We start from the raw sequence: 57671 nt of genomic DNA on the forward strand, positions 1-57671 counted from the left end.
AAAAAAATTATGATTATATTTTTTGTTGCTATTTTTATTGTTGCAAACGTGATTAACCTAAAAAGATTTGTGCTTTATGACATTATTACACCAATTAATACTATTATATCGTGCCTCTACATAATTATTTGTTTCTTTATTATTTTATTTGCACTTAAGTCAAAGGATAAAAGTACAAGTGTTTTTTGTTTGGTTTTCTGGATAATTCAATTTCTTTGTTTATTTATATCAGCCATGTCCCTTATTGGTCATGAAACCATGTTGAAATTTCTATTTTTATTAGTTTGGTTGATGATAGCTCCTTTCTACGGACTTGACATTTTTCATGACCAAACCATCCTCAGTATAATAATATTTATTATTTCAATTACCAATCTTGTCTTATCATTTATAGCATTTAGAAGATCAAGATACGCATGATAGTTAAATAGTTTTTTGAACCTTTTAAAAAATAGAAAGGAAACTTATTATGAAGAAGCAAAAATCCTCAGACTTTAATGTATCATGCTTGCATTCTTAATGAAAAGGTTAACGAACTAAGTTCAACTGAAATAATAAAGAATGACAAAATTGATAATATTATGAAAGCATCATGTGTTCGGCACAACTACCAAATGTTAGTGAAAATTGCAAATACAGATAACGTAATTAACACTTTTCTACATGAGTTAGTTGATAAAGAATCAGTATAAACTGAAAATTAAGATACAAGACTAGTTTACAAGGAGGTCCTTGCAATGGAAACAGTCAAAAAGATCACAGTATTATTTTTTGCTATTCTGCTTGTCAGTACGAACTTTCTAATCTCATCCTGCAATAAGCAATCAGAAACAATGTCACAAAAACAATCAAAAGTTAGCCTAATAGTCGACTTGGTTTCTTTTGAGAAACAGTTTGTCAACGGCAAGACTGAGAGTGCGATATCCTTGGGGTATGATCTTCCGATAAATTTCACATTTACGGACGAAACACCCATTACAGATTCTGCTGGAAATGAGCGCGAAAAAGTAGCAGTAGGCGACTTGGTGATTGTAACTTATGATTACGTTGATTTAAATTCTTATCCGCTAGATCTGTTAAACGTTAGTTCTATTGAAATACAGAATTGAATCACAAACGTCAAAAGATGACATCTGCCTGATTTTGAAAATAGCCATTACAGTCTTCACTGAGCTTCATTTGAATTAATTAGAATCAACATGTACTGAGATTTGAAGAAATGGATAAGTCACTTATCAGCAATTGGAATCAGGTGGTTGCTAACGGCGACACAATTTACGTAATTTATGGAAGATATTATCTCATTTTATTTTAATTCCTAGAATATGCAGACAGTTTACCGCTTACTTATATTGTGCGATAATGTGCTACAAATATTTGCAAATAATTTACGAAAAAATCCTCCCTAGCTCTTCTGCTGATAGGTTCTTCGGATTCTGGTCTATGTTTTATCTGTCAAACAAGCGAGCAATAAAATAACAAATATTCTTTTCTTTGAGATCTAATTTAAACCGAGTAGTCAATTTTTCTACCGAAAGACAAAAATTTCAAAAATTAAGGTATAATTGTTCCAGAAAGTAGAGAGGTTGCACATTATGAAGATTGCGATTGTAGATGATCAGGAAAATGAGCGAGGAGAAATGCAACGTCTCCTTTTTGAGTATTTTTCCGTAAACAAGCTTAAATACAAGGTTGATCCCGTTTTTACAGAATATAAAAGCGGTGAAGAATTTTTAAATTCATACCAAGAAAATGAATATCAGATTGTTTTGCTAGATATATATATGAATAAACTTACCGGGATAGATGTTGCGGCAAAAATATCTATGATTGATAAAAACTGCAATATTATTCTTTTTACCAGCAGTGCCGATCACATACTGGATGGCTATGATGTAAGAGCATTAGGCTATGTGCTTAAACCTGTTTCGGAGCATAAAAAATCTTTGTACAAGGCTCTCGATCATGCTATGGATAATCTGAAAATGGATAATTCGATGATTGATATCCAGACAAAGCATGGCAAAAACAAAATTTTTTGCCAGAAAATAGTATATCTGGAAAGCGCAGTTCGCAGTTTATATCTACATTTGACTAAAGAGGCAATTTTGCTAAACGGGAAATATGATTATTATAAGGAACAATTATTGTCAGATAAAAGGTTTCTGGAATGTTATCGTAATATTATAGTGAATATGGATTACATTGATTCTCAGCAGGGGTTAGACTTTTTGCTAAAAACCGGAGAAAAGATACCCATAAGTCGACGCCGCAAAAACACTGTTATGGAGCGTTATACGTCATATTTTTTAGAAGGCAGGTTTGGTTGATGAATTTGCTTTTGACAGTTTTATCTATAACCTTAGTTCAGCTGCCAGGCCTGGCTATAAGATATCTGCCATTTTCTGAAGTGATTAACATAAAACAGAAAAAAGCTATATTATGGGGATATAGCTTGGTTTTTCTACTGCAAAACATAATATTATATTTTTTCTTAAAAAACAATATTGGTTCTGTCACACCGCTAACATATAAGCGGCTGATTTTTTTATGTGCTGTCGCATATATTTTTATCAATATATTTATAATCAAAAATTGTTTGTTCAGACATCTTTTTATACTGAGCATGCAAAGTGGATATTCCATATTTCTACATTCGATAATAGCGGTTATGATGGGTATGTTTGGTAATGGTATTCCTGTTTACAGACAGTTGGCTATGCAGACTATGTTTTACACTCTTTTATTTGCTGTAATTACAATTCCTTTATGGAAGCATGTTAGGAAAACACTATTATATAAATATTCGACAGTTCGTGATTATTACTGGAATATAATCTGGCTTATACCAGCTATAGCAGTATACAGCGATGTTATTGTGACTATGAATGATCAATGGATAAATACCTGGCCACAAATTGTTTCCCGCATACTGATGGCGATTGCTCTGATTGTATCCTGGAAATGCATATATCTTGATTTTGAGGCAATTGATAAACTACAGAATCTGGAGTCTAATAACAAGCTTTTATATATTCAGAAAGAATCTATTTTGGAACAGGCAAATATTCTGAAGGATAATGAGAAAAAAATTCGTATCTTTAAACATGATATGAGACATAATCTACAAATTCTATTATCATTAGTTGAACATCAATACAACGATGATGCCATAAGATATATCAAACAGCTAAGAGATGACTTACAAAGCACAAAGCCGATTAAATACTGTAACAATCCTGTAGTTAATGCAGCCTTGCTTGTTTATATAACCAGAGCTGAAGAACAGGCAATAGAAGTTATAGCAGAGGTAGATATGCCGGAGAATATTATCTGGAACAGTAATGACCTCGCTATTTTGTTTGCAAACGCGCTGGAAAATGCCTATAATGCAAGTCTTAAACAAAAAGTAGGCGAAAGAAAAATTATGATAAAGGCAAAATATGCCTCAGATAAATTAGTAATAAAGTTCAAAAATCGTTTTGATGATGATATAGAATTCGGTTTAACAGGATTTCCTACTCCTAAAGAAAAGGGGCATGGGATAGGCACACAATCCATGTTAACCATTATAGATAAATATAATGCACATGCTTCCTGCAGTTATGAAGAAGGTTGGTTTAGTATGACCTTTTTATTTTCAGTAACAGAGCAGATATCATTAAATAAAAAAGGGGAAATTGAATGGATAAGTTAATATATAGTGTGATTGGTGATTTGCCAACCGTTGTGCTTATTTTAATAATAGCTGCAATGCTCTATGTGCTTGGAAAAAGTGCAGATGTTCTGGTTGACCAGGCGGTTATACTGTCTTTGCGCTGGGGTGTGCCAAAAATAATTATCGGAGCTACAATTATTTCTCTGGGTACGACTTTGCCGGAGGCAAGTGTATCAATAATGGCTGCAATAGCAGGGCAGCCAGGACTTGCACTTGGTAATGGGATCGGCTCAGTTATTGCAAACACCGGATTGATTTTGGGATTGGCAATAATAATCGGACAGATTCCGATTGAAAGAAATCTCGTCAGAAGACAGGGTACAATTATGATTGCCTGCAGTATTGCAGTTGTTATTGCCAGTATACCTTTTCTTTCAGGAACAGAAGGCGGGAATATATCAAGACTAGTAGGGCTGATTTTTGTAATTCTATTAATTGTATATATGATTTCTTCTGTTCGCAGAGCAAAGACACAGACGGTAGAAATTCCGTCAAACCAGATTGGATCAGAAGCCGCTGGATCTGTGGGAAAGGGGTCTGTCTCATTAGAGGAAGCGGAAGAATTAAATATAGATCAAAAATCATCAGATAGCCCTATCTATTTGACTTTAATAAAAATAGCGGTAAGTATTGCCGTTATAATTGTTTCGTCGAAGATACTCATTCAATCAGTAGAAATTGGTGCGGTGCGCATAGGTATACCGCAGAGTATAATTGCTGCTACCCTAATAGCTTTTGGCACAAGTCTGCCGGAACTTATTCTTGCTCTAAAATCTGTTTCAAAAGGTCATGGCGAACTGGCTCTTGGGAATGTGGTTGGTGCAAATATACTGAATATATTATTTGTAATCGGTACATCAGCAGTAGTAACAAGTGGTGGCCTTGAAGTGCCAAAAGAATATTATAACCTTCAATATCCCGCGCTTTTAATTGTAATGGCATTATTTGCGATTGCTGCTTATCGCAAAAAAGATCATATTTCTCGTAAATACGGCATGTTTTTGTTGGCAGCATATATCATATATATTGTTTTGAATTATGTTTGATTTTTACTTAAATAGGGCGTTCCTGACCTTATCCCACTTAAATTGTCAGAAATCGTTTGTAATTATTCACAATTGTATATAGGCTTATTTTTCTCAGATGCTATAATCAGTAAAACATTATGCAAATTTTTACTTTTTTATAGCATTTGCAGCTTGTTGCGCTTGTTTTAATTGGATAATAGATATTAAGGACAGGCATGCAAAAGAAAGTTATGCGAACAAACGGAGGGAAAAATGAGTTCTAAAGATTTAACGGTAAAACCTTATCAGCGATGGATTCCTGTTATCGCCAGCATATTTATCCAAATGTGTCTTGGCACGGCGTATATTTGGGGTGTGTTCCAATCTTATCTGATAATCAGTCCTTCTACACCAAATGCTTTATTTAACTGGCCTGCAACACATGGTACGCTTGCATATGCTCTGCTTTTGCTGTTTCTTACGATGGGCAGTACTTTTGGAGGTAAACTGATCCAGAAATCATATAGCCCTCGTGTGGTTGTTATGTCAGGCGGTATTGTACTTGGCCTTGGCTTTTTCCTGGCAATGTTTACAACACAGAATACACCCTGGCTGCTTTGGCTGTCCTATGGTGTATTAGGTGGTATCGGTATGGGTCTTGCCTATACAACAACAATAGCAACTTGTCAGAAATGGTTTCCTGATAAAAAAGGTATGGTTACAGGAATTATTGTATCTGCACTTGGTTTTGGCGGTCTTGTTTTTACCCCGGTGGCAGAGGCGTTAATCGCACGCACAAATGTATTACAGACTTTTGCCATATTCAGTGCTTTATTTATTGTAGTATCAGTTATTGGTTCTTATTTCCTGGTAAACCCTCCAGAGGGATATCAGCCAGCTGGCTGGACTCCTCCTGTTGCCAAAAACGGTTTGGTTGCACATAATTACAAACCGTCTGAAGTTTTAAGAACACCTCAGTTTTATATGATAACTGCCGCTTTGATGTTTGCCAGTGCAGCTGGTTCAATGATGATTCCAATGGCAAAAATACTTGGCTTACAGCCTGATAGTGGATTGACCCCTGAAGCTGCTGTAGCAGGTGTTATGATTATCGCTGCCTGCAACTCATTTGGCCGTTTGTTCTGGGGAAGTGTTTCCGACAAAATGGGGCGTAAAGCAACCTTGATGTTACTCATGGTTCTGGCTGGCGCCGCCATTTCAGCAATATCCTTCTCTTCAGGATACTTGATGCTCGCAATAATAGCTGTAATAGGATTCTCATACGGTGGATTCCTTGGTGTTTTCCCAGCTTTAACTGCTGATTTCTGGGGTGTGAAAAACATGGCAACCAATTATGGTATGATCTTACTCGGCTTTGGTGTCGGAGCAGTTATATCATCTTATCTGGTAGCTTATCTAAGTCAGAAACAAAACTTTACAGCAGCTTTTCTGATAGCAGGCATAGCAGCTGTTGTGGCTCTGGTAATTATGTTCTTCGTCAAACCTCCTGTTCATGAATCACACAGAAAGGCAAATGAGAAAATGGCAGAAGCTGAAAAAGCATAATCACAAGATCAGTCTTTGTAAAGTTTGCTTTCTCTTTATAAATACATTGTGGCTGGCCTGGAATAGCTATCAGGTTTTGCCAATGTCAAACTAGTTGTTAAATCCCTGAAAATGACTTAAATGCAGTTGTTTTCAGGGATTGCTTTATTTTAGCTTAAATGTTCGCCAACAGAATTTATTGATGCTGATTAATCCAATTGTAACGTATAGTAAAGTTGCTGCTGTGATAATCAGCATGTATATAGTAAGATCTATTTTGCTAAGCATGATATTAGCATAGGAGACAAGATAAACAACAAATTGGATTATTGAGAACAATTTACTTTTCGTGCCGAATTCAGAAGTATATGGCTGAATAATATAGTAAATAAACAAATCATGAAAAGAAAAGAACAACCACATCATTGTTACTGTGATTACATAAAGCGGCAAATCAGACCAATTAATTAAGTTTACTAATTGATTTAATGTGGCGGAATCTCCTGGAGTTCGCAAGTTTTTGTATAGAGGAGCTAATATATCCCCGCTTATGGCAAAAAGACCCAATAAAGCGAAGGTTGGTGCATTGTAAAGCATGATTTTTTTCAGCCTGTAGTAAAAATTCTTTATAACAACTACAGGTGTTCGGTAAAAACTGTAGCTAAGCATTGCGACATCGCAATTAGCAAACATTGCACTTGTAGCAGTTCTTCCCATTGATAACATATAGGCAAAGAAAAAACAGGTAGGCAGGATAATGCCTCCGCCCGATTCTTCCGAAACGTCCGTTGCTGAATCAGAACCTAAAACCAATATTCCTGTCAGGACTACTACTGCAATAACACAGATAGCTACCCTGATCATAATTTTCTTACGGAAAAAATTTCGATGCCGGTAGAAAAATAATTTGTTGAAAAACGCATAGCCTTGCAGGTGGTCAAACTTGCCCGCCTGTAGGCTTTCGCCGTCAACATCTTTATTCCATTTATCAGAATTACCAAAGAGCTGTTTTTGTTGTGCAGGCTTAGCCTTCTCCAGAGCAAGATTATAATTTACTACTGTACCCCAAGCCAGTTCACGATAATTTTTGTAGGAATTTATATATTTGACGCTAAAGAATGTCAAAACAACAGTTCCTATTATAAAAACAGGGTTAAAGACAACCGCTTTAAAAGGGAAGTAAATATCTAAAAACAAAAGCAGATAAGGTGTAAACATTGCAAGCAGTCCTAAAACTACATAAATATAAGAAACAGTTTTATATGCGGATTTAGAGAATTTTCTGAAAAAAGAATAATTCAGCAAAAGCAGACTTTCAAAAATTATTTTTACCCCGGTCAAAATAGGAAGGATTGCTAAAGCCTGCCACAAAGAGTATTGATCGCTAAAAGATAGTAATATAGCAAAAGGAATATTAAAACCGAAATCTATAATTTTACGTTCATATATTCTGGCAGGAACATAAGCAGCAGCATCTGCTCTTAATTTATCTATCATCATTAAATCTGTTCCTACATCAAGATTTATTGCTTTGCCAAAAGCCAGTGGAGCACCTAAAAAACTGAGGAAGAAAAAAATAGTCATTGCCGCGTCAATACTGAAAACTGTTGATTCAGCTAGACCTGTTTCAAGAACAATTAGGCTGCCAAGAACAACCATCAAACCAATATACAGACCTTTGAGGGTTAGGCGGCGTATAAACCTTATTACAGAAGCAATAATAAAGACAAAAATTTTGCCATCCAAACTACCATATAATGAATCTGGGAAACCTTTACCGATAACCGGTAGTTTTTGCAAAAAATTAATCAGTTTATTTATGGTTATTGAAATTGATACTCTACGCGTGGTAAGAATGATACTAAGTCTATTATCCAAAATTTTAATGCCCCTTTTCTTATATGTCATTCAATAATGTTTAGTAAATAATTGGCAACAAAAGCTAACCATAGACCTGTTGCTACTGTTATTAATCAAAAAAGGTTGTAATTCTTTTAATGTTTACAACCTATTCTATATTAGCAGAAAAATGACCTCAATGACATTGCTTATTTAGCCAAGAAATTTTGCTGATCTTAAATTTAAAAACCGCTCGGTAAAAAAATCAACCGCTCAGTTAAGTTTTATTGAAAATATATAGACATAAGATATGATGAAATTCAGTTACAAGAGAAATTTAGGAAAGAGGCAAAATATGGGTTTATTCAAAAGTGCGAAAACCGCTATAAAATCTTACAGCAATATAAAAGTAAAAGAAAAATTGGACTATGACAGACTCTATGAAATGATCAAAGATGGTGATTATCCGCTTGGCAAACCAGAGATAACCGGAAAAGGAATAATGCGTGCTATTCGCTTCGATAGCACAGGCAAATATCAGGTTATGGTTGCTATTTCCGGAAAAACGATAGCTATCTCGAAATCTTATTCAGGAGTAAGCGGTTTTGCCAAAGAAATGGCAGGTGACGCTGTGAGTAAAGGCTGGTACGGCTTGGTTAATAAAGAGAATATGGATGGGAATGCAGCCGTAGAAGAAATAGGTAAAACAATCAGCCAAATCATGGAACAGCACAATCTCTTGGCATAAATAACGATAGTAAATCTAAATTACAGTTTTAACAAGCTTAGAGTGATTTTGTTTGCCTAAGCTAAAATAATTATTAAGAGGAGAGACGTTTTTATGAAATCAAAAACTACCGCATTAATTCTTTCTATTTTTCTGGGTGGGCTTGGTATTGACCGCTTCTATTTAGGATATACCGGACTTGGTATATTAAAATTGCTTACAGGCGCAGGATTTGGTATATGGTGGCTTATTGATATAATCCTGATTGTAACAGATAAAATGAAAACTAAAGATGGAGCAGATCTGGAATAATTTTTAGCGGGAAAATTCAATATAGAATTCTCTATACAGAAAAATATAGCATTAAGCATAGCGTGTTTAATGCTATATTTCCGTGCAAAAAGAAAGCAATCAGTAGATCGGCTATATTAGTTAAGAATGAGAAAAAAGATTTGAAACGAGGGTAAACATATATGGAAAAGAATAATCAATTATTAGAAAATGACGCAAAAAAGAAAAAAGAAATAAATATAGAAATACTGGTAGTTATATTGTTGGGTATCACTGCCCTTTGTACAGCATGGGCGAGCTGGATTGGTTCTTTACATGGAGGCAATCAAGCAACAAATTATACTGTAAGTAATAATCTGGCATCAGAAGGCAACTCAGAATATAACTCAGGGGTTCAGCAGATGATGCAGGATATGCTGCTCTGGAGTGAAATAAGCGATTTGCAAATAGATGTGTTTTTTGCACAGTCAAGTGAAAATGATGAAGAATTGAGTAAAAGTGCAAATAAATTATTTTTTAAGCTTAATGATAATTTATCAGAGACTATGGCTACCGCTATAGGTTGGGACTGGGATTATGTAAGCGATGATCCGACAGAAATAGTAGAACGCTGGCTGGAAAAAGAGGAAGCTGTGATTTCTCCTTTTACCGATGAAGTTTTTATTACAACATATTTTGAATCAGCAAATAGATTATTGCTTGAATCTGCAGAAAAACTGGAAGAAGGTCAAAGAGATAATAAGAATGGTGATGCTTTAGGACTGGTTACCGTTATTTATAGTGTTGTACTCTTCCTGCTTGGTATTTCCAGTAGTTTCAAGAATCAGAAGAATCAATATGCACTAGTCATAATATCAACCGTTAGCTTTATAATTGCTACAATTTATCTTTTGAACATACCATTGCCAACAGGATTTGATTTGTTCGGGTTTTTTGCTTCCTAACAAAATATGTCTGAAGATTTAATTAGCATATCTACCTTTACTTGCCAGATAAAGATGTTAGATCAACAGTTTCCTTGCTTTGGTCTGCATCTTCTGGCTCCTGTAAAATACTGATAATTTCCGATTCGAATTCAGGGCTATGAACTTTCTCATCCGGAACATGCCTTAGCAAACCATCATGTAAAACTACAATATCATCACACAAGTCCTGAGCAAGTTGGAGAATATGTGTGGAAAAAATAATAATATGATCTTTTTTTATCGACTTGATCATATTTTTCACCTCAAGTGCTGCAACAACATCAAAAGATGTGAGTGGTTCGTCAAGCAAAATAACAGGCGGTTTAAGAATAAAAAGAGAAATAAGCATCTGCAGTTTATTCATCATGCCATGTGAATATGTTTTGATTAATCTGTCACCGTCGGCGGGATTAAAAGCAACCAGTTTAAAATATTCATCTATAGGTAAAGGCTGAGTTATTTTATCTGTGTTAATTTCAATAAAGAACTTTATAAATTCTCTGCCTGTAAGGAATTCTGGAAGATGTGGTTGAGTAAAGACAAAACCTATATCGCTCTCATTATAGGACATCGATTTATTATTAGAAAAAAAGTCATTCATATCAGAAGGCTCTTGGCTGAAATCAAGACCGATATCGCCACTTTCAAAATCCAGATATTTTGCCAGACAGTTAAATAGAGTTGTTTTGCCAGCACCATTTCTGCCAAGAAGACCGTAAATTTTACCAGATTCAAAAGTGTAATCAAGTCCTTTTAAAACTGTTTTTTCCTTATATGTCTTTTCCAGGTTGCGTATGTGTAAATGCATTTAATACTCCTATAATAGTTTGTCTTCAATTTCAGACAGCCAAGGTCTCACAATATTCAAACTTAATTCCCAAAGCCTCTGGGCTGACTGTAAATCTTGAGCTTCGGAAGATGTTTTCTTTTTCTTGCTATTATAATAATAAGCTCCATTGTCAGATTCTGCAAGTTGACTAAGTGCCAAAAATATCGCTGTTGAAGCCCCTTGCTCAGGTGTCCTGAAAAAAGGTTTAAGTATTTTCATAATAGTTTTTCCAAAACCGGTTTTGCGGTCAACACCCATTCTGGTAGCAACTGCGCCAGGATGATAGCAGTTTGCGATTACTCCATAATCCGATAAACGCCTGGATAGCTCACTGGTAAAAAGTATATTGGCAAGTTTAGATTGCGAATAAGATTTGATGGCGCCATATTTATTTTTTAGATTAATATCATCAAAATGAATTTTGCCAGCCTTATGAGCCCCCGAACTTACCGTAACAACACGTGATCCAGCTGTTTTTATCAAGAGATCAGATAATAATAGCGTGAGCAAAAAATGACCTATATGATTAACTCCAAACTGCAGTTCCAATCCCTGACTGGTTTCTCTGCGGTCAAGAACAATCACACCGGCATTATTAACCAAGACATCAAGACGATCATATTTTTGTTTGAATTCACGGCAAAAAGCTGCAACAGAATTGAGGTCAGAAAGATCTGCTTGCATTAAGGTCAGCGTCCCAGAATTTCCTGTTTGTAAAGTCGCTTCAGCAAGAGCTGCTTGCCCTCTTTCTTGGTCACGGCAGAGCATAATTACCTCTGCTCCTGTTTTAGCCAGACCAACAGAAGTAGCCAACCCCAATCCGGAGTTGGCACCTGTTACAAGCATTACTGGTCTGTTATTTTCTGCTGGCATTTTTGACACCTTACTTGTTTACTACTACATTTACTTTAATTATTCCATCAACATCGCAAAGAGAACTCAAAATATCTTTTGGACAGGTTCCGGTAATTTCAAAAACGGAATAAGCCATATTGTTTTTGCTGCGGCTGGACAAATTTTCTATATTCAAGCCAGCACCAGATAAAGCACCTGAAATCTGTGCAAGAACATTAGGTATATTCTTGTGCATGACACAAATGCTTTCATCGCATTGTCCAGGATTCCTGACATCCGGGAAATTAACGCTGTTTTTAATATTGCCATTTTCCAGATAATCAATAATCTCAGCAGCTGCCATTGCTGAACAATTGTCTTCACTTTCAGGAGTGGAGGCTCCCAGATGGGGTATAGCAATAACATTTTTCATTTTCATAACTTCAGCTGTAGGGAAGTCTGTTACATATCTTGCAACTTTGCCACTTTCAAGAGCTGCTGCCATATCTGTATTATTGACCAGATCAGCTCTGGAAAGATTTATTATTCTGACTCCATCTTTCATTTTAGCGATGGTTTCAGCATTAATGAACCCTCTGGTTTCAGGTGTAGAAGGCAGGTGAAGTGCTATATAATCACAATTCTCATATATCTTGTTGATATTTGCAGCCTGTTTTACGCTGCGTGAGAGCATCCAAGCGGTATCTACTGTAATATAAGGATCATGACCATATACTTCCATACCCAGAGAGGTAGCAGTATTTGCAACCATTGAACCGATAGCTCCCAAACCTAGGATACCCAGAGCTTTTCCCCATATTTCCGGACCGGCAAAAGCTTTCTTGCCACATTCGACATTTTTTGCCAGATCATCATCAAGCGGCAACTCTTTAACCCAATTAATACCACCTGACAGATCACGCGAAGACATCAGCAATGCTGCAAGAGCCAGCTCTTTAACGGCATTGGCATTTGCACCTGGTGTATTAAAGACGACTATGCCTTTTTCCGAACAATCATCAACCGGAATATTGTTGACCCCTGCACCTGCTCTGGCAATAGCCTTTACCGATTCTGGTAATTCCATATTGAGCATATTAGCTGATCTGACCAGAATAGCATCGGGGTTTTCAACATTATCCCCGATCTCATACTTGTCATCGGCAAAAAGCTCCAGTCCAGAAGCAGCAATCTTGTTTAAAGTTCTGATTTTATACATCTTGGTACTCCCTCATATAATAAAATATTTTATTTAAAATCCTAATTCTAGATTATAACAACTTTTTGGCTGAAAGTGAATGATACTAGGATTTTCTGATTTTCAAGGAATTTTGCAAAAACAAAACATCTACCAAAATTTTGCTTGAAAGTACAAGGCTAATTCAGATCGCTTCATGATTAACAGCGTCTTGTTGATGGCACATGACCTTATTGTGTACGCTTTTTAAGAAATGTCCGAGTTTTTATCATTAGCAAAACAGAAACAATCATCATAATAAAGATTGTCAGAGAAATTTATAATAAAAAAACTAAATACTATGATAAAATCGACGATATAATATACTGGCAAACAAAATAAATGACTATAAATAGTTATGCGAGGGATTACAAATCATGACAAAACAAATAAAGACAATAATTCTTCTTATACTGAGCGTGGCACTAATGGTAAATGTCCTAGCAGGGTGTAGGAAGTCAAAAATAGAAGAACAAGAACCAACCACCGAAACGCTGCAGCAGGAGCTTGAACTAAAAGCAACTGACAAACAGAGTTTGGAAGAAAAAGCTGATGTTGCACTTTTGAAGGATAAAGACGGAAACCAGATCGCTGTAAAGGGCAAGATAATAGAAAATACAGGCGATAAGGTTACAATCCTTGATGATGCAACAGGAGAGGAAATAGAGGTTGACAAAAAAGACCTGCTTCCTGCCGATACTAAATATGTTAAAACGACCGTCAAAACAGACGATGGCAAAACAATAACCATCGAAGGTGCTGTTTTGGCAGAAAAGAACGGCAAGACAACTGTTGTGGATATTAAGACAGGTAGAGAGTATATAGTAGATTCCGATAAAACCTCTGCAACAACTGTACCTGTGGTAACAAGTAAACAGTCACAGCTTTTGCTTGATCTCACAGACACAACGGCTGGTAGTAAAAAGACAGAAACGGCAAGTACAAACGATACTAAGCCGACTACCCAAACAACCAGACAAACTACTACAACTCAGGCGGGTACGCAAAACAATAACGCTGCACCTACAACTAAGGCAACAGCAGCACCAACTACACAAGCGACAACCGCTGCTCCTACTAGCCCGCCAGGTTACCCAAGCAACTACGCAACCGCCAGCTCCTGCACCTACTACTAAGGCAACAACTGCACCTACTACTGCTCCCAAGCCTACACCTGTTCCAGATATATCATTTGCAGAGTGGAAAGAACAGATTTTTATAGAGATCAATAAGGTAAGGGTAGCAAATGGAGTAGCTCCACTTAAAAAAGCAACTGGTAAATATGCACCGCATGTTCAAGCAGCTCAAATCAGAGGCGATGAACTATCAATACTTTGGGGGCATGAAAGACCAAACGGTACGATAGGTTTGTACAGATTATTCACAGAAGAACTGGGTGTAACAGATGAACTACTTGCAGAAAGTATGACAGGTTCAGAGATAATACAATCATTGCCATATGGCGTTGCCGAAGGATTTACAGGTAGTGGTTGGACTCCTGTAGATTCGGTTCAAGGTTGGTACGATTCAACTCCACATAGAAATGTTATGCTAGGTACTAACTGGGATATTATGTCGGTAGGTGTCAGTAAATGTCAGCCGTCTAATCTTCCTACTCATATAAATGCTTGGAATACAGTAGTATTATTTGGTAAGGGAGATAAATTCACACCGTAATAATAATTTTCATGATTTCTCAAATAAAACTGTCAAGAGAACTGCTTTGCTTATAAAAAAACAAGGCAGTTTTTTATATACGCTTTTTTAAGGAGGTGATGCTTATGGAAGACGGTTTTTGGCTTAAGAAGAAAGATTTTTTATTAAACAGCCAAGGAGGAAATTCATGAGAACTAAAAGATTTATTAAGTTAATGATGGGTGTGTTTTTTGCGTTGCTGATTGTATTTGTAGGATTGATAATACCGTCAGCAGGTACAGGAGTATTTGCTTCGAGTATGATAGATGTAACTAATTATCCTGCTGCTGTACGTCCTGCTCCTAGATATTGTTTAAGGGCAAATGATGATCCTATCCTAAAACCAGAGTATTATTATAATAGTGATGAAAGCCAAATTGCATTTTGTATAGAACCGACACGCTCGTCACCTTATCAAGATAAGGTAGATGCTCTAAAAAATCAGTGGAACAGTATTCCCCGTCTTTCAGTTTTAGCACTATGAAAGTTTAAGAGTTACGTATCAGCCTTGTTTATTCAAACCAGCATATTTGCTGGCTTTTTTTGATTTCAGAAAACTTGACAAAAAAACTTTTAACCCTTTACAATATAGTGCTATAGTGCTATAATGGAAGAGGGTGACTTATATGGCATATTTTTTAAAAAAGTCGAATTTCAAAAAAGGTATATATCTTCAAATTTATGAGAGTTTTTATGATCCACAGCGCAAAGGCGCTGCTCACCGTTCCTACAAAACTCTTGGTTATCTGAACGAACTGATTGAAAAAGGCATCGAAGATCCTATATTGTATTATAAAAATGAAGTTTCAAAGCTAAACCAGCAACTTTCTGCTCAACGCAATTTAGAGAAAGTTCGTCAGGTTTCTGATGAAACTCCCGAAAAATTACTCGGGTACTTTCCGCTTAAGAATCTCAACGACGGACTTGGCGTTAAAAAATATATCGACCTTATGCAGTCTGTCACAGGACTTCATTTTAATGTTTATTCTATGCTTTCAGCTCTTATTTACTCTCGTGCAGTCCATCCTTGTTCAAAGTCAAAGACTTTTGAAGATGTGATTCCAAAGCTCTATGACTCTTTTGACTTTTCTCTTAATCAGCTCTATTCCGGTTTAGAATATATAGGTTCGGAATATGAAAAGATAATCGAAATTTATAACCATCAAGTGAATGAGATTTATCCCTTCGACACCGCCCATACTTATTTCGATTGTACCAACTTCTATTTTGAAATTGACAGGGAAGATAATTTGCGTCGCAAAGGCCCCAGTAAAGAAAATAAAAAAGAGCCCATTGTTGGTCTCGGGCTTTTATTGGATGCGAATCAAATTCCTATTGGCATGAAGCTGTATCCTGGAAACGAAAGTGAAAAACCTCTTCTTCGAAATATCATTGATGATTTAAAAAACCGCAACAACATCTCTGGAAAAACAATTCAGGTTGCTGACAAAGGGCTTAACTGCTCCGAAAATATTATTCACGCATTAAAAGCCGGTGATGGATATATTTTTTCAAAATCCGTTAAACAACTCCCCGAAACTGAAAAGACATGGATCCTTTTGAAAAATGATTATCAGGACGTTAAAAATTCAAATGGTGAGCTTCTCTACCAAATCAAGGAATGCATCGATGATTTTAACTACACCTATACAAATGAAGAAGGAAAAAAGAAATCCGTAAAGATTAGAGAGAAGCGTGTTGTTACATATAATCCGAAGTTAGCGGATAAACAGAAATTTGAAATTAATAGACAGGTGGAAAAAGCTAAAATTTTAAGAGCCAGTCAAGCTAAAAAATCCGAATATGGAGATAGCGCTAAATATGTATCCTTTGTCGCAACCGATAAGAAAGGAAATAAAACTGACGATAAAGTGAAAGTTGTCATGAATGATGTTTTAATACAAAAAGATTTGCAGCTGGCAGGCTATAATCTTCTGGTTACATCCGAACTGAAAATGAAGGATTCCGAAATTTATTCTGCTTACCATAATCTTTGGCGCATTGAAGAGTCCTTTCGAATTATGAAATCACAGTTGGATGCACGACCTGTATATCTGCAAAAACAAGAGACAATCACCGGGCACTTTCTAATCTGTTACCTTGCTGTTTTGCTTACAAGACTTCTCCAATTCAAAGTGCTGGAAAGCCATTATTGTTCAGAAGATATTTTTGGATTCACAAAAGAGTTTAAGGTAGTAAAAATGTCCGACCGGAAATATATAAACTTAACAAAAATGTCAAACTTTCTCAAGTCATTCGCAGAACTAACACAGCTTCCACTCACATCATATTTTCTATCCGATGGACAAATAAAAAAAATGCTAAGTCACCGATTTTAACCAGGGCTTAGCACTATGTTTTATATTCAACTCTCAAAGTCAGGTATGATAGATGTAACTAATTATCCTGCTGCTGTACGTCCTGCTCCTAGATATTGTTTAAGGGCAAATGATGATCCTATCCTAAAACCAGAGTATTATTATAATAGTGATGAAAGCCAAATTGCATTTTGTATAGAACCGACACGCTCGTCACCTTATCAAGATAAGGTAGATGCTCTAAAAAATCAGTGGAACAGTATTCCTACAAATGTCCAGCGTGGTTTTTCGACGATAATGTATCATGGCTTTCCTCACAATAGGTTAGGCTCATATGGCTTAAATGCTTCGCAGCAACGCTATGCAACGGCTTTGGCTATTCAGTTTCATTCTGTAGTTGAAGGTTATGCAGACGGTGGGCCTGAATACAATATAAAGGTTTCGCAGGCAAGATTAAATGAAGCTAAAACAACTGGTGTGTTAAAAGACGATGGCGGGAATGTAAGGATTAAAGCAGCACCTGGTCAAACAAATGTTCTAAGATACGCAATAGATCTATTCCAACTGGCACAAACCAAATCGAAATTAAGTGACAATGAATTTGTGAACATGACGGGTCAATCAGTGTCAACAATAAACGATAGTTTGACACAAAAGGGTACTCTTAGAGTTACTGGTACATCTGCTATAAAAACTATGGGATACCGTGTTTTAAGTAATACATCTGGGCTTACTAATGCTCATGTTGCCTCTGGTGGTAATGGAACGCATATAGAGTTTCATATGAATCCGGATATAGTAACGCAAAGGGCAAGCATTGTACTTAATATGATCCCTACTGATCCGATGTTTGATGATTCTACAATCTTTGCATCTGAACGACCGTTGGGAGTTAAGCAAGTAACTGTAACAACTTTTAATAAAGCTTTAAACGCTTTTTCTGATGGTCCTGGTAGGGAAATAACTATTAATCTTCCGACAGATTTAAGGGTTAAGAGTGTGTCAACTTAAACATATTCTATCGGCAACACAACTACTTGTTCAGACAGCATAAGTTTTCGATCATATTGGCACAAAATTACGCCAAGACCTCGTTTTTTATCAGGCAAATCATCTAAAGCACTGAAATTCTTAGCCATAGATATTTGAGGAGCCGCTGTCATTTTAATCTCTACTGGATAAAGTGTATCGGCGGATTCAATTACGAGATCTATTTCCCGACCATCACGATCTCGATAAAAATAAAGAGGCAGATTGATTTTCCCAGCATTGAGATAAGACTTTATAATTTCGCTGATCACAAAAGTCTCAAATACATTTCCTGCTTTTGCACCGTTTGCTAGTGTTTCAGGTGTTGGCCATCTGGTTAAAAATGCCAATAGACCTGTATCAAGAAAATATACCTTCGGTGTCTTTATGGCTCTTTTAAGCTGATTATTATAATAAGGTTGCAACAAATAGACTATTCGGGAAGTCTGAAGAATGGAAAGCCATCTCTTTACGGTATCACTACTGACCCCGATATCTTTTGCTACAGAATTATAGTTTATAAGTTCTCCGCTTCTGGCAGCAATTGCTATCATAAACTTTAAAAACTGAGCTTCGTCTGCAACCTGGGTGAGCTGCTTAATATCACGCTCAATATAAGTCTGGAGATATGAACTATAAAATACTTCCCAGTCTTTTTCTGGATAATAAACTAATTCAGGCATATATCCCCGATGAATTGATTTCCATATATTATTATAAGGGATTAACTTTTTAGATCTCTTATTAATATAGTCTTCAGTAGGCGTAAAAGGTAAATAGAAGTCACAATTATGCGCTTCCCTAAGAGAAACTCCCTGTAATTCCAGTATTCCCACTCTGCCGGCCAATGAATCGCTAACATTCTTCATCAGAACAAATGATTGGGAGCCGGTTATCAGATAGTCACCGTCTCTACGATTTTTGTCTACTCGCATTTTTAAATACACAAAAATCTCTGGAACGTACTGTATTTCATCAAGCATAAGTGGCGGTGGATTATTTTTGAGAAATAAATTAGGGTCATTTTCTGCCTGTAATCTAACAATCGGATCATCAAAAGATATTTCTTCATATTTGTTATCAGATATATGCCTGAGAAGTGTTGATTTCCCAACCTGCCTTGGTCCGGTTATCAAAGTAACCGGAAATTGGCTTTTTGTCTTTTCTGCAATTACTTCAATATGTCGTTTAAAGTATTTCATAGAAAGCCCTCTTTCCACTAAGTGCGCATCCAATCTTAGATTAGCCGAAAAAATTAATTTCTGCAAGTATTTTACTAATGCTTGAAATAATTGTGTTTTGCCAAATACAGGCTGAACAGAATCTTGCTGACGCCAAGACATCACATCTTGGCTGAAAGTGAATGATACTAGGATTTTCTACTGTTATATGCACAATTAATCTGCTGTATGGTAGAATTCAATCATATAAGTTGGTTTTGGTGGCTGATAAACATACGTGGGAGTTGGCATATGAAGAAATCAAAAGAGAACCTTGTCGTGCGAGATTATATCATTAGATCAATTTTTGATGGTGTTTTTTCTCAGGGTTTTAAGTTGCCTTCTGCCAGGTTTTTAGCTGAGAAATTCAATATAGATACAGTAAGTGTAATTTTAACTTTTAAGCAACTGGCAGAAGAAGGTTTAATTAAAGAAAAATTTCCAGGTAGGCATTATATTAATTTTGCCAGCTGTCAGGAATCTAGTTCGATGGATGTTGTAGCTTTTGTCGCTCCTGCTCAGCGAAGATTTTTCTCAATTTTTATAGATTATTTTCAAAAGATTGCTGATCATTTCAATTCGATGGTGGTTTTTGTTCAATGTTCGGAAGAAGAACCTATTGAGGAGACTTTATTGAAGCTTTATCAAAGAGGCATTAGGAATTCGGTTATCTGGCTAGATTATGAGACAATTAACAATAAAAGTGTAAAAAGACTTCATGATATGGGGATGAATCTAGTCTTTTTTGATATAACAATTCAAACGCCGTATGCGGATAGCGTGTGCCTTGATAATTCAGCTGCTATCCGAGAATTACACAATTATTTAAAAAATAAAGGCTGCAGAAGAATCATTTATGTGGGACGAGAAAATCCCGATCTAAGCAGCTATTTTGAACGTGAACAGACATTTTTAGACATATCTTCCAGTGGTAGAAATTATCTGCTGCCTTGGGATTTCAAAACATATCTTGCCAGTCCACAGACAAATTTTGTAATAGATACATTCAGACCTGAACTGCGTCCTGATAGCGTGATCTGTAGCGATGGTGAGCTTGGTATAGAGATAAAGAAAGAACTGTTGGCTTATAATATTAATAATGTAGAACTCGTTTGTATAGATGACTTTTTTGAATGCGAAACTTTGGGTATAACTGTATACAGGCAGCCCTATGATCGTTTTGCCGAAAGAATTTTTTATTGCCTGCTGGATCAAAATGAAAACAATTTGAATTGGAAAGCAAAAGTTCATCGCCTCGAGGGCGATCTTGTTATCAGATAGTTATAAAGTCAGGATAATGACAAAAAATAAAACGCTTGATACAAAAAATATTAGATGCCTGAATTGTTTAAAGTTTTGAACAAATACACCGATAGGAATTTTATAAAATTCTTTTGTTTCTAAGACAGTAAAAGCATTGTTATAGGCCTGACCTCTCTGAAAGAGAGACGCATTTTGCAGAATGGAGAAAAGTGTATGAGTTTAAACGGGGAAAAATCATCATCGGGAGAAAAAAGCGGTTCAGAAATAAAGTCCGATAAAAGGACTAAAATGACTAAGCTGAGAACAAAGTTTACTATTTTGTCGATTTTGACCAGCTTGCTTTTGACGGTTGCGATTTTTGTTTCTGCTTGGTTAGCGTTAATGAATACTAATAATAGTTCACTTGAGTTGCTTGAGAAAACCATGCGGGATGATTTTGACCGGCTTGTTCAAATGCAGGTTGAAACTGCTGTAAGTACTATTGATAGCTTTTACCAGCAATCTGTGAATGGCAGAATAACTGAGGAAGAAGCTCGACAGCTAGCTGCGGATGCTGTGAGAGAAATGCGTTATGGGGAAGATGGATATTTCTGGATAGATACATATGAAGGCGTCAATGTTGTTTTGCTTGGCGGTGATGCAGAAGGCAAGCTTCGAATAGACAGTGTTGATGCAAATGGCGTCTCTTTTATGAAAGATATTATAAATAACGGACGGCAGGAGGGTGGAGGTTTTTCTAATTATGACTTTCCGCGAGCCGGGGAAACCGAACCTGCTCCTAAACGCAGCTATTCGCTCGCTTATGAGCCGTTTCAGTGGGTGATTGGAACAGGTAATTATACAGACGATATAGATGAAATGATTGCAGCTGAGCGAAGCCAGCTCAACCAGAGATTGCTGCTTAGTCTTGCTACAATCGCTGTTATTAGTGCCGTTGTTCTTGTGTTGATTCTTATATTATCAAGCATATTTACCAGCAGAACCACCAAGCCGGTAGAGCAAATAACAGAGGCTGCTAATAAACTGAAAAATGGCGATATAGATGTAAAAATCAGTATTACAAGTTCAGATGAAATCGGAGTAATGGCGCACGCTTTCAGTGAGATGGTAGAATATTTCCAGCAGCGGGCAGAGGCAATGAAAAGTGTTGCACATGGAGATTTGAGTAAGGTTATTGAAATAAAGTCTGAAAATGATGTTTTGACAAACAGCATTAATGAAATGACCTCTACACTTAATGATATGGTGGGTGAAAGCAAACGCCTTACAGAAGCTGCAGCCCGTGGTGATCTTATGACCAGAGGTGATGCGGCTCGTTTTGAAGGTGCTTATTATGATATTGTAAACGGTATTAATCAAACGCTTGAAGGGATAACAGTCCCGATGCAGCAAGCTTTTAGTATCATGGATTCGATGACTGTTAATGATTATACAAAACGCATGAGCAAAGACTATCAGGGGATGCTACTTGATTTTGCCAATTCAGTAAACAATGTACAAGAAAGATTGATAGGTCTTCAAAATACGCTTGGATTGGTTGCGCGTGGCGATTTTTCTTCTTATCAGGAATATGTAGATATTGGGCAAATGTCTTCTGCTGACGAGCTTACTCCTTCTATAATTAAAATGATGAGGTCGGTTATGGCTCTGGCAGAGGAAACAGAGAATATCGCTCAGGCTGCAGTTAGCGGCAATCTTGATTATCGAGGAGATGAAAGTGCTTTTGCAGGTAGTTATGCTGAAGTAGTAAGTAGTCTAAATCTGGCATTGGATAATATTGCAAAACCGATTAATCAGATATCTGGCGTTTTGCTATCAATGGCTGATGGTGATTTAAGCATAAGAATGGAAGGAAGTTATGAAGGTAAATATGCAGTTATGCAAGAAGCCATAAATAGTACCGTGATGGCTATGCATAATTTAATAAGTGAGATTGCAAATGCAGCAGAACAGGTTGCATCGGGATCACAGCAGGTATCGGAAGGTAGTATGTCTTTATCTCAAGGATCAACTGAACAGGCAAGCTCGGTTGAAGAGCTTTCAGCCAGTTTGACAGAGATAGCATCACAAACAAGACAAAATGCAAGTTTTGCTGGTGAAGCAAATGCTCTTGCTAATACTGCCAGCAAAGATGCCGACCGTGGTAACAATCAGATGCAGGAAATGCTTGAAGCTATGAGCGAAATTAACACAGCTTCAGCAAATATAGCAAAAATTATAAAAGTAATTGATGATATAGCTTTCCAAACTAATATTCTTGCTCTTAACGCGGCTGTTGAAGCTGCCAGAGCAGGGCAACATGGTAAAGGATTTGCTGTTGTCGCAGAAGAAGTTAGAAATCTGGCTGCACGGTCTGCCGAAGCAGCCAAAGAGACTACGGAGTTTATAGAAACAACTATTGCAAAAGTTAATGGCGGCACAGGCATAGCAAATGATACAGCACAATCTTTGCACAATATTGTTGAAGGAATACTGAAGGTGGCAAAGATTGTTGATGACATTGCAAATGCATCAAATGAGCAGGCAAGTGGAATTGCACAGATAAACCAGGGCATAGACCAGGTATCTAAGGTTGTTCAGGCAAATTCCGCAACAGCAGAACAAAGCGCTGCTGCCAGTGAAGAGCTACGGCAACAAGCCCAGTATCTAACAGATAATATCGGCCAATTTAAGCTCTGATTTTATAATTAATAAACCTTGCAATAAGAAAAGTTATAATATATACACGGTAGCATAATCAGCTGCCGTGTATATATCTGTATTTATGAACACTTTCTACTAATGCCTGGAAATTTTCAAAAGGTACGTTTTCCATAATGTTTATCGGGGCTGCAAACATACGGCCGTTTTTACCAAGAGTTTCAATAGTTTCTTTAACATTTTTTCTGACATCATCTGGAGTTCCGTTAGCAAGAACGGATTGTGTTTTGAAACCACCGTAATAAACAACTCTGCTGCCATATCTTTGCTCAAGCTTAGTAATGTCCATTGTTTCGGCTTGTACTGGATGGATTGCATCAAGACCTATGTCAATCATTTCATCTATGAACTGTTCGCAATTTCCACAACTGTGGTGTACTACCGGTAATCCGTTTTCTTTATAGACAGACCATATTCTGGCAAGCCTTGGTTTTATAAGTTCCCTCCACAAATCAAGTGACAAAAGAGGACCGCTTTGAGTACCATAATCATCTCCGCCATGACCAAAAGCCACGTTTTTGGTGACTATAAGTCTGGCCAGATCGGTGCGGTAATCTGCAACTATATCCAGAAGTTTTTCTGCATTTTCACGATCTTCAATCATATCGCACATAAAATTATTGAATCCACGCAGCAATTCGCATCTTTCCAGTGGGCCATAATACTGTAGCATAACTACAGCATAGTTGTTCTTTTCATAGTCCTCGGCTTTTCTGTCATAATCATAAAACTGGCCTTCAGAGTTCGCTGCAGGGGGAATCAATTTGCCTAGATCTTCCCAGTTTTCAAGCGGTTCATAAACAGGTCTTTGACCAGTTGCGCCGCTGTCCCAGCCAACATTCCATTTGTCATACACAACATTTTTATTATTTGGATCTTGTCTGGCAAAACCATGCGTAAGTGCATACTCTATAAGGGTATCATCCTGCATATAACAACCGAGTTCATCCATTACATAAGCGTATCTGATATCATTTTCAAGATATTTTAGAAATTCATCGGGTGTTAATTTATATTTGGCGGCAAAATTTTCAAGGATATGGGCATCTGCAAAATGAAATTCCACTGGCAAACGATCCACAGGTTTACCGGTTAAAACGGCCATAACTCTTTCCTTACTATTCATAATAATGCTCCTCTCAATGTATAGAATACTTTCTGTTATATACATATATTGCATTTAGATTAGTGAAAGCACTTTATTAAAATGATTAAGCTATTATATGGATAATGTATCAGTAAAATGCAGTCTTAGTCAAGTTTTTTATGTCGTTTTGCACAATAGGCTTAAAGTTAAAATTGCAAAAAAAATGCAAAACAGAACAATTTATTGACATGATCAAAAGCAGTGCTACTTTATGACTTTTTGATATTGTGATAGTATTTATAGTGATTACAAATTGGGCAGGAGAAAACCAATGAACAGTAGAAATAACAATCGCAAAACCAGTCAAAATATTAGGAGGTCGGTCAATACGCCAAACAGGTATCAAAGACCTGTCCCGGTTAAGCGAAAAGTTTCTGGTCAAAAAACAAAATTGACGGGTGTTTTTGTTCTGGTTGCGGTTTTGCTGGTGATAATAACAGTGATTGTTCATTTTCAAACAAATCAGCGGAAAAATGACAAAGCACAAACACCAGGAACTTCTGGCATCGAAACCAATAATCCCACGACGCAGTTATCTGCAGTTACAAATGAGACAAATAAGACAAAAGAGACAGAAGAATCGCTCCCACGTCTCTTTTTTGAGATTGAAGCAGGAGAAAGTATTCCTGAAGAGGCTGTTTTTTTAGAAGGTACAAAAGACGGCACTATTTTGCTGACAGATATTTCTACAATTCCGTTTGCGACTCCTGGAGAGTATGAACTGGAATATAGTTTTGATGATATTATTTTTGGCGCCGATTTGAAAGTTGTTGATACAACTCCTCCTGTCATATCAGGTGCGGAGGATATTGCTGTAGAAACAGGAGATACAGTTTCATATCGGCGCAATGTTGAAGTATCTGATAACAGTGACCAGCCTGTAGAGTTAAATATTGACAGTAGTCAGGTCGATATACGGCAACCAGGTACATATGAAGTAAAATATATTGCTCAGGATTCTTCGGGTAATATTGCTGAGGCTGTGATAAAGGTTATTGTGGCTGAAAAAACGGCAAATGAACCGGATTCTGAAGAGGTGAATAGGCTGGCAGATAATATTTTGGCAGAAATTACTCAACCAGAGATGAGTCCTAGAGAAAAGGCAGAAGCAATTTACTGGTGGACAAAACAACATATTGTTTATGTTAATCACTCTGATAAGTCAAGCTGGATAACTGGAGCATATCAAGGGTTCACTAAAGGTACGGGAGATTGTTTCAATTACTTTGCTACGGCAAAAGCATTGCTTGAAAGAGCAGGTATAGATAATATTGATGTTGTTAAATCAACAGGCAGTCATTTTTGGAGTATGATAAACATTGGAAGTGGCTGGTATCATTTTGACACCACTCCCAGAAAAGCAGGCGGAGAATTTTTTATGCTTACTGATGCAGCATTGACTGAATATTCTAACAATCATAATGACTCTCATGTTTGGGACAGGGATAAATATCCGGCGACTCCTGATGCATGATTAGGATAAGAGTTCATTTTATGAAAAATTATCGGAAGGCATAGATAAAATGGAAGCAGACAAAAAAGGTACTGTTAAATTAGGCGTAATTGGTGGTCTAGGGCCACTGGCGACGGCATTGTTTTATGAACAGATTATTCGAATGACAAAAGCCGATCGTGACCAAGATCATCTTGATATGATTATATGCAGTTACCCAGGCATTGCCGACCGGACGGATTTTATAACTGGTAAAAGTAAAGACAATCCTTTGCCAGAATTGGTAAGCACAGGCTTGCAGCTTGCTGCTCAAGGTGTTGGTCTGATTGCGGTTCCATGTATCACTGCTCATTATTTTTACAAGCAGATGCAAAATCAGATTCAAGTACCTATAGTTAATATGATTGAAGAAACTACTGCTTATCTACAGCACATGAAAATCACTAAAATAGGTATAATGGCTACTGACGGAACGATACAAAGCCAGATATTTCAGAAATCTCTGGCAAAAGCAGGGATAGAAGCAATTGTTCCTGATAAAAAATATCAATCTGACATAATGCATATAATATATAACAATGTAAAAGCTGGTGTACCTGTCGAAGAAGATAGATTCTCATATGCGTCTGATTGGTTAAGAAAGCAGGGGGCACAGATAAACCTTCTGGGCTGTACAGAGCTTTCGATTGTAAAAGATACTTGCAAAATAGGTCACGGTTATTTGGATGTTCTGGAAATTTTGGCCATGTGTTGTGTCATCAGGTGCGGCGCTTTGCTAAAAGATCCGACATTTGAATTGATAACATAATAAAATTTTTACCAGGTAATTATTAGTGATTATCAGCTAGTGAGAATTTGCCTGTTTATTACTATAAATAATTATGCAAAAAGGGGAAAATATGCAAACAAATATATTAGAATATCTGGAAAATATAGTTCACAAGGTGCCAGATAAAGTTGCCTATTCTGATGGGTCTGATAGTCTTACTTTCTCTGAGGTTTTTGATCAATCAAGAGCTGTTGGTACTGCTATCGCAAATAGTGGACTATGTGGTAAGCCGATAGTTGTGTTTATGAAACGCCATCCAAGGACGGTGGCAGCTTTTTACGGTGTAGTATATAGTGGTAATTTCTATGTTCCCTTAGATGAGGAAATGCCCAGGTACAGAATAGAATTAATATTGCAGAATTTAAAACCGGAAGCATTAATATGCGATGAGACTACAAAAGAGCTTGTAAAATCATTTGACTACCAGGGAACAATACACCTTTATGAGGATATTTCGTCTTCTGAAACAGATCCGCAAAAGCTTGATCTGATCAGATCTGCAGCTATCGATACAGATCCTATATATATTGTTTTTACATCAGGCTCTACAGGTGTACCCAAAGGCGTAGTTGCATGTCATCGTTCAGTAATTGATTATATAGAACGGCTTTCTGTTATTTTGAGAGTCGATAACAGCACGATTTTTGGCAATCAAACACCGCTTTATTTTGATGCTTGCCTTAAAGAGTTGCTCCCTACTCTTAAATTTGGCGCTACTGCTTATATAATACCAAAGCAGTTGTTTATGTTTCCTCTTAAACTGGTTGAATATATGAATGAATATAAAATCAATACGGTTTGCTGGGTAGTTACTGCTCTGACAATGATTTCAGGGCTTAATGTGCTTGAAAAAGCTGTGCCGGAATCGCTACACACAATTGCTTTTGCCAGTGAGGTTTTCCCAATGAAGCAGTTTAAGTTATGGCAAAAAGCTCTTCCCGACGCGCGGTTTATAAATTTTTATGGTCCAACTGAAGCAACCGGAGTATGTTGTTATTATGAAGTAGATCGCGAATTTGCTTTGGATGAGGTTTTGCCGATAGGCAGACCATTTCCTAATAGGGAAATCCTGTTGCTTAAAGAGAATAATACTTTGGCACAAAAAGATGAAACAGGTGAAATATGTGTCAGAGGAACAACTCTTACTCATGGTTATTATCAGGATTTTGCCAGAACAAGCGAAGTTTTTGTCCAGAACCCACTTAACACCAATTATCCTGAGCTGATTTATCGAACCGGTGATCTGGGCAGGTATAATGAGCGAGGCGAACTGGTGTTTATTTCCCGTAAAGATCATCAGATCAAACATATGGGTCATAGAATAGAGCTTGGTGAGATTGAAGTAATTGCCAATACAGTAGATAAAATTGAACAATCATGCTGCATTTACGACAATGAGAAAAAAAGGATAATTCTTTTTTATGTTGGACAGGCTGATCAAATCGACGTAACAAAATATCTTAAAGAAAAACTGCCCCGGTATATGGTTCCGGCAAGGATTTTTAATCTTGAAAGTCTGCCGCTTACAGCAAACAGTAAAATAGATAGGTTGGCTGTAAAAGCAATATATGAGAAATAGAAAAAAAGCAATATATGCAAAAGTTTGAATATGTTGTATCATAGTTCGGGTATGATCATCAAAAATTATGGTGACTGTTTCTGATATGAAGAAAAAACTGGAGAGAATAATATGGAAGAAATGTTGGAAATACTAAAATCACTTCATCCTGAGGTTGATTATGAAAATTGCAATACATTAATAGATGATAAAATTCTGGACTCTTTTGATATTGTTACAATTATTACTGAAATCAACAATGAATTCGATGTTGCTGTTCCTGCGGAGGAGATTATACCGGAAAATTTCAATTCTGCCAGGACTTTGCAGGCGATGGTTGATCGTTTGCTTGATGATGAATAGTAAGATTGAATCTAAGGTGAGATAATATATGGCTTTTGTATCATTTGGATTTATATTTTTCTTAGCAGTACTGTTTTTTTTATACTATCTGATTCCAAAGAAATTTCAGTGGGTTCTTCTGCTTATAGCCAGTTATACTTTTTATGCATTTGCCGGAATTCAATTTCTCGGCTATGTTCTGGTTACTACTTTGTCGGCATGGAGCATAAGTATAGCTATAAATAGAGTACAAAGCAGACAATCAGAGTTTTTAAAAGAAAACAAAGCTGTTTTAGACCGATCAGAAAAAAAGACTTACAAAGCTTCAATGAAGAAGAAACAGCGAAACTGGCTTTTGTTGGGATTAGTCATTAACATAGGTTTGCTGGCGGTTGTAAAATATACAGATTTTATGATAGGCAATATAAATTCTATCATTGGCTTAACTGGTTCAGATAATAGATTAACGTTTATGAACATCGCTTTGCCTCTGGGGATGTCTTTTTATACTTTCCAGACTGTGGGTTATGTTATCGATGTATATAGAGGTAAACACCAACCCGAAAGAAATTTATTCAAATTAGCTCTTTTTGTCTCTTTCTTCCCACAAATGATTCAAGGGCCAATAAGTCGATTTAGCGATCTTGCTGAAACTCTCTATGCCAGACATAGTTTTGATAAAAATAAATTTGGACTTGGTCTACAACGAATTATTTGGGGATTTTTCAAAAAGATGGTAATAGCAGATAGGATTCTAGCTGCTGTAAATACTATTTTTCAGGATCCTTCTTCTTATCAGGGAACATATGTCATGCTGGGTATGTTTTTCTATGCCGCGCAGCTCTACGCTGATTTTACAGGCGGCATAGACATAACAATTGGTATTGCACAGTCACTAGGTATAAATCTTAAAGAAAATTTCGAAAGACCGTTTTTTTCAAAAACAGTTGCAGAATACTGGCGCCGTTGGCATATAACCATGGGAACTTGGTTTAAGGACTATATATTCTATCCTTTGTCTGTTTCTAAGCCTATGATGAAATTGTCAAATATTTCCAGGGCAAATCTTGGCGATGCGCTAGGTAAAAGAATTCCTGTGTACACTGCGACAATTGTAGTTTGGTTTACCACCGGACTTTGGCATGGTTCAAGCTGGAATTTTGTTGTCTGGGGACTTCTCAACGGTCTTGTTATAATAATATCTCAGGAGTTTACTCCTTTTTATAAATGGTTTCATAGCAAATTCGATGTGGAAGGAAAAACCTACTTTAGACTGTTTCAGGTTTCACGGACATTTTGGTTGATGTCTTCAATCAGGATTCTTGATTGCTATCGTAATGTGGGTGTTTCTTTCCGCCAATATGCTACTATTTTTACAGACTTTAATATTCGGGTATTTTATGATGGATCATTGCTCAAGCTTGGTTTGACTATGGCAGATTATATAATTTTGCTGGCAGGAATAGGTGCAATGACAGCAGTAAGTATGGTGCAAAGACGCGGTAGTGTTAGACTTCAGCTTGCACGTAAACCATTAGCGCTGAGGTATGCCATTTATTCAGGACTTTTTTTGATAATAATTATTTTTGGTGCTTATGGCATAGGTTATGATGCTAACCAGTTTATATATAATCAATTCTGACTTTAATAGGAGTTTTCTAAAAATGCAGGATAAAACCTCTAAGCTTAAATATATTTCCATACATATCACAGCGATAGCTCTGCTGCTTGCGCTTTTGCTTTTGCTGCAACAGTTGCTTATGCCGAAATATATGTCAGAAATATTTGAAGGTACACTTATATCTGAGTACTATGACAATAAGGGAAATAATGACGTTGTTTTTATTGGTGATTGCGAAGCTTATGAGAGCATCTCACCAATAACCCTGTGGGAGAATTATGGTATACCAAGTTATATTTTTGGCAGTGCTCAACAGCTGATATGGCAGTCATATTATTTGCTGGAAGAGGTATTGCGCTACGAAAAACCGGAAGTGGTAGTTTTTAATATTCTTGCCATGCAATATGATGAACCTCAAAGTGAACCATACAACAGGATGAGTATAGATGGCATGAGATTCGGTTTGCCTAAATTACGATCAGCCAAGGCATCCATGCTGCCTGAGGAAACTTTGGCATCGTATATATTCCCGTTGCTTAGGTATCACAGTCGCTGGAAAGAGCTTTCCTCAGATGATTTTAAATATATGTTTCAACGCGAACAAAAATCACATAATGGTTATTTGATGCGTGTAGATGTACGACCGGTCGAAACAATTCCAAGAGGGAGAACTTTGCCAGATTATAAATTTGGTGAAAAAAGTTATGAATATTTGGATAAGATGACACAATTATGTAAAGAAAATGATATAGAGTTAGTATTGATGAAAGCACCCAGTATTTATCCGTACTGGTATCCTGAATGGGAACAGCAGATAGTTGATTATGCCAATGAACATGATCTGTTGTATCTTAATTACCTTGAACTTCTTGAAGAAACTGGTATTGACTATAATCAGGATACATATGATGCAGGATTGCATCTTAATCTTAGTGGTGCAGAAAAGCTTTCGGTTCATCTGGGAGAGGTGCTGCAAACCGAGTATAATCTTACAGATTATAGGTCAGATGCAAAACTCAGTGCAGAATGGGCAAAAAGAGTAGATTTTTATTATGAGATGAAGCAACAGCAGCAAATGGAACTAGCTACCTATGGCTATTTGAAGAGTTTTGGTGGCAGACCGATAGCAGATTCAAATCAGGAGGCACCTGTAGAATCACAAGCAGAATAAGTACTTTTTTTGGTAACAGATCATAAAAAAGATGTGATGGAAGGAAAGAAGAATGTTATTTTTACAGTCAGAAAGTAATTTTAAAAAGAATTTAAAAAAGGTTTTAAGCGCAAAAGTTGTTATGACTATAGTATTAGTAATTTCTATGACATTGGTTATGGCTGCCTGCGGTAGTAATGATCAAACTCAAGAAACAACAGCCCCTGATTCTGGGGCTTCAGAAACAACAGCTGCAGATAGTGAAGGAGGTAATAACAACGGTGCTTTTGAACCTTCTGAAAATGGTTATTATTTCCAGCATTCCGGGGCGAAAATGGTGATGCATGCAAAAGTTGAACCACTTTTGCAACAGCTGGGAGAAGAATCAACTTATTTTGAAGCTGAGAGCTGTGCTTTTCAGGGCTTGGATAAAATTTATACTTATCCTGGATTTGAGCTTATGACTTATCCGATTGATGAGGTTGACTATGTATCAGCGGTAATTCTAATGGACGATAGTGTTGCTACTCCAGAGGGACTATATATTGGTTCAGACGAAGCAGAAGTTGTTGAATTGTTGGGAGATGACTATACAAAAGATCATGATGCTTATGTATATGTGCGTGATCAATCACAGCTTATGGTAATGATAGAAGACGGTGTAGTTGTTTCAATTGAATATACTGCGATTACAGAATAATTTTTGTTTTGCTATTTATATAAAGCCGTAAAAAGCCAGAGATTATAATTTGTTCTGGCTTTTATATCGGGGGAAAATAAATTTGCCAATAAGAGCAAGCGAAATTAAATATATTTGACTTTTATTTCAGCAAAATTAATACTGCCGCTAATTTCTACTGGGACTCTAGGTTCTGTCAAAGGTAAATCTTTTTTGACCTTTACTGATCCGGCAAAAGTATTCACGTGGTCAACTATTTCCCAGTTTCTTGGTATTGCCAGTACAACTTCAGAAAAATTTGCACTTACTTGTATATTTAAGCCCTCATCACTAGCCTGACATTGATCAAAGAAGAGTTTTACTGTCGAAAAATTACTGGCAGCAGTTACACGTTTTAGATTTGTTGCATGTATATATTTTGTCTGCTCACTAAAACTGACATCAATGGCGGCGTACTCGTTATCATCAAGTATTTCTTCTGTTCTTTCCCAGTTTTTGGCATCAAATTTTTTCTCGAAATAATGCTTTTTGCGAAAAATAATTGATAAACCGATGCTGAGCACTGCAACTGACAGAACCAGTAGCGTCATATTAAGATTTTGAATCCCCAGTTGTTCCTGCCACAAATAAATAACAAAAGCAAGTGGAACCAAGGACAGAAAGAATCTGAAACGAACAAAGCTTACAATAGCCAGGCCAATTAAAAGAATGCTGCCGATTATTCTAACTGCTTCATATTCTGCACCTATGCCAAGAGCCGCCAGCAGCAAGGCTATACCGCCACCAATAAAAAATAATCCCCAAAGAATTTTATCTGTTTTCATACAAATACCTCTCATTCATTTTTCTCATTACTTCTTTTCCATACATCCGTGAGCAGTAGATTTCTTTGTGTGAATTCCGAAAGGACAACAAGCTTATACCTGTAAGACCCTTTTGAACGGAAAAAACATGTAAGATGCTCACAATAGCTGATCTTGAGGCCTTAACAAAGAACCCTGGGAGCATTGCCTCAAGCTCATACAGTCTTAACTTAACCTCATAGGCCTGATCAATTGTATGAGCATAAACCCTATCCCCTTCGGTATCGAAAAACAATATTTCTTTCAAATTTATAAAATATTGTTCGTCTCCTTTGAAAAAGGTCAGTTGTTGTCTGCCAGCATCAAGCTCATTAATAAGTTTGACTATTGAATCAATTTCAGGTGTGATCTGTTGGCAATATATAACAAGTTCATCTGGCTGGTTGCCTTTTGTTTTTTCAATTCTTGCGCGCATTGTTTAACCTCACAAGCTCATTATACGACTGTGGAAAATTAAATAAATACGTTTTCGGTAAGTGGTAGAAAAGTAAAGGTTAGTGGTATAAAGATAATGGTTGAACTAAAAAATCTATAAACCGAAAAGAGCTGATATATCTTTTTCAGGAATTGCACGTTTGCTTCTTTTGCCTGCGTTTCTAAGCATAGTTTCCAGTTTTTGATCTATTGATTTTTTAACAAGTTCCTGTCCGTTCAGATCTCTGAGATCAAAAAACAGCATAGGATTTTGATCTAATCTAGCTCCTATACCGTATAATACAGCTGCTACATGTTTGCACATGCTTGCCCAGTCGGGGCAGCTGCAGTCAAAGTAAATTTCCTTAGGAGAAGGGAATAAACCATAATTTCTGTCTGCAAAAAGAATCTCTAATTCCTTTGGGAATTTTCCTTCAACTAACTGCTCCAGTGAGTCAATTCTGTTATTACATAATGAGATAATCTGTTCTTGTTTTTTGTCACTTAAAATATCAATGCTGATTCGGACTGTATAGACTTTTGAACCACTTCCAAGAACCATAGCGTCTATTTGCCCTTTAGATATTTTCAAATCCAAAACTGTATTATTACGAACATAGCTTTTGCCGCGACCTATACGGTTGCTATAGTCTGCATAACTTTCGAGGTTTAAATTCCAGGCTTTGCCCCACCAGTTTTTGGCTAGTGTCCTGCCATCAATCAATACTGGCTCAATATCGGGGTTTTTCTTTTTCAGTTTTGCCAGTTTTTTTGCTGCCTTTTCTTTTTTTTCGGCTGCCGTTTCATATTTGGGATAACTGTAATAGCTCATTACACTTCACCGCCCAATGCAAACATCGTCATAAGTTCCTCGTTACTATATTCAGTAATCCACTGTTCGTTGCTGGAGCTTAAAATATCACCCGACAATTTTTGTTTGTCCTGAATAATGGCATCAATTTTTTCTTCAATCGTTCCTTTTGTAACAAATTTATGCACCATAACATTTTTCGTCTGACCAATACGGAAAGCTCGGTCTGTCGCCTGGTTTTCAACAGCTGGATTCCACCATCTGTCAAAATGAATAACATGATTAGCAGATGTAAGATTAAGCCCCACACCTCCGGCTTTTAGAGAAAGAACCATATAAGGGATATATTGTTCGCCGTTGAATTTTTCAACCATCTCGCTACGTTTTTTTACAGGGGTACCGCCATGAAGAATAAATCCTTCTTTAGAAAATATCTCCTTTAGAAATTCGGAGAGGGGCTCTGTCATTTCTCTAAACTGGGTGAAAATCAAAACCTTTTCCTTCTTATCGCGTATAACTTCACATATTTCTCGTAATTGCTCAAATTTACCGCTATGTATTGGTTTGAAATCTTCTCTGCCCAGATACTGATCAGGATGATTGCATATCTGTTTGAATTTCATAATACTGCTTAGAACCAGACCTTTTCTTTCGATTCCCTCAGTGCTTTCAAGTTTTTCCGAAATTTGTCTGATCAACTGTTCATAAAGAGCGATCTGTTTTTTTGATAATGTGGTAAAAGCGTTCATTTCAAGTTTATCCGGCAGATCGGCAATTATGCTTTTATCAGTTTTTAATCTTCTTAGAATAAACGGTTGAATCATTTTACGAAGTCTGGCATAGCCGCTAATGTTATCATCAAGTTCCTTGGTGAAAGTAGTAAATTCCTTGATTGTACCCAGAAGTCCCTGATTCAGAAAATCAAATAATGACCAAAGATCACCCAATCTGTTCTCAATTGGAGTTCCTGTAAGGGCAATTCTCATTTTAGCTGGAATAGCTTTTATTGCCTTTGTCTGCTTAGTACCCGGGTTTTTTATTGCCTGTGCTTCATCAAGAATCAGATAATCCCATTTCTGATTTTTTAATTCCTCCAACCTAACTGCCATACCATAAGTAGTAATATATAAAAAACTGCCTTCTTTTATTTGCAGCGCCTCAGAGCCTTTTAAATCACTTTTGTGAAGAATTTGATAGGGCATTTCAGGTGCGAATTTTTCGATTTCCTTCTGCCAGTTACCTATTAAAGACGCTGGCAGAATAAGAAGAGCCTGACCCTTGGTATTTAACCTATGATGTTCAAGAAAAGCAATCAGCTGAATAGTTTTACCAAGACCCATATCGTCTGCCAGACATGCACCAAAACCAAGTTGTGACATCTGATTAAGCCAGCAATATCCGGTTTTTTGGTATGTTCGCAGCACAGCCTGGAATGAATCTGCAGTATTTATACTGTCAATTTTATCAGGCTGAATCAATTTATCCTTTACGGATCTGAGCCATTGCCCATTAGAGATCGACAAATCAATGTCTAGTTTTGTGGAATCAAGTAATTTGTCAATATTTAGTTCAAGTCTCATTGCCTCTCCAAGAGAAATATCCTCGTTTTGGGAAAGGTTTTTTATTTTATCAAAAGCTAAAAGAACAGTTTCCAGTTTCCTTTTATCGATTTCGACCCACTTGCCTTTGTACTGAATCAAACCTTCCGCCATGTTCAAAAAAGCTTTTAGTTCTTTTTCTGTTAAGGGGTCATCCCCTAATTTCAAAGCTGGTACAAAATCCATAATAGCATTTAGTCCGACTTTGGAAGGTTTGTTTTCTCCTACCATGACCGAAAGACTTAAAGAATTTGTCTTTTTGCGCCACCAGTCAGGAACCCTACACATAATACCTGCTTCTTCGTAAATTGAGATCTCCTTTAAGAAAGTATATGCCTCTTCGGTCGTTAGTTTCAAAGGAGAGAAAAGTTCACCACTTTCTAGCAAATCCGAAACAAACAAACTTTTATCTGCTGCCTTGATGACCGTAGAAATAAGAGAGAGCAATTTCTTTTCGTCTCCATCAAACTCTTTTAATGCGTTTTTCAAGGGAGTATGCACGGCTCGCTTGCTTTTAACTGGCTTTGTTGAATAGGTTGCCATAAAAGCGAAAGGGTAAAGTTCATCACTGTTCTCAACCAAGTGAAAAAACACTCTCCCAACAACATTGATGTTTGAATTGTGTTCGGCAAAAAATCTGCTTACAGTGCCGTCATATTCTTTGATTTCTGTGCGGAAAATATTAAGTATAGTCTGCCATAAAGTCTGCAGCCATTTATTATCAACATATTCCATGCCTGTAACAAAAGGAAGTTCTTCCCGAAGCCGATATAATTCTTCCTCAGACAATTCAATCTGTATATTATCTCTGGCAAATTCTATTTCTGGCTGCTGACTCAGCTTTTTGATTAGGAGTTCTGAAATTTGGTGAAGATATTCTATAGAAGGAGAAAACCATTCCTGTTTATTAAGAAAACCAAGCAGAAAAAGTGTTTTATATTTATCCGCTGTAAATGATTTTGCCCATGCCGTAATAATGTCCGTAGCTTTATCCCCTTCAGAAATATTCTTGTCGCTATCTATACTGGATATTTCCGGTTGATCAATGACAAAGGTTTCCGGTAAAAACCAAGCATCAAGTATTTTTGTATTTTGTGATTTAAGACGTGCCATACTACTTTTACTCCCTCAGAACTTTATTTCTTCATTATTGAATTTGTTCTTGAACTCGTCAAGGGTTATTTGTGACATAAAATATTTCCCCTTATAATTCCTTTATAGTCAGAAAAAATCTGTCAATTTCTGGCCGGTTGCAACTTTAATCGCTCTTATGGTCAATAATTGGTAATAAGAACTTCCTGACTTTCTCCTCGTGCAGTATTATGCGAAGAATTAGAGTAGTTATGATTCAGATAGTGAATCCTATATTTATTAGCCCACCGTATTAAAGAAGTGTTTTCTCCGCCTTTATGAGTTAAAACATTTGACAAAGCAAATCGAAGATTTCTTTGATGCAACGAATCAAGAAGATTGAGCAGCTTAATTTCCTGTTTTTCATTCCAGTTCTTAAATCCCCTGTTACCATCATTATAGGAACCTGTGGTAATCAGATAAGGGGGATCACAATAAATAAGATCATCTTTCCCCAAGCTGGCGAAAGTAAATTTGTCAAACTCAGTGGTAGAAAACACAATTTTTTTACTTTTAACAGATTCAATAAACAAAATAAGTTTTCGTTTTAGCTCGTCAGAAAACTGACTTCGATTCCTGCCAAAAGGATTATTATATTCATGGCTATTATTAAACCGGAACTGATAGTTAAATGAATAGCATATCAAGGTATACAAGTCTAGAGGATCTCTGCTCTGATTATAAAAATCACGGAATTTAAGAAATCCTGCTTCATTTGTTTTTGATAATGCAAACTCTTTTATTCTACCATTTATGTGTTCCAGTACCTTCGCAGTATCTGTTTCATAAAATGTTTTTAGGATTTCGATCACATAATTATTAATGTCATTTGCAAAAATTTTATTTGCTCTTATGTTGACGCCGACATTAAAACCGCCCGCAAATAAATCGACAAAATTATTTATATTGTCAGGAAATAAGGGCAGGATTTGTTTTAGCAACTTGTGTTTGCCGCCAATATAGTTCAAAGGACTTTTGATATAAGATTTACCCTTATACAAATGATTTTCAGCTTTTATAACCTGTTTAAGATATGCAGTGTTGTTTTTATTTTTACTCTTTGTTGCTTTTTTGCTGTTTATGTCTGATGCAGATTTTTCTTTTTGTTGTTTATCCTGCTTAATGTCTTTACTTATAAAGAAAAGATATTCAAATAATTCATTTGAATCTTGTTTATGCTTACTTTTATATTTTCTATAGGGGAATCTGTAAACACGATAAGTTTTTTCGATGCCATATTTTATAAGCAACCTTCGTATTTCCGACTCGTTAAGTAAACCATCTGAGGAATAGCTGACAATAATATGTCTAAATTTAGCCGATTTTATTAAGTCCTCAAAAGCTTCGGAAACATCTCTTTTTAAACAATATTTTGATTTTTCATTGTCATAGGGGCGCAGACCTGTTTTGCCATACACGACTGGTTCATCATATCTGGCTATTGTTTCCAGCAAATGATAATTAGAGATATACTGCCTGCCATTATAAGGAGGATCAATATACAAAATATCGCCTTTTAATCGTCTGATTAATTTATTTGCGTCTTCGTTATAGCAAATATTTTTACTTCTGTTATTTATTACGTCTATGCCTCGAAGCTTCAAATCACCTAAAGCTCTCTTATCCCAGTGTTTTAAATAAGCGCCATATGTACCACTGATATTTGAGATAAAGGGAACTGCCTCTACTAAGACGCCCAGCAGATAAGCATACTCTTTTCCATTTAATAACTGATCTGCTTTCCATTTTTCTATTGTCAGTCTGATAAAGTCAATGCGGCTTGCATTTTTTTCTGTAAAATACATTCGATCATTGCCTTTATATGGAGAATAAGTATGAGTTATAAAATAATCTTTTGTTATAGTAAAGTTTTCGTTTTCCAAATAATACAAAGGATCATCTATTCCTGTTTTTTTTAGTTTGGAAAATTCAGGAATAGAATTATTCTCAATTTTAGCTTTTTGGATTATGTGAGAAAAATATAAGATGTCATTGGAGATTATTCTGTAGTTTTTCTTAAAAAACTCTCCAACGACACCTGTTCCTGAAAAAATATCCGCAAAAACTTTTATGTTTTCCGAAGGATCATTTTTAACATTTTCGTCAATAACTTTTTCTATTTCTTCCAGAAGGTTTGTCTTGCTGCCGATATATCTCATTTGCACTCACATCCTATAACATCCTTATAGGATTATAAATTAAATTAATCTGGAAATCAATTTGAAAATGATAGAAAAAGTATTGACACAGAGAAATACATATCGTATGATACATATCAAGTGATATATATCATACGATATTGATATAGCTTCTAACTTTATAGAAAGCAGGAACTTTCGAGGAGGTCAGGCTTATGCCTAAAACAAAATATACCAGAGAACAGCTTGAACAGGCAGCTTTTGATATTGCCTGCGAGTCAGGTTTTGAACAGTTAACAATACGTAATATTGCTAAGCGTCTTGGTAGCTCTATTGCGCCTATTTATGTTAATTTCAAAGAGGCAGACGAGCTGAAGCAGGCGGTGATAGACCGTGCTGTACGAATTAATAAAGAGCTGCTGTCTGAGCAAAATTCTGGTGATCCTTTTTTGGATATAGGCATAGCCTCGGTTAAATTTGCAAGAAAATATCCTAAGATTTTTGATGAAGTTGTTGTTAAAAATGACAGCAAATACAGGAATCAGGAAGATAATGAATCTTTTGCCATTGAACAAATGAAAAAGGATCCTCAGTTATCGCAATTTCCCGATTCTGAATTACGTATTTTGCTGATGAAAATGCAGGCGCTGCAGGCGGGGCTTTCGCTGCTTGCAAGAAAAGAGGTTTATCAGGATTTTTTGGACGATGACTTAATAATAAAAATTCTTGATGAAACAGGAATAGATGTTGTTGAGGGAATGCTAAAAAGATTGAAAAATGGAGGGAAAAGCCATGATTAGTCAGACGAAATTAGATGAATTAACCGCTAATATCATAGATAATAAAAATATTTTTGGCACAGTTTTTTGCGTTGAAAATGAAGATGCATCAATTTCCTATACAAGTGCGGCGGGAAATATTAAAACAGATGATTATTATTTCATTGCCAGCGTTACTAAATTATATGTTACTGCTATTGTATTGATTCTAAAAAATCAGGGGCATATTAGTTTCAGTCAAAAAGCCCATAGTTTTTTTCCTGAAGGTATGTTGGATGGTATACATGTATATAAAGGAAAAGATTATTCTCGAGAAATAACGATTCAACATCTGATTAGTAATACATCTGGTTTACCCGATTATTTTTTTGGCAAAGGTGCCGATGGTAAAGGGGCAGGAGATGGTTTTCTTAAGGGGCAGGACGAAGAATGGTCACTAGAAAAAACAATTGAATTTGTTAAAGGAATGAAGCCTCGTTTTTATCCAGGACAGCCTGGCAAAGCAGTTTATTCAGATACGAATTATCAGATCCTAGGTGTTATTATTGAGAAAATTACAGGGCTGTCTGTAGCGGAGGCTTTTCAAAAATATCTTTTTGATCCATTAGGATTAAAGCAGACATATGTTTATTCCGATATTAAAGATACCAGACCTGTGCCAATGTACTATCGCAGCCAGTCTTTATATGTGCCACGCTATATGGCATCCGTTCCTGCAGAAGGTGGTATTGCGGCAACGGCAAAAGATAGTATGGTTTTCCTCAAAGCTTTTTTTAACAATTTCTATTTTGCTAAAGAGGAAATAGAAGATTTGAAAAAATGGAATTTCATGCTAATGCCTGCTACGATGTATTTCGGAATAGGTCTTGAAAAACTATGGATTCCAAGGATGATGTCGCCATTAAAACCGATAGATAATGTTTACGGTTTCTGGGGACAGACCGGAGCTTTTGCTTTTTACCATGCAGATAGTGGTCTTTATTTTACAGGGACTGCAAATCAAATTAATGGTAGAGGACATAATAAAGTTTTTAAGATAATGTTAAAGTTGATGAAAAGTTGAGAATACAATGGAAACGAAAAAACAATTTGCAGATTCTATAGAAATTCTTTTGAGCAAAAAGAAGCTTGATGATATTCAGGTAAGTGAAATTATCAAACTCACACCTTTTTCGCGAAGAACTTTTTATCGTCATTTCAAAGATAAATACGATCTGGCAAGCTGGTATTTTTCTCAATTTTATCAGAGTAGTTTTGGACAAATCACAAAAAATATTTCATGGGAAGAGGCTTTGTTGAGTCATCTTGAAATATATGAGAAAAAATACAATGTTTTTAAAAATTCTTATTCAAGCCTTGATATCAACGGTTTGCGGAATTTTGATATAGCTATTACAAGAGAAACATATGAACGATTTCTTTTATCAAAAGGTGTAGATATCAAGACTGAATTAATTCAGTTTTCGATAGAAATAGCAGCACGTGGCGGCACAGATATGGTAATTGAATGGCTTCTCGGTGGAATGAAGAAAGATAAAAAAACATTTGTACAATTGCTAAAACAGACATTACCATTGCCTATTATAAAGTATATTGATTAATTTTCAGATTCTAACTTGCATATGTCACACCAGCTTCTTTTTGTGACTTTACTTCAGTTTGTTCTGTATCTAGAATAAAAACACATGTAAATAGGAGCTGGTAAAATGAAAATTTATGATGAATTAATAGCCCGTGGATTAATCGCACAGGTGACAGATGACAAAGAGATAAAAGAGCTTGTTAATCAGGGGAAAGCAGTTTTTTATATAGGCTTTGATCCTACTGCCGATTCGTTGCATGTTGGCCATTTTATGGCTCTTTGCTTGATGAAGCGGCTACAAATGGCAGGAAATAAACCTGTTGTTCTTCTGGGAGGAGGAACTGGTTATGTGGGTGATCCTTCAGGCAGGACTGATTTAAGGTCAATGATGTCTCCAGAAACAATTAGGAGAAACTGTGATTGTTTTAGAAAACAAATTGAAAAATTTATCGAATTTAGTGATAACAAAGCAGTGTTAGTAAATAATGCAGACTGGCTGCTTGATATTAATTATATTGAGATGCTAAGAGAGACGGGTGCACATTTTTCTGTTAATAATATGTTGAGGGCAGAATGTTATAAGCAAAGACTAGAAAAAGGACTATCCTTCATAGAGTTAAATTACATGATCATGCAGGCATACGATTTTTATCACCTATTTTTGAATTATGGCTGCAATATGCAATTTGGTGGTGATGATCAATGGTCAAATATGCTTGGTGGTAGAGAGTTAATTCGCCGCAAACTAGGCAAAGATTCCTATGCAATGACGATTACTTTGCTTATGAATGCAGAAGGAAGTAAAATGGGTAAGACCGCTAAAGGTGCCGTTTGGCTTGATCCCCAAAAGACAACACCTTTTGACTTTTATCAATACTGGCGAAATATACATGATGCAGATGTAATGAAATGTATCCGTATGCTGACTTTTCTCCCATTAGAACAAATTGAAAATATGGATAGTTGGCAAGGTAGTCAATTAAATAAAGCAAAAGAAATACTTGCATATGAGCTCACTTCGCTGATACATGGACAAGAAGAAGCAAAAAAAGCAGAAGTTGCATCTAAAGCACTGTTTTTGGATGGTCGTGAAGATTTAAACATGCCTTCTACTGAAATTATATTGTCAGAACTGACAGAAGGAAATATAAATGTTCTTGATTTAATAATTTTTTGTAAAATAGCATCTTCAAAAAGTGAAGCACGTCGCTTGATTCAGCAAGGAGGTCTTACCTTAAATGATAATAAAATAAAATCGGCAGATTATCAGATATCTAAAGAACAATTACTATCGGGTGTAAAAATAAAAAAAGGAAAAAAGATTTATCATCGGGCGTTTTTAAAAAATGATTATGTTGGCTAAATACTGAAAACCTGTATATTTTATCTGGTCTTTTTCGCACTATTTTGATAGACTATCTGAGAATAGTTTGATATCTATCATTTATATGAGCCCTGACCAGAGAGGAATATATTATGGAACTTATTTTCGAACAAATGGCCGGACTCCAGCTCCTGAATCACTTTTTTATTACCTTGCTTATTATCATCCCGATGGTGCTTATTGCACGTACAGTTGTTGCAGGTACAAGGTATTCTCCAATTCTTATTGTAGTAATCTTCGGTTTGCTTATGGGTCTTGTTCTAGTAAGGACAGGTGCGACAACGCCGGGATTGCCGGAATTTCCAATAGTAGGGCTGATGAGCAAGGTTACAATAATAGCCATGATAGCTTCGTTTTTTGTGGGTGGACAGGAATTATTTAAAATTTTGTCCGGCAAAAAATTTGATATAGAAGATATTATTACACCTTCTGATGAAGAAGTAGTTCTTGGCACTAAAAGAACACAACTGGTTTTTATTTTCAGAGCTTTTTTTATACTTATAGGTGTTGAAAGCACCAAGAGATTACTAATAGGTTTCCCCTCGGATGATATTCTAGGTTCTTTTTATCCTTTGATAGCTTATTTGGGAATTGTTGGCTCGATTATTCTAATAGATTATAAAGCAATTATTCAAAACAGACGTGGCTATATTGGTAAAGGTGTTGCAGAATTGGCAGGTATTTTGGCAATTCTGGTGCTTTCTCATTTTATTGCAGTCTGGATAAATCCTATTATTGGCTTGCCACAAATATTTTTCGCAATGATTTTATCAGCAGCTCTAGGGATGGTTTTTACAAACTGGAAATTCGGTCCTACATTAAGAGCTTTGCTTTTTGCCGGGATACCAGTAGTATTGGCTGCAAATTTTATCATAGGTGGTTCGCAATTAGTTGAGGCTTTCCAGCTTACTGAAATGTATTCTGTTATTAGTTACGGCTTCTTCGGACAAGTTTTCTGGATGTTTGGCGGGCTGTCCCTGCTTATTTTTGTAGGAAAGGCGAATCATATGCGCAATTTAGCTCCCGGCATGGCTGGGGCTCTATCACATTCTGGTCTTACCGGTGCTTGTACTGCTGGAGATCTTGGACATGATGCCGCAGCCAGAGCTCCTATCATGATTAATGTTCCGTTTTTTGGGCATATTTTTGTTTTTTCAATATTGGCGGCCAGTGCTAGCGCAGATGCTTTATTAGCAGGTTGGGCAATCCCTGTTGCAGTTGTTGGTGTTATTTTGACTATTATTGCTTTGAATAAACTAAAAAAAGCCGGAGGGATAGATGCACTGGAGGTAAAAGCTTTAATGATATTTGCTTTTGGTTGGCAACTTACGGCTGTGTTTGGTAGTTTTCTAATGCTTCACTTTGCAGGAGTACCACTTTCTTCTGCTGCTATGGCGACTTCGTCAGGGCTTTCACATTTCGGTCTTTTTGCTGCGACTCAAGGTGGAATGTTCGGTGAGCAGGCTGCAGGATTGATACCGTTCATTTTTGCTATGCCGTTCCTCGTGCATCCGGCAGTTTTTGGTATGTTTGGCAGAGCTGCCTCTAATGAAGGACGTATGCCTAGTAAAACAGCATTAATCTTTGCTATAGTGGGAACCCTTGGAATCATTTTTTCATTATTTGTGCTTTGATTACACATAGGAGCACAAGAGTGACACCTATATGTCATAATAGTTGTCGTAGCAAAAATGTAGAAAGGAACCCCCGGGGACACCCTAGCCTAAAGCCTTAAAATCACAAAAACCATTGATATTAGGGCATCATAACCGCATCCAGATGAAATTGTTGTCTGGCACCAAGTGCCAGACAAGGGCGATGATTAGATCCATTAAATCTGCTGGGGCCAGGTCATTTTAAGTGATTATCCTGATATGTGTGTCTGACACTTGTGTCAGACACGAATTGTAAAAGAAACACAAGATTATGTTGCAAACAGGGCGTTTCAAGATTTTGTTCAGAAATGTATGATCGTCCCCATATGATCCAGAAATATATGATCGCCCCATATGTTCGAATTATGATCGTCCCCCTAGGTTGCCGGAAGCGTAAAATATATTTACAAAATCGAAAAAAGGGATTGACCATAAGCTGTTTTGGTAGTAAAGTTTTCTGAATGTAATTTCAGAGGAGGGCAGCTTATGTCCGCAGCTAGAGTATCGAGATTGCGTCCATTGATTGGCAGCCGATCGTTTTACCGTGAGGCTGTTTTGGTCATGCTGCCGGTAGCCGGACAGCAGCTGCTTAGTTCCATGTTCGGCTTCTTCGACAATCTGATGGTAGGTATGGTCGATGCGGCTACACTGTCAGGTGTTACCGTTGCTAATAAAGTCTTTTTTGTTTATCAGGGCATATTCTGGGGAATAACCGGAGCCGGAGGCTTGTTATTGTCGCAGTATTATGGTGCCGGGGATCGCAAAACCTGCCAGGTTTTATTTGCGTTACAGCAACTGGCGGGATTACTGGTAGCGATAGTTTTTACCGGTATTTTGCTGGGCGCACCAGAAATGCTTCTTAGAGCTTTTGTCAGTGATCCTGCTACAATTGATGCTGGTATGAATTATGTTGAGCTGATTCGTTTCAGTTATCTGCCCGCAGCTATCTCTATGGTCAGTCTATTTTCGCTGCGCTCAGTCGGACAGAGTAAAGTTCCTTTTATAGTCGGTCTGTTTACGATTTCGATTAACATTGCCTTGAACTGGGTGTTTATTTTCGGCAAGCTTGGCTTCCCGGCTATGGGAGGACGCGGTGCGGCTCTGGCTACGCTCATAGCACGTATAGCGGAGATGCTTTTCTATTTTGTCTGGATCGGCAGCGGCCGGACATGGTTCACCTGGAATATCGCAGCGGCACGTAATGCCGGTCGTAAGCTTATCCGGATGGTTGCGGACAAAACATTCCCGCTGATTGCTAATGAATTTCTCTGGACAATGGGTACCAATATGCTATTCTGGTCTTATGCCAGAATAGATGAATACTCCTTGCCGGCATTGGTTATAGTTGAGCAGTCAATGCAGTTTGTTTATGTTTTGTTTGGTGGTATGTCTGCAGGTGTTGCTATTATGATCGGCAGTCGCCTTGGTGCAGGTCGTTTTGAAGAAGCGCGTAAGAATTCCAATCAATTGATGTTCATGGCCACATGTATAGGTCTTGTACTAATGGTTGTTTCTATTTCTATTTCCGGTTTGTTGCCGAGTTTCTTTAATGTTTCCGATGAGCTTAGGCAGATGGCAACATTGCTAATTCGCATTCAAACGGTGTTCTTCATACCGCAAATTCTTTATACAAATATTTTCTTCGTTTTGAGAGCTGGCGGAGATATTCCATCGGCTTTTCGTCTTGATGCGGTTTATACCTGGCTGGTACCAATCCCTCTTGCGATTATATTAGCCACAGTTGTACCATTGGTCACTCCTGTATCAATTGTGGTAGCATATGTGTTGACTCAATTTATGTTGAATGCCAAATTAGCTATGGCTTTTAAATATTATGCCAAAGGTTTATGGCTTAAGAATTTAACTGTGGATCATGATCAGATTGGTCAGAACGGGTATAGTTAATCGACTTGCTTATTATTTTGTAGACTCAGTAGGGTTTGTTGCCATTGTAACTCTTTACGGCTATTTTATTGAAAAAATGCCGGCAAAAGAATTAATAATACAGGCGTCTATGCTTTTTGCGGCATCTTTTTTGATCTCGTTTTTTACCGTAGAAAGACGAGTCAAAAAGTATAATATTTATTTGGCAAATCTTGAAGATGATTTCGAATCTCAATGATAGATTTTTATGATCAATAGGATAGATCTTGCTTGTATTTCGCTTTGAAGACATAGGCTTTACACAAAACAAATATATTTTTAGAAACTTTAAGATATTTCCTTCTATTTGCTTAAGAATTGACTGTTAAGATATGTATGCAGTAATAACTGTGACTATTTTGCATGTGCCAAAGACAAACACTTATGTTTGAACAGTATATGCACTGTGTGTTTATTCTAATTTTAAAAAGTATATTAAGGAGATTTTCAGATGAGCGAGAAAACAAAGGAACGTCCAAAATTCACTGGTATATATATTATGTTAGTTGTTTTAATTGTGGGTGTCATGGGGAGTGTTTCTCTTGGTGTTTTATCTTTAATAAATAACAAAGCTGTGATGGCAGAGATGCATGCTCAACTGGTAGAAGAGGATGAGGAAACAAAGGAGAATGATGTAACCATTGCTGAGCAATATATGATCGTTTCTACTGAGCATATTTCGGAAGCATATAAATCTGGTGATAAATCCAAGCTTAATGATAAAGATAAAGAAACTTTGGATATGGCGGCTAAAGTCTTGGATGAGATCATAACTACCGATATGTCTAATTATGAAAAAGAAAAGGCTGTTTATGACTGGATGACACATAATTTGCAAAATGACAGTGGGTTTTTGACAGTTATACCGACAACACAAGAAGATAGCGATAATCCATATGGTGTACTAAAATATCACAATGCAGTCTGTGTAGGGTATGCCACTACTTTCCGTTTGTTTATGCAAATGCTCGATGTGCCTTGCATGGTTGTGCATAATACAGAATATTATCATTCGTGGAATATCGTACAGCTTGATGAAAACTGGTATCATACTGATATTTATGCAGATGCCGGTTCGGGAAATTACTCTAATTTTAATATTAACGATATTATGCGTTCAAGAGAACAAAATTGGGACTCTAGATTTTTCCCGGTTGCTGATAGTTTGAAATATAATATGGCATACCAAACTGCGAAAAAGGCATCTGATATCTATTCTCTGCCTCAAAAACTTCGTGCTGCTATTGATGAGGGTGAAAGCATTCTTTCTTTGAAATTTGATTCTGATTTAACCGAAAATGATGCAAAGATAGCGGTTAGTATGATTGAGCAGATACAAAACATGATGTGGAGCATTGCTGAATATGAAAATGTTCATATGGATTATAGCTGGAATCCTGTAGAGGAAGGGTATTTGCTTGCTGTATATGTTCAAAATTATAATGAAGGCAATATAAATATTAGTGAAGAAGATCTGGAAAAAGTAGAAAATGCTATTAATGAAGCTTTTGGTGACTTAGGGTTTGATGATTCTTTTGAATGGGATTCTGATGATGATTTTGAAAACTGGGATAGTGATAAGTCATGGGAAGATAATTTGACGGAGGAGACAGCGTGATTAAAAAAGTTTTTTGCACTATGATAGCGATGCTATTGTGCCTGACAATTGCTTCCTGTGGCAATGAAAGCAGCGAGGTTGATTCTGTAAGTCTATATTCGCTTCAAACTTCTATGCTAGAGGCAGATAAAGATCTGCCTGAGATGACCAGTGTTAGCAGCAGCAACGACAATGCAGAGGATTTGTTTGCCTTCCTTTCTGATTTTGACTATAAAAAGGTAGAAGGATTCTTTTTAGCTTATTCTTCAGATGGTCTTGCTGACGAAATTGCTGTAGTAAGGCTGAAAAACAAATCGGACGTAAGCGATATGCTAAAAACTTTAGAAGATCATGTTGAGGGGCGTAAAAACCTTTATGCTTCATATCAGCCGGATCAGGTAAGCAGGGTTGAAAATGCACTTATCTTCGACAAAGGAAACTATGTAGTTCTGATAATAAGTAAAAATCAGCATAGTATTAAAACATCCTTTGAAAATGGGATCAGCAAATAAATCAGATCAGTAAAAAAGTAAGAAAGGCTAGAGTTTATGCTGTTTAGTAGTATCTTGTTTCTTTGTCTTTTCTTGTCGCTGACTGTTCTGATATACTATTTGTTCCCGCCTCGATACCGTAATTTGGTGCTTTTAATTGCCAGTTTGATCTTTTATGCGTGGGGCGAACCGAAGTATATTTTAATTATGCTGTTCTCAACTGTTTTTGACTATAGCAATGGGCGGCTTATTGATAGATTTAAGAACAGACAAAATGCTAAAAAAATAGTTTTAATAATTTCTCTGATAGTCAACTTGGGATTGCTATGTTATTTTAAGTACACTGATTTTGCTATTGAGAATATAAATCATTTAATTGGTACTGATTTTGGATTGCTAAGATTGGCATTGCCGATAGGGATTTCCTTTTATACTTTTCAAACATTGTCATACACTATTGATGTATATCGTGGCAGGGTTGGTGTACAGCGCAATATTATTGATTTTGGCATGTATATCTGTTTATTCCCTCAATTAATTGCAGGTCCTATTGTTAGGTATGCAGATATAGAAAAACAAATCCGAAGTAGAAAAGAAAAAGCAGATCTGATTTTTAAAGGAGTTGTTCGGTTTTCGGTCGGTCTTGGCAAAAAAGTTTTACTTGCGAATCAGATAGGAAGCCTGTGGAGTGAAATTTCTGCTTCCGGAGGATTAATACCGGCGGGAACAGCTTGGATAGGGACTTTTGCTTTTGCTTTCCAGATATATTTTGATTTTTCCGGTTATTCCGATATGGCGATAGGTTTAGGACAGATGTTTGGCTTTCGTTTGCCGGAAAATTTTAGATATCCCTATGAATCCGCCAGTATCACGGAGTTTTGGCGAAGATGGCATATTACTTTAGGAACATGGTTTAGAGAGTATCTTTATATTCCACTGGGAGGCAATAGATGTGGAAAGTTAAGACAGGTATTGAATCTCTTGATCGTGTGGGGGCTGACAGGTCTTTGGCACGGCGCTGGTTGGAATTTCTTGATTTGGGGTTTGTTTTATTTTTCTTTGCTGATGATGGAAAAACTGTTTTTGATAAAATATTTTGAAAAATGGCCGAAAGCTTTGATGCATGTTTATACTTTGCTATTTGTGATGCTTGGCTGGGTTATTTTTGCCTGTGATGATATATCTTTGCTTGCTAATTATATGAGTAGTATGTTTGGCTTTAATGGTGTCATAAACGGTATGACATTATACTATTTAAAGACATATGGCATATTATTTATAATCCTTATTATTGGTTCTACAAGTATTCCTTCCAGAATGGTAAAAAGGCTGGCTGCAAAAGCAAATATTATTGCTAAAAAAGAATTTTTAATGGAATTTAGCTTTGCTGTATTGGTTATATTTTCTAGTATCGTTCTTCTGATTGGAGACAGCTATAATCCTTTCCTTTATTTTAGGTTTTGAGGTGATAGAAAATGAGCAGAATAAAAATCGCAGGATCTGTTTTTATATTAGCTGCAATGCTTATTACAGGCATACTGATTTTTGCTTTACCTGAAAAATCTTTTTCAGAAAATGAAAATCGGGTGCTTAGTGAAAAACCTAAACTAAGCACATCTGCTATTATGACAGGGGATTTTCAAAAAAAACTGGATACGTATCTTAGTGATCAGTTCCCGGGACGTAATGCTTTGATGAAACTAGGAACGGCTATGAAGATTTTGAGTGGCAGGCGTGATATCGAAAATACTTATATTGGTAAAGATAACTACTATTTTGAGAAGATAACAGATGCAGATATTGATCAGGATAATTACAAAAAGAATTTAGAGAGAATTAATGCAATTGCTGATAAATATGATAATATCAAATTTGCTGCCTTGCTGGTGCCTTCCTCGGGAATCGTGCTGGAGGAAAAACTGCCTGAAAATGCATCTCTTTATGATGCAGAGTCGCTTTACAGTACGGCTGAGCAGGCTTTTTCAAAATGCAAACTGGTAAACCCTACTAATGATTTGAAGGCGGCAAAAGAACAATATATATATTATTCTACAGATCATCACTGGACGACTTCAGGTGCATATATAGGTTATAAGACATTTTTGGGAGAAAACGCTAAATATAGCTATGATGATAATAAAAAAGATATTGTATCAGACGCTTTTCTAGGAACACTATATTCGAGAACTTTGGATTATAGAGCTGTTCCTGATATTGTAGAAATAGCAGAGGTAAGTGAGGAAATAGAAGTTATTATTGACGGCAAAATCGGAAACATTTATGATTTGTCGTCTTTGACTGAAAAAGATAAATACAAAGTGTTTTTTGGTGGCAATTATGGATTAACAGAAATAAATACAGGCAAAGGCAGCGGAACGCTAATGGTTTTAAAGGATTCGTTTGCCAATTGTATGATACCTTTTATGACTGAAGACTATCGTAGAATTATAATGATTGATTTGCGCTATTATTCAGATTCTGTTTCTAACTTGCTTGACAATGGAGATATTGACGAAGTTCTTGTGCTTTATGAATTGAAAAATTTTACTTTAGATACTAATCTGGCAAAGCTAATGTTGTAGAGAGTAAAACGAATGGAGAAAAAACATGAGCAAGGCGAAGATTTTAATCATCGAGGATGACGCGGATATAAGAGAAGGCATTAGACTGCTGCTTGAAAGCGAAGATTATGCTGTGGTTGAGGCTAAACATGGCAGAGAAGGGATAGAATTGTTAGATGACACCATTGATCTGGTGATTTTAGATATTATGATGCCAGGTATTTCCGGTTTGAAGACCTGTGAGGAAATTCGCAAATTCTCGTATGTGCCCGTACTATTTCTGACCGCAAAATCCACGGAATCTGATAAATTAGTTGGATTGATGGTTGGTGGTGATGATTATCTGATCAAGCCTTTTTCTTATGTTGAATTGCTAGGGCGGGTAAAAGCATTGCTTAGGCGATATCATGTTTATAGCGGCAAAACAATGGCAGAAAACAACACAGAAGATGTTCTGATTAATATAGGCAATATTAAAATTAATGAGAATTTTAATGAGGTTTGGGTGGATGATAAAGAGGTAGATCTCACAGAACTGGAATATAAAATACTTTTACTCCTTATGCGTTACCCAAAGAAAACTTTCTCCGCGCAGAATCTTTATGAGAGTATTTGGAATGAACCCTATTTATATACGTCTAATAGCACTGTAATGGTGCATATCCGAAAATTAAGGATGAAAATTGAAAAGATACCAGAAACACCGGATCATATAAAAACAGTATGGGGGAAAGGGTATCGTTTTGAATAAAAGAAGATACAGTTTAAAAAGGCAAGCCTTCATTGAGATTCTGATTTCGGCATTTATCGCGATAGGTGCTTATTTCCTGCTCGATGCGGTTGTTACTTATGCGCTCGATTATTATCTTGGCAGCGCTGAGCATATCTATGAGAAAAATGATCAAAGTATGAACCAATTTGAGGAGTTTGTATTTGTTAATGAAATTGCTGCTGTAGATACCGAGCAGATCGATAACTGGGTCAAAAGAAAGCGAACAGCTTATATCATTATGGATATAACACGTGATAGCAAAATTTTATACGACTCAATAATGTATGGCTGGGAAGAAGATATTTCTTTTCAAAATGAGGAGCAAGAGTCGATTCAAGATTATAGCGAATCTGATGAGTTGGAAATAACAGATTCGGATTATGCTGCCGAAGAAACAGGTATAATTAATAGTTATAGCCAAAATGAATGGTTTCTGACCAGAGATATTGAATTTGCTGACGGCAAAGCAGAAGTATCGCTATATGGATATTTCGATGACCAACTATATATATATGCCATTATAGGTCAAATTATGCTCTCGGTTCTTATTTTTGCCGGCATCTTTGTTTTTCTGAACCGGAGAAAAATTAATTATATAGTTCAGCTTGAACAGGAAATAAAAATTCTTGAAACCGGTGGTTTGGAAAATGAGATCACAATAAAAGGAACAGATGAATTAGCCGCTCTTGCTGAAGGTCTTAATCAAATGAGACTTGCTCTTTTGGAAAATATGAAAAAGGAAGAAGAGGCTGTTAAAGCGAATTATGATCTTGTTGTTGCTATTTCGCATGATTTGCGCACTCCTTTGACAACGTTGAGCCTTTACTTGGATTTGTTGCATAAAGAAAAAAATATGGACATAGAACAATTTCAAGCTTATCTGGAAAAAAGCAGAGGCAAAGTGGTGCAAATAAAGAGGATGTCTGATCAGTTGTTTGAAAGATTTTTCCTATCCAAAAATGATCATGTTGTATTAGAAGAACCAAAAAAGGTAAAAGTAATCTTTGAAGATTATTTATCAGGTATGGCAAGCTATCTTGATATTAACGGGTTTAAGCTTGAAAGCAACATAAGCTGGATAGATGTCAAAACTTCTGTGGCTACAGACTATATCGGCAGAATCTTTGACAATATAAGTACTAATATTATTAAATATGCAGATCGGGCAGAGGCAGTAGAGCTAAAAGTTGGGGAAGAGAACGGTGAATTTTCTGTTCAGTTCTCTAACAAAATAATGCATTATGAAGAAAAAATGGAAAGAACAGAAATAGGTGTAAGGAATATAAAGATAATGATGGCAAATATGGGAGGGCTTTGTGTTGCACATCAGTCCGAAGATGATTATACCATCAAACTGCTATTTAAAATAATCTGATTAAACAGAGCAAGGAAAAATTTTCGTCGTTCTCCTGGTGCTACTCTGTTAAGCTCAAAGGTTCAAAGAACAAACCCTGCTATAAGAACAATAATGACAATAAAAGGCGCAGGAATTTTTTTGCTGAGCAGCAGTCCGATTGTAGCAAGAGTAACTATAATGTTATCAGGTGAAAATCCACTGCTCTGCATCAAGATAACAGCCGCTATGGCGATTAAACCACCGGCAACAGCGTTGATTCCTTTGAGAGAAATCTTGATAGCTTTGATTTTCTTTAGATTTTCCCAAACAGGATAAACAAAAAATATCAAAAGCAGCCCCGGAAGAAATATTCCTATTCCGCCGGCAATTGCTCCTGCAACTTGCACTAAAGCGTTGCTTCCCCTTGCTGCCATGCCTCCGGCATAGGCACTGAAGCTAAACATTGGACCAGGAAGACCTTGTACAAGGCCATATCCTGTTAGAAATTCCTGATTAGTCATATACTGATTTACTTGTACCAGTTCGCTGTGCATTACAGGGACTACAACCTGACCACCACCAAAAACAAGGTAGCCATAACGGTAAAAACTTTCGAAAAGATGCAAAATTCTGTTATCAAAAATAAATGTTATAAATATGCTTCCTACGGCAAGTGTGGCAAAAGCTATAAAATATGCCCAAGGAGGATTAAGCTTGACTTTGTTCCAAATATGATCTTCTTTCAAAAAAATCTGATTAAAAACTATGCTGGCTATTCCTCCGAATATAAGTACAGCAGGAAAAATCCAGGGAGATCTTATAAAATATGTAGTTATAGCGCTAAGAGCAAATAATATTAACGTCAGTTTGTCATTAACCACTTTTTTCCCAATATTAAATGCAGCAAGAATAATAAAACCAACAGCCATCGGGCCTATATATCGCAAGGCTTCATTGGAGATATTATTTAATGCAAAAAACTGATATATAAAAGATAATAACGTCATAACTATCAGCACAGGCATTGCCCATACAAGCATTGTTAAAAAAGCAAGTAAAGGGCCACCTATTTTGTGCCCCACGGCAACTATTGTCTGAGTGCTGGTTGGTCCTGGTAGAATACTGCATAATGCCAGTAATTCTATAAGTTCTTCTTCTGAAAGATAGTTTTTCTTCTTTACCAGCTGATGAGTAAAAACACCAATATGTGCTTCTGGGCCGCCATAAGCCCCAAGAGAACAAATAAGAACGTCTTTTAAGAACCCTATCATATCCACACCCCCCCCGCTATGCGAAGTTTTTTGAAATCAACAATATCACAAGCCTTTTTTTCAGAAGGATAAGTAATTGTATTTTATATTTAAATCTATTTAATTTAAATATTATCAACAAATTAAAAAATGAATTGAGCTTAGGTTACATTGATTTATAAAGTTTGTTAGATTTGGGTAAAATCTTAGTGCCCGGACAAGTTTTTTTGAAATTATGCAAGATGCACAATATATACTTGCAAAACAAGTCTATATTTCACAGTGGCGTTTATTGCGGTAATTTATTTGTCCATATACAATTATGCCATCTGATACAAGTTAAAAGCCCGAAAGACAAGGGGGTCACATATTTATTCAAGATTGTTTGAATAAGTGGCTCTCTTTTTTGAAGTGCAAGAAAAAGAATTGGAGGTTGCATATTATGAGACAGGTAGCTATTTATGGTAAAGGTGGGATAGGTAAATCCACAACAACACAGAACCTTACTGCCGGACTTGGCGAAATGGGAAAAAAAATTATGGTTGTAGGCTGTGATCCTAAAGCTGATTCAACCAGACTGCTGCTAGGTGGTCTGGCACAGAAAACTGTTCTTGATACCTTACGCGAAGAAGGTGAAGACATTGATCTTGAGTTGATTCTAAAAGATGGTTTTGCCGGGATTAAATGTGTAGAGTCAGGTGGTCCTGAACCAGGTGTTGGTTGTGCAGGAAGGGGTATTATCACTTCGATAGGTATGCTTGAAAGTCTGGGTGCTTATGAAGCTGATCTGGATTATGTTTTTTATGATGTTCTTGGTGACGTTGTCTGTGGTGGTTTTGCCATGCCGATCAGAGAAGGTAAGGCTCAGGAAATATATATAGTTGCCAGCGGAGAGTTAATGGCGCTGTATGCTGCTAATAATATTTCAAAAGGTATACAGAAATACGCAAATACAGGTGGTGTTAGATTAGGTGGCATTATCTGTAACAGCAGAAAAGTTGATGGTGAAAAAGGATTGCTAGAGGCATTTGCTCAAGAATTAGGAAGTCAGCTTATCTATTTCGTTCCACGCGACAATGTTGTTCAGCGTGCAGAAATTAATAAGAAAACAGTAATTCATTATGAACCCGAGGCTGAACAGGCAAATGAGTATAGACAGTTAGCATCTGCTATTGACGGCAACGATATGTTTGTAATTCCGAAACCTATGAATCAGGATCGTCTGGAAGAACTGATGATGGAGCATGGCATCCTGGATATCTAAATCGGATGCGCACTGATAATAAGATAATTTTGCGGTAAAGCGGAACATAATCAGCAGCTGGCATTTTTTTAATGCGATTGATATTTGCTGAAAAGACGGGAGGTTTTTTATGTTACTTGTCAGATCTATTATTCGTCCGGAAAAAGTTAATGAAGTACTATCTGAATTAATGTCTGCAGGTTTTCCTGCGGTTACAAAAATGGATGTATTTGGAAGAGGAAGGCAAAAAGGTATGAAGATTGGGGATATTCTTTATGATGAAATTCCCAAAGAAATGCTGCTGATGGTTGTTGAAGAAGATCAAAAGGATGATGTGATAAAAATCATCATGCGAATAGCCAGGACAGGAGAAAATGGTAATTTCGGCGATGGCAGGATTTTTATAAGTCCTGTGGAGCAGGCATGGACTATAAGTACCGGCAAGCAAGGTTTGTAGGAGGTGCTTTATGAAAGAGATTATGGCCTTTATCAGGCTTAACAAAATTAGTAAAAGTAAGGAGGCACTTGCTCAGGCCGGATTTCCTTCTTTTACCTGCCGTAAGGTTCTGGGACGAGGCAGTAAGCAACTTGATTTTTCGATGGTGCAGGACCTTCTTGAGGTAGCAGGGAGTTCTAATCCGCTGGTAGCAGAGCATCTAAGCGAAAGCAACAGATTGATTTCCAAAAGAGCAATGACCTTGATTGTTGAAGATGATGAGGTTAAAAAAGTTGTGGATATCCTTATCAATGTAAATTCTACCGGCAATCACGGTGATGGCAAAATATTTGTTATGCCTGTCCAGGAAGCATATAGAGTCAGCACAGGTGAGGCTGCTGCCGATGCATATTAAGGGGTGATACAAGTGGAAACAAAAGATAGAGTATTGGACAGATACAGTGCCCGCGTTTTTAAAAACCGCAAGGATCATATCATAAAAAAAGACGGGAAAGACCAGCAGATTGCGGCCAATACAAGAACTATTCCTGGAATAATGACGAACAGAGGCTGTTGTTATGCTGGATGTAAAGGTGTTGTGTTAGGTCCCCTAAAGGATGTCGCTTTAATTACACATGGTCCGATAGGTTGTGCTTATTATTCATGGGGTACACGCAGACACAAAGCTAAAGGAGATGAAAATACTAAAAACTTTCTGGAATACTGTTTTTCAACAGATATGCAGGAATCAGACATTGTTTTTGGTGGTGAAAAAAAGTTGCGCCAGGCAATAGCCGAAGCTGTAGAAATTTTTGATCCGGCTGCGGTAATGATATGTTCTACCTGCCCTGTGGGTCTTATAGGAGATGATATACATGCTATAGCCTCCGAAGCAGAGAAAAAATATAATCGCAAAGTTATCGCTTTTAGCTGTGAAGGTTATAAAGGTGTCAGCCAGTCAGGTGGTCACCACATTGCTAATAACGGCTTAATGAAGGAAGTTATCGGCACTGCAGAGCGTGCTATAGGCAAATATGCAATTAATCTTCTGGGCGAATATAATATCGGTGGCGATGGCTGGGAAATTGGCAGAATATTACGCAGGATAGGTTATGATGTTATTTCTGTAATGACAGGTGATGGCAGCTATGAAGAACTGACACATGCCCATCAGGCGGATCTTAATCTGGTTCAATGCCACCGCTCAATTAATTATATCGCCGAGATGTTGAAAACCAAGTATGGCACACATTGGATAAAAGTTAATTTTATAGGTCTTGAGGCAACAATCAAATCACTTCGTGATACGGCAAAATTCTTTGGAGACGAAGAGCTGATAGAACGAACAGAAGCGGTAATAGCAGATGAATTAAGCATGGTGGAAAGTGATCTTGAACAATACAGTCAAAAACTGGAAGGCAAAACTGCTGCTTTGTTCGTGGGTGGTTCAAGAGCACATCATTATCAGAGTTTATTAAAAGATTTGGGTATGGAAGTTTTGCTGGCCGGGTACGAATTTGCTCATCGAGATGATTATGAAGGCAGAGAAATTCTCGACTCAATTAAAGAAGATGCAGATAGTAAAAATATCGAATCGATCAAAGTATCACCTGATCCTGAAAAATTCAAAGTTTATCTGACTGAAGAACAGTATGCGAAGCTTAAAGCTGAAATTCCACTTGATACTTATGATGGAATGATCAACGAAATG

Annotated in this window: 52 protein-coding genes (1 of these 52 running past the window's edge); 40 read left to right on the plus strand and 12 right to left on the minus strand. The window is 36.7% G+C overall.

What is annotated here, in order from left to right; all coding sequences use genetic code 11:
• The 6 genes from AC0KSB_RS08245 to AC0KSB_RS08270 all read left to right on the plus strand — a co-directional run.
• The coding region (locus AC0KSB_RS08245; protein ID WP_472308149.1) for a hypothetical protein at positions 1-420 on the plus strand (420 nt) is incomplete at its 5' end.
• Positions 421-737: 317 nt separating this feature from the next.
• Positions 738-1109 (plus strand): hypothetical protein, encoded by a 372-nt coding sequence (locus tag AC0KSB_RS08250; RefSeq protein WP_472308151.1) that lies wholly within the window; start codon positions 738-740, stop codon positions 1107-1109.
• Between the two features lie 486 nt (positions 1110-1595).
• Entirely contained in the window at positions 1596-2330 is a 735-nt protein-coding gene (locus tag AC0KSB_RS08255; protein WP_472308153.1) for a LytR/AlgR family response regulator transcription factor, read from the plus strand.
• Positions 2330-3697 carry a sensor histidine kinase gene (locus tag AC0KSB_RS08260; protein ID WP_472308155.1) on the plus strand — a complete coding sequence of 456 codons (1368 nt, stop codon included), beginning with the start codon at positions 2330-2332 and terminating at the stop codon, positions 3695-3697. Before AC0KSB_RS08255 ends, AC0KSB_RS08260 begins: the two co-directional genes overlap by 1 nt.
• Positions 3685-4764, plus strand: a complete 1080-nt coding sequence (locus AC0KSB_RS08265; RefSeq protein WP_472308157.1) for a calcium/sodium antiporter — start codon at positions 3685-3687, stop codon at positions 4762-4764. The genes AC0KSB_RS08260 and AC0KSB_RS08265 overlap by 13 nt, the downstream gene beginning before the upstream one ends.
• Before the next feature lie 234 nt (positions 4765-4998).
• Positions 4999-6291, plus strand: coding sequence for an L-lactate MFS transporter (locus AC0KSB_RS08270; RefSeq protein ID WP_472308159.1), 1293 nt, complete (start codon positions 4999-5001; stop codon positions 6289-6291).
• A gap of 144 nt (positions 6292-6435) precedes the next feature.
• Here the strand turns inward: AC0KSB_RS08270 and AC0KSB_RS08275 are convergent, their stop codons facing one another.
• On the minus strand, positions 6436-8148 hold the full coding sequence (locus AC0KSB_RS08275; RefSeq protein ID WP_472308161.1) for a hypothetical protein: 1713 nt from the start codon (positions 8146-8148) through the stop codon (positions 6436-6438).
• A 316-nt stretch (positions 8149-8464) separates the two neighbouring features.
• Here AC0KSB_RS08275 and AC0KSB_RS08280 point away from each other — a divergent pair, with 316 nt between their 5' ends.
• From AC0KSB_RS08280 to AC0KSB_RS08290, 3 genes are all read left to right on the plus strand, one after another.
• On the plus strand, positions 8465-8857 hold the full coding sequence (locus AC0KSB_RS08280) for a hypothetical protein (RefSeq protein WP_472308163.1): 393 nt from the start codon (positions 8465-8467) through the stop codon (positions 8855-8857).
• A 93-nt stretch (positions 8858-8950) separates the two neighbouring features.
• The gene (locus AC0KSB_RS08285) at positions 8951-9148 is read left to right on the plus strand and encodes a TM2 domain-containing protein (RefSeq protein ID WP_472308165.1); all 198 of its coding nucleotides are present in this window, start codon (positions 8951-8953) and stop codon (positions 9146-9148) included.
• Between the two features lie 161 nt (positions 9149-9309).
• Positions 9310-10071 (plus strand): hypothetical protein, encoded by a 762-nt coding sequence (locus AC0KSB_RS08290; RefSeq protein WP_472308167.1) that lies wholly within the window; start codon positions 9310-9312, stop codon positions 10069-10071.
• A gap of 37 nt (positions 10072-10108) precedes the next feature.
• Here the strand turns inward: AC0KSB_RS08290 and AC0KSB_RS08295 are convergent, their stop codons facing one another.
• Genes AC0KSB_RS08295 through AC0KSB_RS08305 form a run of 3 tightly spaced genes read right to left on the minus strand, consistent with a single transcriptional unit; the run spans position 10109 to position 12974 of the window.
• Positions 10109-10900, minus strand: coding sequence for an ABC transporter ATP-binding protein (locus AC0KSB_RS08295; RefSeq protein ID WP_472308169.1), 792 nt, complete (start codon positions 10898-10900; stop codon positions 10109-10111).
• 9 nt (positions 10901-10909) lie between these two features.
• Entirely contained in the window at positions 10910-11794 is an 885-nt protein-coding gene (locus AC0KSB_RS08300) for an SDR family oxidoreductase (protein WP_472308171.1), read from the minus strand.
• A 10-nt stretch (positions 11795-11804) separates the two neighbouring features.
• Complete coding sequence (locus tag AC0KSB_RS08305) at positions 11805-12974, minus strand: 3-phosphoglycerate dehydrogenase family protein (RefSeq protein ID WP_472308173.1); 1170 nt, start codon at positions 12972-12974, stop codon at positions 11805-11807.
• Between the two features lie 395 nt (positions 12975-13369).
• On the opposite strand from AC0KSB_RS08305, the gene AC0KSB_RS08310 reads away from it, so the two are divergent.
• The 5 genes from AC0KSB_RS08310 (at position 13370) to AC0KSB_RS08330 (ending at position 18016) form a co-directional block, all read left to right on the plus strand.
• Positions 13370-14128 (plus strand): hypothetical protein, encoded by a 759-nt coding sequence (locus tag AC0KSB_RS08310; protein ID WP_472308175.1) that lies wholly within the window; start codon positions 13370-13372, stop codon positions 14126-14128.
• A 232-nt stretch (positions 14129-14360) separates the two neighbouring features.
• Positions 14361-14669, plus strand: coding sequence for a CAP domain-containing protein (locus AC0KSB_RS08315; protein ID WP_472308177.1), 309 nt, complete (start codon positions 14361-14363; stop codon positions 14667-14669).
• Between the two features lie 166 nt (positions 14670-14835).
• Positions 14836-15171 carry a hypothetical protein gene (locus AC0KSB_RS08320; protein WP_472308179.1) on the plus strand — a complete coding sequence of 112 codons (336 nt, stop codon included), beginning with the start codon at positions 14836-14838 and terminating at the stop codon, positions 15169-15171.
• Positions 15172-15313: 142 nt separating this feature from the next.
• Positions 15314-17026, plus strand: a complete 1713-nt coding sequence (locus AC0KSB_RS08325) for an IS1634 family transposase (RefSeq protein ID WP_472308181.1) — start codon at positions 15314-15316, stop codon at positions 17024-17026.
• A gap of 15 nt (positions 17027-17041) precedes the next feature.
• Positions 17042-18016 carry a thioester domain-containing protein gene (locus AC0KSB_RS08330; RefSeq protein WP_472308183.1) on the plus strand — a complete coding sequence of 325 codons (975 nt, stop codon included), beginning with the start codon at positions 17042-17044 and terminating at the stop codon, positions 18014-18016.
• Here the strand turns inward: AC0KSB_RS08330 and AC0KSB_RS08335 are convergent.
• Positions 18013-19236 (minus strand): ATP-binding protein, encoded by a 1224-nt coding sequence (locus AC0KSB_RS08335; RefSeq protein WP_472308185.1) that lies wholly within the window; start codon positions 19234-19236, stop codon positions 18013-18015. The genes AC0KSB_RS08330 and AC0KSB_RS08335 overlap by 4 nt on opposite strands.
• Positions 19237-19506: 270 nt before the next feature.
• Between AC0KSB_RS08335 and AC0KSB_RS08340 the strand changes: the two genes are divergently transcribed.
• Positions 19507-20535, plus strand: coding sequence for a substrate-binding domain-containing protein (locus AC0KSB_RS08340; RefSeq protein ID WP_472308187.1), 1029 nt, complete (start codon positions 19507-19509; stop codon positions 20533-20535).
• Positions 20536-20730: 195 nt separating this feature from the next.
• The gene (locus AC0KSB_RS08345) at positions 20731-23196 is read left to right on the plus strand and encodes a methyl-accepting chemotaxis protein (protein WP_472308189.1); all 2466 of its coding nucleotides are present in this window, start codon (positions 20731-20733) and stop codon (positions 23194-23196) included.
• A gap of 58 nt (positions 23197-23254) precedes the next feature.
• On the opposite strand, the gene AC0KSB_RS08350 is transcribed toward AC0KSB_RS08345, so the two are convergent.
• Positions 23255-24343, minus strand: a complete 1089-nt coding sequence (locus tag AC0KSB_RS08350; protein WP_472308191.1) for a uroporphyrinogen decarboxylase family protein — start codon at positions 24341-24343, stop codon at positions 23255-23257.
• Positions 24344-24635: 292 nt separating this feature from the next.
• On the opposite strand from AC0KSB_RS08350, the gene AC0KSB_RS08355 reads away from it, so the two are divergent.
• From AC0KSB_RS08355 to AC0KSB_RS08385, 7 genes are all read left to right on the plus strand, one after another.
• Positions 24636-25838, plus strand: coding sequence for an immunoglobulin-like domain-containing protein (locus AC0KSB_RS08355; protein ID WP_472308193.1), 1203 nt, complete (start codon positions 24636-24638; stop codon positions 25836-25838).
• A gap of 49 nt (positions 25839-25887) precedes the next feature.
• Complete coding sequence (gene cuyB, locus AC0KSB_RS08360; RefSeq protein WP_472308195.1) at positions 25888-26625, plus strand: cysteate racemase; 738 nt, start codon at positions 25888-25890, stop codon at positions 26623-26625.
• A 91-nt stretch (positions 26626-26716) separates the two neighbouring features.
• Positions 26717-28225, plus strand: coding sequence for an amino acid adenylation domain-containing protein (locus tag AC0KSB_RS08365; protein WP_472308197.1), 1509 nt, complete (start codon positions 26717-26719; stop codon positions 28223-28225).
• A gap of 111 nt (positions 28226-28336) precedes the next feature.
• Complete coding sequence (locus AC0KSB_RS08370; protein ID WP_472308199.1) at positions 28337-28567, plus strand: phosphopantetheine-binding protein; 231 nt, start codon at positions 28337-28339, stop codon at positions 28565-28567.
• A gap of 28 nt (positions 28568-28595) precedes the next feature.
• Positions 28596-30188 (plus strand): MBOAT family O-acyltransferase, encoded by a 1593-nt coding sequence (locus AC0KSB_RS08375; protein ID WP_472308201.1) that lies wholly within the window; start codon positions 28596-28598, stop codon positions 30186-30188.
• Positions 30189-30210: 22 nt separating this feature from the next.
• On the plus strand, positions 30211-31338 hold the full coding sequence (locus AC0KSB_RS08380) for an SGNH/GDSL hydrolase family protein (RefSeq protein WP_472308203.1): 1128 nt from the start codon (positions 30211-30213) through the stop codon (positions 31336-31338).
• A gap of 52 nt (positions 31339-31390) precedes the next feature.
• Positions 31391-32017: a hypothetical protein gene (locus tag AC0KSB_RS08385; protein ID WP_472308205.1), complete on the plus strand. Its 627-nt coding sequence runs from the start codon at positions 31391-31393 to the stop codon at positions 32015-32017.
• 104 nt (positions 32018-32121) lie between these two features.
• Here the strand turns inward: AC0KSB_RS08385 and AC0KSB_RS08390 are convergent, their stop codons facing one another.
• The 5 genes from AC0KSB_RS08390 to AC0KSB_RS08410 all read right to left on the minus strand — a co-directional run bounded on the left by AC0KSB_RS08390 (position 32122) and on the right by AC0KSB_RS08410 (position 38972).
• Complete coding sequence (locus tag AC0KSB_RS08390; RefSeq protein ID WP_472308207.1) at positions 32122-32820, minus strand: LiaF transmembrane domain-containing protein; 699 nt, start codon at positions 32818-32820, stop codon at positions 32122-32124.
• Complete coding sequence (locus AC0KSB_RS08395) at positions 32807-33274, minus strand: LytTR family DNA-binding domain-containing protein (protein ID WP_472308209.1); 468 nt, start codon at positions 33272-33274, stop codon at positions 32807-32809. The genes AC0KSB_RS08390 and AC0KSB_RS08395 overlap by 14 nt, the downstream gene beginning before the upstream one ends.
• A 114-nt stretch (positions 33275-33388) precedes the next feature.
• On the minus strand, positions 33389-34105 hold the full coding sequence (locus AC0KSB_RS08400) for an SWIM zinc finger family protein (RefSeq protein WP_472308211.1): 717 nt from the start codon (positions 34103-34105) through the stop codon (positions 33389-33391).
• Complete coding sequence (locus AC0KSB_RS08405; RefSeq protein WP_472308213.1) at positions 34105-36795, minus strand: DEAD/DEAH box helicase; 2691 nt, start codon at positions 36793-36795, stop codon at positions 34105-34107. The genes AC0KSB_RS08400 and AC0KSB_RS08405 overlap by 1 nt, the downstream gene beginning before the upstream one ends.
• A 161-nt stretch (positions 36796-36956) precedes the next feature.
• Complete coding sequence (locus AC0KSB_RS08410; protein ID WP_472308215.1) at positions 36957-38972, minus strand: Dam family site-specific DNA-(adenine-N6)-methyltransferase; 2016 nt, start codon at positions 38970-38972, stop codon at positions 36957-36959.
• A gap of 194 nt (positions 38973-39166) precedes the next feature.
• On the opposite strand from AC0KSB_RS08410, the gene AC0KSB_RS08415 reads away from it, so the two are divergent.
• From AC0KSB_RS08415 to AC0KSB_RS08475, 13 genes are all read left to right on the plus strand, one after another.
• Positions 39167-39751 (plus strand): TetR/AcrR family transcriptional regulator, encoded by a 585-nt coding sequence (locus tag AC0KSB_RS08415; RefSeq protein WP_472308217.1) that lies wholly within the window; start codon positions 39167-39169, stop codon positions 39749-39751.
• On the plus strand, positions 39744-40793 hold the full coding sequence (locus tag AC0KSB_RS08420; protein WP_472308219.1) for a serine hydrolase domain-containing protein: 1050 nt from the start codon (positions 39744-39746) through the stop codon (positions 40791-40793). Before AC0KSB_RS08415 ends, AC0KSB_RS08420 begins: the two co-directional genes overlap by 8 nt.
• A gap of 7 nt (positions 40794-40800) precedes the next feature.
• A complete protein-coding gene (locus AC0KSB_RS08425; protein WP_472308221.1) occupies positions 40801-41331 on the plus strand; it encodes a TetR/AcrR family transcriptional regulator C-terminal domain-containing protein in 531 nt (176 codons plus the stop codon).
• 105 nt (positions 41332-41436) lie between these two features.
• A complete protein-coding gene (gene tyrS, locus AC0KSB_RS08430) occupies positions 41437-42675 on the plus strand; it encodes a tyrosine--tRNA ligase (RefSeq protein WP_472308223.1) in 1239 nt (412 codons plus the stop codon).
• A 113-nt stretch (positions 42676-42788) separates the two neighbouring features.
• Entirely contained in the window at positions 42789-44330 is a 1542-nt protein-coding gene (locus AC0KSB_RS08435; RefSeq protein WP_472308225.1) for a hypothetical protein, read from the plus strand.
• 507 nt (positions 44331-44837) lie between these two features.
• Positions 44838-46256 (plus strand): MATE family efflux transporter, encoded by a 1419-nt coding sequence (locus AC0KSB_RS08440; protein ID WP_472308227.1) that lies wholly within the window; start codon positions 44838-44840, stop codon positions 46254-46256.
• Positions 46225-46473, plus strand: coding sequence for a hypothetical protein (locus AC0KSB_RS08445; RefSeq protein ID WP_472308229.1), 249 nt, complete (start codon positions 46225-46227; stop codon positions 46471-46473). The genes AC0KSB_RS08440 and AC0KSB_RS08445 overlap by 32 nt, the downstream gene beginning before the upstream one ends.
• 252 nt (positions 46474-46725) lie before the next feature.
• Entirely contained in the window at positions 46726-47892 is a 1167-nt protein-coding gene (locus AC0KSB_RS08450) for a transglutaminase domain-containing protein (protein WP_472308231.1), read from the plus strand.
• Positions 47889-48383, plus strand: a complete 495-nt coding sequence (locus tag AC0KSB_RS08455; RefSeq protein ID WP_472308233.1) for a DUF4358 domain-containing protein — start codon at positions 47889-47891, stop codon at positions 48381-48383. Before AC0KSB_RS08450 ends, AC0KSB_RS08455 begins: the two co-directional genes overlap by 4 nt.
• A 36-nt stretch (positions 48384-48419) precedes the next feature.
• Positions 48420-49826 (plus strand): MBOAT family O-acyltransferase, encoded by a 1407-nt coding sequence (locus AC0KSB_RS08460; RefSeq protein ID WP_472308235.1) that lies wholly within the window; start codon positions 48420-48422, stop codon positions 49824-49826.
• An 11-nt stretch (positions 49827-49837) separates the two neighbouring features.
• Positions 49838-50944, plus strand: a complete 1107-nt coding sequence (locus AC0KSB_RS08465) for a DHHW family protein (protein ID WP_472308237.1) — start codon at positions 49838-49840, stop codon at positions 50942-50944.
• Positions 50945-50969: 25 nt separating this feature from the next.
• Complete coding sequence (locus tag AC0KSB_RS08470) at positions 50970-51674, plus strand: response regulator transcription factor (protein WP_472308239.1); 705 nt, start codon at positions 50970-50972, stop codon at positions 51672-51674.
• Positions 51667-53070: a sensor histidine kinase gene (locus AC0KSB_RS08475; protein WP_472308241.1), complete on the plus strand. Its 1404-nt coding sequence runs from the start codon at positions 51667-51669 to the stop codon at positions 53068-53070. The genes AC0KSB_RS08470 and AC0KSB_RS08475 overlap by 8 nt, the downstream gene beginning before the upstream one ends.
• Positions 53071-53132: 62 nt before the next feature.
• Here AC0KSB_RS08475 and chrA read toward each other — a convergent pair whose 3' ends face one another.
• Positions 53133-54302, minus strand: coding sequence for a chromate efflux transporter (gene chrA, locus AC0KSB_RS08480; RefSeq protein ID WP_472308243.1), 1170 nt, complete (start codon positions 54300-54302; stop codon positions 53133-53135).
• Positions 54303-54723: 421 nt separating this feature from the next.
• Between chrA and nifH the strand changes: the two genes are divergently transcribed.
• From nifH to nifD, 4 genes are all read left to right on the plus strand, one after another.
• Entirely contained in the window at positions 54724-55545 is an 822-nt protein-coding gene (gene nifH, locus AC0KSB_RS08485) for a nitrogenase iron protein (protein WP_472308245.1), read from the plus strand.
• 109 nt (positions 55546-55654) lie between these two features.
• Entirely contained in the window at positions 55655-55981 is a 327-nt protein-coding gene (locus tag AC0KSB_RS08490; protein ID WP_472308247.1) for a P-II family nitrogen regulator, read from the plus strand.
• A 10-nt stretch (positions 55982-55991) separates the two neighbouring features.
• Entirely contained in the window at positions 55992-56375 is a 384-nt protein-coding gene (locus tag AC0KSB_RS08495; RefSeq protein WP_472308249.1) for a P-II family nitrogen regulator, read from the plus strand.
• Between the two features lie 12 nt (positions 56376-56387).
• On the plus strand, positions 56388-57671 hold the 5' portion of the coding sequence (nifD, locus tag AC0KSB_RS08500; protein ID WP_472308251.1) for a nitrogenase molybdenum-iron protein alpha chain. 306 nt of this gene lie beyond the right edge of the window; only the first 1284 of its 1590 coding nucleotides appear in the window; the start codon lies at positions 56388-56390; the stop codon falls past the right edge of the window.

The sequence above is a fragment of the Ercella succinigenes genome, assembly GCF_900002895.1.

What these genes read in the sequence shown, in the direction of transcription:
- AC0KSB_RS08250 (WP_472308151.1), top strand. Translation starts at nt 738, where the DNA reads ATGGAAACAGTCAAAAAGATCACAGTATTATTTTTTGCTATTCTGCTT.
- AC0KSB_RS08255 (WP_472308153.1), top strand. Translation starts at nt 1,596, where the DNA reads ATGAAGATTGCGATTGTAGATGATCAGGAAAATGAGCGAGGAGAAATG.
- AC0KSB_RS08260 (WP_472308155.1), top strand. Translation starts at nt 2,330, where the DNA reads ATGAATTTGCTTTTGACAGTTTTATCTATAACCTTAGTTCAGCTGCCA.
- AC0KSB_RS08265 (WP_472308157.1), top strand. Translation starts at nt 3,685, where the DNA reads ATGGATAAGTTAATATATAGTGTGATTGGTGATTTGCCAACCGTTGTG.
- AC0KSB_RS08270 (WP_472308159.1), top strand. Translation starts at nt 4,999, where the DNA reads ATGAGTTCTAAAGATTTAACGGTAAAACCTTATCAGCGATGGATTCCT.
- AC0KSB_RS08280 (WP_472308163.1), top strand. Translation starts at nt 8,465, where the DNA reads ATGGGTTTATTCAAAAGTGCGAAAACCGCTATAAAATCTTACAGCAAT.
- AC0KSB_RS08285 (WP_472308165.1), top strand. Translation starts at nt 8,951, where the DNA reads ATGAAATCAAAAACTACCGCATTAATTCTTTCTATTTTTCTGGGTGGG.
- AC0KSB_RS08290 (WP_472308167.1), top strand. Translation starts at nt 9,310, where the DNA reads ATGGAAAAGAATAATCAATTATTAGAAAATGACGCAAAAAAGAAAAAA.
- AC0KSB_RS08295 (WP_472308169.1), bottom strand. Translation starts at nt 10,900, where the DNA reads ATGCATTTACACATACGCAACCTGGAAAAGACATATAAGGAAAAAACA.
- AC0KSB_RS08300 (WP_472308171.1), bottom strand. Translation starts at nt 11,794, where the DNA reads ATGCCAGCAGAAAATAACAGACCAGTAATGCTTGTAACAGGTGCCAAC.
- AC0KSB_RS08305 (WP_472308173.1), bottom strand. Translation starts at nt 12,974, where the DNA reads ATGTATAAAATCAGAACTTTAAACAAGATTGCTGCTTCTGGACTGGAG.
- AC0KSB_RS08310 (WP_472308175.1), top strand. Translation starts at nt 13,370, where the DNA reads ATGACAAAACAAATAAAGACAATAATTCTTCTTATACTGAGCGTGGCA.
- AC0KSB_RS08320 (WP_472308179.1), top strand. Translation starts at nt 14,836, where the DNA reads ATGAGAACTAAAAGATTTATTAAGTTAATGATGGGTGTGTTTTTTGCG.
- AC0KSB_RS08325 (WP_472308181.1), top strand. Translation starts at nt 15,314, where the DNA reads ATGGCATATTTTTTAAAAAAGTCGAATTTCAAAAAAGGTATATATCTT.
- AC0KSB_RS08330 (WP_472308183.1), top strand. Translation starts at nt 17,042, where the DNA reads ATGTTTTATATTCAACTCTCAAAGTCAGGTATGATAGATGTAACTAAT.
- AC0KSB_RS08335 (WP_472308185.1), bottom strand. Translation starts at nt 19,236, where the DNA reads ATGAAATACTTTAAACGACATATTGAAGTAATTGCAGAAAAGACAAAA.
- AC0KSB_RS08340 (WP_472308187.1), top strand. Translation starts at nt 19,507, where the DNA reads ATGAAGAAATCAAAAGAGAACCTTGTCGTGCGAGATTATATCATTAGA.
- AC0KSB_RS08345 (WP_472308189.1), top strand. Translation starts at nt 20,731, where the DNA reads ATGAGTTTAAACGGGGAAAAATCATCATCGGGAGAAAAAAGCGGTTCA.
- AC0KSB_RS08350 (WP_472308191.1), bottom strand. Translation starts at nt 24,343, where the DNA reads ATGAATAGTAAGGAAAGAGTTATGGCCGTTTTAACCGGTAAACCTGTG.
- AC0KSB_RS08355 (WP_472308193.1), top strand. Translation starts at nt 24,636, where the DNA reads ATGAACAGTAGAAATAACAATCGCAAAACCAGTCAAAATATTAGGAGG.
- cuyB (WP_472308195.1), top strand. Translation starts at nt 25,888, where the DNA reads ATGGAAGCAGACAAAAAAGGTACTGTTAAATTAGGCGTAATTGGTGGT.
- AC0KSB_RS08365 (WP_472308197.1), top strand. Translation starts at nt 26,717, where the DNA reads ATGCAAACAAATATATTAGAATATCTGGAAAATATAGTTCACAAGGTG.
- AC0KSB_RS08370 (WP_472308199.1), top strand. Translation starts at nt 28,337, where the DNA reads ATGGAAGAAATGTTGGAAATACTAAAATCACTTCATCCTGAGGTTGAT.
- AC0KSB_RS08375 (WP_472308201.1), top strand. Translation starts at nt 28,596, where the DNA reads ATGGCTTTTGTATCATTTGGATTTATATTTTTCTTAGCAGTACTGTTT.
- AC0KSB_RS08380 (WP_472308203.1), top strand. Translation starts at nt 30,211, where the DNA reads ATGCAGGATAAAACCTCTAAGCTTAAATATATTTCCATACATATCACA.
- AC0KSB_RS08385 (WP_472308205.1), top strand. Translation starts at nt 31,391, where the DNA reads ATGTTATTTTTACAGTCAGAAAGTAATTTTAAAAAGAATTTAAAAAAG.
- AC0KSB_RS08390 (WP_472308207.1), bottom strand. Translation starts at nt 32,820, where the DNA reads ATGAAAACAGATAAAATTCTTTGGGGATTATTTTTTATTGGTGGCGGT.
- AC0KSB_RS08395 (WP_472308209.1), bottom strand. Translation starts at nt 33,274, where the DNA reads ATGCGCGCAAGAATTGAAAAAACAAAAGGCAACCAGCCAGATGAACTT.
- AC0KSB_RS08400 (WP_472308211.1), bottom strand. Translation starts at nt 34,105, where the DNA reads ATGAGCTATTACAGTTATCCCAAATATGAAACGGCAGCCGAAAAAAAA.
- AC0KSB_RS08405 (WP_472308213.1), bottom strand. Translation starts at nt 36,795, where the DNA reads ATGGCACGTCTTAAATCACAAAATACAAAAATACTTGATGCTTGGTTT.
- AC0KSB_RS08410 (WP_472308215.1), bottom strand. Translation starts at nt 38,972, where the DNA reads ATGAGATATATCGGCAGCAAGACAAACCTTCTGGAAGAAATAGAAAAA.
- AC0KSB_RS08415 (WP_472308217.1), top strand. Translation starts at nt 39,167, where the DNA reads ATGCCTAAAACAAAATATACCAGAGAACAGCTTGAACAGGCAGCTTTT.
- AC0KSB_RS08420 (WP_472308219.1), top strand. Translation starts at nt 39,744, where the DNA reads ATGATTAGTCAGACGAAATTAGATGAATTAACCGCTAATATCATAGAT.
- AC0KSB_RS08425 (WP_472308221.1), top strand. Translation starts at nt 40,801, where the DNA reads ATGGAAACGAAAAAACAATTTGCAGATTCTATAGAAATTCTTTTGAGC.
- tyrS (WP_472308223.1), top strand. Translation starts at nt 41,437, where the DNA reads ATGAAAATTTATGATGAATTAATAGCCCGTGGATTAATCGCACAGGTG.
- AC0KSB_RS08435 (WP_472308225.1), top strand. Translation starts at nt 42,789, where the DNA reads ATGGAACTTATTTTCGAACAAATGGCCGGACTCCAGCTCCTGAATCAC.
- AC0KSB_RS08440 (WP_472308227.1), top strand. Translation starts at nt 44,838, where the DNA reads ATGTCCGCAGCTAGAGTATCGAGATTGCGTCCATTGATTGGCAGCCGA.
- AC0KSB_RS08445 (WP_472308229.1), top strand. Translation starts at nt 46,225, where the DNA reads ATGATCAGATTGGTCAGAACGGGTATAGTTAATCGACTTGCTTATTAT.
- AC0KSB_RS08450 (WP_472308231.1), top strand. Translation starts at nt 46,726, where the DNA reads ATGAGCGAGAAAACAAAGGAACGTCCAAAATTCACTGGTATATATATT.
- AC0KSB_RS08460 (WP_472308235.1), top strand. Translation starts at nt 48,420, where the DNA reads ATGCTGTTTAGTAGTATCTTGTTTCTTTGTCTTTTCTTGTCGCTGACT.
- AC0KSB_RS08465 (WP_472308237.1), top strand. Translation starts at nt 49,838, where the DNA reads ATGAGCAGAATAAAAATCGCAGGATCTGTTTTTATATTAGCTGCAATG.
- AC0KSB_RS08470 (WP_472308239.1), top strand. Translation starts at nt 50,970, where the DNA reads ATGAGCAAGGCGAAGATTTTAATCATCGAGGATGACGCGGATATAAGA.
- chrA (WP_472308243.1), bottom strand. Translation starts at nt 54,302, where the DNA reads ATGATAGGGTTCTTAAAAGACGTTCTTATTTGTTCTCTTGGGGCTTAT.
- nifH (WP_472308245.1), top strand. Translation starts at nt 54,724, where the DNA reads ATGAGACAGGTAGCTATTTATGGTAAAGGTGGGATAGGTAAATCCACA.
- AC0KSB_RS08490 (WP_472308247.1), top strand. Translation starts at nt 55,655, where the DNA reads ATGTTACTTGTCAGATCTATTATTCGTCCGGAAAAAGTTAATGAAGTA.
- AC0KSB_RS08495 (WP_472308249.1), top strand. Translation starts at nt 55,992, where the DNA reads ATGAAAGAGATTATGGCCTTTATCAGGCTTAACAAAATTAGTAAAAGT.